Here is a 57111-nt window from a genome sequence, read left to right on the forward strand (position 1 = left end):
ACCGCCGTTTTTGCCGCCAGCAAGCCCGCCGCGGCTACAGCCGTGCGCCGCATGAAGGGCCGCACAGTTATGCTATGCGCTTGGCTGGCGCACCGGATACCTCAGGCACGCCGCAACAGCGGCAAGCTGCGGCCGATTTCCTGGCGCTGTACGGCCAGCTCCGATATGGCCCGGCCAGTGCCGAGTCCACCTTGGCCACGATAGCGCGCCTGCGCCGCCTTTTATCCAGTTGTTAACCCTACCCCGATGAGAGCTGATTTGCCTACCTTGCCCGCCATTTCACGTCCCGCACTGTCCTCTCTTGCTTCCATCGCGCTGGCCGCCACGCTGGCCGTGAGCGCCACGGCGCCGGTCGATGCCGCCGAGGGGCAGCGCAAAAAAGCCAAGGCCGTCAAGGCCAACAAGGCGCCGGCCAAGGCCGTGCCGAAAAAAGCGGCTTTCGATTACGAAGGCGAATTCGTCAATTTCGGCGACTGGACAGAGGTTAACCAATTCCTCGACGACATGGTGGCCAAGCACGGTTTCCAGCGCACCGAACTCGATGCGCTGATGGCCAAGGTGCGTTATGTCGACAGCACCATCGAGCTGATGAAACCGGCGCCGCCCGGCAAGCCGAAGAATTGGCAAGCGTATAGCCAGCGTTTTATCGAACCGGTGCGCATCAATGCGGGCGTGCAATTCTGGAACGATAACGCCGCCACGCTGGCCCGCGCCGAACAAGAGTTTGGCGTACCGGCGGAAATTATCGTCGGCATCATCGGCGTCGAAACCGTGTATGGCCGCAATACCGGGCGCTTCCGCGTGCTCGACGCGCTGACCACGCTGGCGTTTGCCTATCCGGAAAGCCCGAACCGTTCGGCGCGCATGGATTTTTTCCGTGGCGAACTGGAAAACGCGCTGGTATTCGCCCGCAAGAACGAGATCGATCCGCTGTCGCTGCTGGGTTCCTACGCCGGCGCGATCGGCTTGCCGCAGTTCATGCCGAGCAGCATCATCAACTATGCCGTCGATTATGACGGCGACGGCCATATCGACTTGCGCAATTCCACCGCCGACGCGATCGGCAGCGTGGCCAGTTTCCTGGTGCAGCATGGCTGGCAGCGCAACGATCCGGCGCCTGGCGTGTATCCGGTGACGGTATCGCCGAACAGGGTTTGGGAAAAATTGCTCGGCCAGGGCTTGCAAGCCAGGTTCACCCCGCAGCAAATCGAGGCGGCGGGCGTCAGCAGTGGTGCGCCGTTGCCGCAAGGTCTGTTGTATGGTTTAGTCGATTTGCAGAATGGTTCGGAGGCGACTGAGTATTGGTTAGCAACCAACAACTTCTACGCGATTACCCAATACAACAGGAGCTATTTCTATGCGATGTCGGTCCTGGATTTAGGGCGTGCGGTACGTCAGGCGCGGGGAATGTAAAAGCAACTATACTTACTTGTAAGAAAGCGTAAGCATGATTGAATACGCCGTCGATCCCGGCTATCGTGAAGAAGATAAAATCGCTTTGCGATATCAGCTCGCCCTACCCTGCGGCAGGTCGCCGGGAAAGAAAATACTCGGTTTTTGACAACACATTGTCAAATAATAATTTTCAATCTATTATGCAAATGTAAAAGATGAAATAAGTGTTGCAGTTGGACAACAATATCTAACTGATACTAGTTCTTTTGAATAGTGTTTTTGTGTGAGAATGCATCATGTTGTACAATTGTGTATATATTACGAAAAACCAGTTATCCCGGATCCGACCGTGTGTGAATTCGTTCCTTGAGTAAAGAATGAACATGAACGCAGCAAGAGCGAGCTCCGAGTGTTTTTACTTTGCAGTGCAACTACAGAAGGAACTTTATACATCATGACAAACCAAGTCGGCATTGATATGAACAGCGATTCGGAATCCGACGATCTGCTGCAATATAACCCAAACAGATTGTTGGACACCCTGATCGAAAACCTGCGTCTGAAAAACGATGCAGCCCTGTCGCGCGCACTGGAAGTGGCGCCACCGGTCATCAGCAAGATTCGCCACCACCGCTTGCCGGTCGGCGCATCGCTGTTGATCCGCATGCACGAAGTCAGCGACCTCAGCATCCGTGACCTGCGTTACTTGATGGGCGACCGCCGCAACAAGTTCCGCATCAGCGACAAGCAATTCAAGCCGAAAGAAGGCGAAAGCACCCAAGGCTGATCCTTGCATTGTTGTTGCAGGAATTCCCTCCCCGTCGACATGGGGAGGGGATAAAGCGGTCTTGGTGCCCGGTCCTGGCCCAGCCGATTACGCAGCAAAACTGTCAGCGTCGCGACTTACGCCGGAAATACGCCGGTCGATAAATAACGGTCGCCACGGTCACAGACAATGAATACGATAGTCGCATTCTCTACCGTTTGCGATATCCGCAGAGCAATTTCACAAGCACCCGCCGCCGAAATCCCGCAAAAAATCCCCTCTTCCGCCGCCAGCCGCCGCGCCATGCGTTCCGCCGCGCCCTGGCTGACCGATTCGATCTGGTCGACCCGCGCCTTGTCGAAGATTTTCGGTAAATATGCTTCCGGCCATTTGCGGATGCCGGGGATTTGCGATCCCTCTTCCGGCTGCGCGCCGATGATCTGGATCGCCGCGTTTTGCTCCTTTAAATATTGCGACACGCCCATGATGGTACCGGTGGTGCCCATCGCGCTGACAAAGTGGGTCACGCGGCCGTCGGTGTCGCGCCAGATTTCCGGTCCGGTGCTTTCATAGTGGGCCCGCGAATTGTCCAGGTTGCCGAACTGGTCCAGGATGATGCCCTTGCCGTCTTTTTGCATTTGCTCGGCCAGGTCGCGCGCGTATTCCATGCCGCCGGTCTTGGGCGTCAGCAAGATCTCGGCACCATAGGCGGCCATGCTCTGGCGCCGCTCGACGCTCAGGTTGTCTGGCATCAGCAACAACATCTTGTAGCCCCGCAAGGCCGCCGCCATCGCCAGCGCGATACCGGTATTGCCGCTGGTCGCCTCGATCAGCGTGTCGCCCGGCTTGATGACACCGCGTTCCTCGGCCCGCTTGAGCATCGACATCGCGGCGCGGTCCTTGACCGATCCGGCTGGATTATTGCCTTCCAGCTTGCCCAGGATAATATTGTTGCGCGCAACCGCGTCGGCGCCCGGCACCCGCGTCAATTGCACCAGCGGGGTATTGCCGATCGTATCTTCCAGTGTCTTGTAGGCCATCGTGTCTGCTTCAGTTCAACAAAACACCCATTCTAATATGAGAAGGCGCCCCCTGTATCCGATGGCGCCGGGCCGCCAGCGCCGGACTTGCGCCGCAAAACCGCCTCAAACCAGGCATCGAAGCCATTTTTTGTGGCGTTTACATCGATTTCAGGCCACTCCCACGCACATAATGGCGGCATGCGCTAGACTTCCACTACTTAGTTATTTTAGCTATTTGCTTATTTATTTATCGCTTTTACTTCTTGCGGACTCATCATGGCCAGCAGCGCACCGGAATTCATCCCCGAAACCGATCACGACGAAACCGTCCCCGCCCCGATGCTCGACGTCGAGGGCCGCCGTCACCAAATCTGGCCGGTCTTCAGCGCCGCCGAACTGCGCCGCCTGCACCGCTTCGGCAGCACCCGCCGCTATCCCGACGGCGCCGCGATGATCAAGGCCGGCAGCAGCGATTACGGCATGCTGGTGATTTTGTCGGGCGACATCGCGATCAGCCGCCACGAAGGCTTGGGGAAATCTTCGCGCATGAGCCAGCTCGGACCGGGCCAGTTCGTCTCCGAAGTGGCGCAACTGTCGGGCCGGCCGGCGCTGGTCAACGGCCATGCGGTGGGCGACGTCGAAGTGCTGGTGATCAGTTCCGAATCGCTGCGCGCGCTGGTGGTGGCCGAGGCTGAAATCGGCGAACGCATCGTGCGCGCGATGATCTTGCGGCGGGTCGGCCTGATCGAGAATAACTCGGGCGGACCGGTGCTGGTCGGCCCGCGCGGCAATGGCAATATGTTTCATCTACAAAGTTTCCTGTCGAGTAATGGCCATCCGCACACCGTGCTCGATCCGGCCACCGATGAAGCGGCGGCCGCGCTGGTGGCGACTTACCAGCCGGCGCCGGGAGAATGGCCGCTGGTGGTGTGCCCGGATGGCGTGATCATGAAAAACCCCAGCAACGCCGATATCGGCCGTTGCCTGGGGATGTTGCCGGACTTGAGCGGCGACAAGATTTTCGACGTGCTGGTGGTCGGCGCCGGCCCCGCCGGCCTGGCCACCGCCGTGTATGCTGCGTCGGAGGGCTTGTCGGTATTGGCGCTGGAACAACGCGCCTACGGCGGCCAGGCCGGCGCCAGCGCGCGCATCGAAAACTACCTGGGGTTTCCGACCGGCGTGTCGGGCCGCGCGCTGGCTGGCCGCGCCTTTGTCCAGGCGCAAAAATTCGGCGTCGAAATCGCCACCCCGGCCAGCGCCGCGAACTTGCTGTGCGATAGCTATCCGCTGCGCCTGACCTTGACCGACGGCAGCGAAGTACGGGCCCGCACCGTGGTCTTGTCGTGCGGCGCGCGCTACCGCCGCCCGTCGCTGGCCAATTTGAAGACCTATGAAGGACGTGGCGTATATTACTGGGCGTCGCCGATCGAGGCCAAGCTGTGCAAGAACGAGGAAATCATCCTGGTTGGCGGCGGCAACTCGGCCGGCCAGGCGGCGGTGTTCCTGTCGCGCCACGCCGCCAAGGTGCACATGGTGATCCGCGGCGCCGGCCTGGCGGCCAGCATGTCGGCCTATCTGATCGACCGGATCGCCGCCACGGCGAATATCGAGTTGCACACGCATACGGAAATCGTCGGCCTGGAAGGCGACGAGGATGGCTTGACCGGCGCGCGCTGGCGCAACAAGCAGACCGGCGACGAGTGCGATTGCGACGTGCGCCGGGTGTTCCTGTTCGTCGGCGCCGATCCGAATACCGACTGGCTGCATGATTGCGCGGTGGCGGTCGACGAACAAGGCTTTATCCGCACCGGTTTCGACGTCACCCGCGCCGAATGCCGGGCCATGCGACAAGCCGGCGCATCGCCCGGCAAGTCGTCCGGCTTTCCGGACGACTTGCCGGAACGCGCCGCGCTGGAAACCAGCGTGCCGGGCGTGTTCGCGATCGGCGACGTGCGCGCCGGCTCGACCAAGCGGGTCGCGGCGGCGGTCGGCGAAGGCGCGGCGGTGGTATCGCAAATCCACGCCTTCCTGGCCCGCTTGCCGGCCGAGGTCGCGGCGTAAAAGGCGCCGCGGCATCCGGCCCCGATGCGGTATCGGGGCCGGATGCGGTATTTGAGGCCCTCAGTTTTAGCCTCCGAGAAACAATACAAAATAAACAATATCAGTTAACATTATCAACAATGTATTGAAAAAATTTGTGTTGCAAATGAGCCATTTTGATTTGTTTTATGCCAAGCTCTGTTATACTTGCGCCACTGAGCACTTAAGTGACTCCGAGAAATACCAAATGACCCTCTGTTCGACACCGGATTGACTTGTCGAACTGCCCGTCGGCCCAAAAGCTCGCTGACAATTTCAACACTCAAACTTTGTCACACAGGAGCTTCTATGCGTATCAAATCCATCTTGTTCGTACTGGCCGCTGTTGCCGCGCTGAATAGCTCGCTGGCACAGGCCGCCGGCACCAACCTGATCAAAAACGGCGATTTCGAACAAACCACCAATGGCAGCGCGAAACAACTGGGCGCCGACGGCGATACCCGCAGCGACCGCACGCAACTGGTCGACTGGTCGACTTCGGGCTACAACTTCGTGTTCGCGCCGAATACCGCCGATACCACCGGCTCGAATGGCCTGACCTTGTGGGGTCCGAATTCCTACGATGGCCGCGGCCCGCAAAACGGCCTGGGCAACAGCCCGACCGGCGGTAACTTCGTCGCTGCCGACTGGGATTATTTCGCGGCGCCGATCAGCCAATCGGTCAGCGGCCTGGTTTCCGGTCAACAATACACCTTGAGTTTTTCGTATGCAGCAGCCCAGCAATCGGGTTTCAGCGGCGACAATGCGATCAACTATTGGGAAGTCGTGCTGGGTCAATCGGCGGCACAACAAACCGTTTCACTGAGCAATACCAGCCAGGGTTTCACCGGCTGGAAACAAGCCAGCATGACCTTCACCGCCACCGACAGCACCGAATTGCTGTCCTTCATGGCCAAGGGCGGCCCGAACGGCGCGCCGCCATTCATGCTGCTCGACAGTGTGTCGCTGGTCAGCGCCGTGCCGGAACCATCGACCTGGGGCATGATGCTGGTCGGCGTCGGCATGCTGGGTTTCATGGTGCGTCGCCGCCGCGCCGCCGCCCTGTAACATCGCCGGCCAGATCGGCACATCAAGAATTCCGGACAGGTCCGCCTGATCCGGATTTTTTTTTGCTGGAGCTCCATGATGAACCTGCTATTCTTTTACCATGCCTGACTTTATCCGCGACGTCATCCGACTCTGCCTCTGGCTGGTCTTGCTGACCATGCTGTTCGTGCCGCTGGAACGCCTGTTTGGCCAGCCGCGCGTACAACGTCCGCGCGCCGCGCTGTGGACCGACCTCGGCTATTATTTTCTCAGCAGCTTGCTGCCGGCCGTGCTGCTGGCAATTCCACTATCGCTGCTGGCCTTGCTGAGCCAGCACCTGATTCCCGCCTCCGTGCCGGCCGTCATGGCCAGCTTGCCGCTGGCCGCCAAGTTACTGCTGACCTTGCTGGTCGGGGAAATCGGATTTTATTGGGGCCACCGGCTGAGCCATGAAATTCCGTGGCTGTGGCGTTTTCACGCGGTCCATCACTCAACGGAGCAATTGTATTTCCTGGCCAATACGCGGGCCCATCCGGTCGATTTGATCGTCACGCGCTTGTTCGGCATCGTTCCCTTGTATCTGCTGGGCCTGGCCGTCCCCAGCGCGGCCGGCAGCGCCACGCCGGTGTTGCTGATACTGGTCGGCACCGCCTGGAGTTTCTTTATCCATGCCAATTTGCGCTGGCGCTTCGGGCCGCTGGAATGGCTGATTTCGACGCCGGCCTTCCACCACTGGCACCACAGCCGCAACGACCACATCAACCGCAACTATGCATCGATGCTGCCGATGCTCGATAAAGTATTCGGCACGCTGTACCTGCCGGCCACCTGGCCGGCCGAATGCGGCACCGATACGCCGCTGCCGGCCACGCTGGGCGGCCAGTTGCTGGAACCGCTGCGCCCGCGCGCGCGCAGCCGGGACAAGACCAACACTTAAAAGGTCGAGTTCAGCGTCAGGCGCAGCGAGCGCGATTCGATCGGGTGGAAATGCACGTCGGCCACGCCGTCGGCCGCCTCGCCCGGCAAGCGCGACACATAATAATAGTCGATCGCCGAATCGCGCCGGTTGGTCAGATTAAAACCTTCCAGTTCGATCTTCATGCGTGGATTGATCTTGTAGCCGATGCGCCCATTCAAGGTCGCGGTCGATTGCGAACGCACCGAGTTATCTTCGATCAACGGTCGCGGGCCGAAATAACGCAATTGCAGCGCGCCGAAATACTTGCCGATATGGTCAACCGCCAGCGCCAGCGACGCCACGCCCTCGACCGCGCCGGGAATGCGCGAACCGACCGGATCGACATCGCGGAAACGGGCTCGCGCAAACGCCAGGTCGGCGTCGATGGTCAGCCATGATACCGGCTTGTAATAATTGGACAATTCCACGCCGGTACGGCGGCTCGGCCGGCCCGCTTCGGTGGTGCCGGCATCGCCGGCAAATACCAGTTCCGAATCGAAATCGAGCCGGTACAGCGACAAGGAACTTTGCAAACCCGGCAGCCATTCGCTGCGCACGCCCACTTCCATGCCCCGGGAACGCACCAGCGGCGTGACCCGGTCGACCGCATCGCCGCTTTTCGGATCGACTGAAATGGTCGTGCCGCGCGCGTCGTTGCTGTGGAACCCTTGCCCCACGTTCACATAATATTCGGTGCGGAGCCACGGTCCGAAGATCAGGCTCAGCTTGGGACTGTAGCGCTGGTCGCTGGTGCGCCCGGAATTGGCGGCCAGGTCGCTGTCGACATCGAAGCGGTAATGGTCGGCACGCAGCCCGGCCACCGAGCGGAACTTGTGGTTCCATCGGATCACGTTTTCCAGGTACAGGCCGAGACTGGTTTCAACGATATGGTCCTGGCGCGTGGTCGACAAGCGTTGCCGGGCGGCGGTGCTATACAAGCCGTTGAAGATATTGTCGTTTTGCAATTGCAGCCCGACCTTGTTTTCCATCGCGTAATCGAACCAGCGCCCCGTCCACACGTGCGATGCGTCGATGCCGCTGGTGACGCGCCGGTCCGGCTGGTTGAACTGGTCGCCATGCACCGGATCGTCGAGCAAATAGGTGAAATTGGAATACAGGTCGAGCTGGTTGCGGATCAGGTAGGCGTGCACTTTGCTGCTCGACGTCTCGTTGCCGCTGCGCCATTCGCCGGACAGGCTGTAGCGCCGCGCATTGCCGCCATCGCTAGGGTCGACGGCGCCGAAACGGTCCAGCGTGCCGTCGTCGACCGCGCGGCGCGGCAACTGGTCGCTGGAATTCCAGCTGGCGTGATAAGCCATCGCCGTCACATTAAAACCGTTGGCCGTATCGCCCTGGCTGTAGCGCAGCACGCCATTGACCTTGCTGAAATCGTCGCCCTGGATGAACGGGCCATCGTTATGGAACAATTCCAGCGCATACAATAGATTGCCCTGGCCGACTTGCGGCGAATCGGCCAGCAAGGCGCGCCGGTAGCCGTTCTGGCCGACACCGACGCTGGCTATCCCGTCCGGCAACTTGTCGGCATATTGGATGCTGACCGCGCCGGCCGAGGCGAAGTCGCCGTCTTCCGCCGCGTACGGTCCCTTGCGGTATTCGAGGCGGGTGGCCAGTTCCGGTATCAGGAAGTTCAGGTCGCTCCAGCCCTGTCCATGCGCGTGGCTGCGCTGGTTGACCGGCATACCGTCGATGGTCGTACTCAAGTCGGTGCCGTGATCCAGGTTAAAGCCGCGTAAATAAAACTGGTTGGCCTTGCCCTCGCCGCTGTGCTGGCTGACGATCAGCCCCGGCGTGGCTTCCAGCAATTCGCCGGGCCGGTACACGGTGCGCGCTTCCAGTTGCTGCTGGGTCACCACGCCGGCATTGGCCGAATCGGCGATGCCCAGCTGGCTGGTGCGCGAACCGCTGATCAGCACCGAGGCGGGCGGGCTGCCGCCGTCATCCGCGCTGGCAAGGCCGGGATGGGCTGCGCCCAGCATGGCCAGCATGGCGGCCAACAAGGTACGGCGGGGGCGAGTGGCGTGAAAAATGTGTTGCATGGCGATCCGGTCAGGTAAGGGGAAGTTAGGGAACCCAACAATCTATCCTGATATTCACCCGCGATACAAATCCGGATTCAAAAAACGTTCTCAAATACAACAGCCCCGCGCGGCGCTGGCCGGCGGGGCTGCCTGGCGTCAAACGTGCAGCGGATTATTTTGCCTTGGCGGCATCGGCGGCAGGAGTAGCGGCGGCCGCGGCGGCGGCTTTGGCGTCTTTCTTGGCGGCGGCCGCGGCGGCCTTGGCTTCTTTCTTGGCGGCTTTCGCGTCTTTTTTGGTATCGGCAGCCGATTTGGGGTCCGGTGCGGCAGCGGCTTCGGCGGCTGGTGCTGCGGCTGGGGCGTCCTTGGCGGCGGCTTTGGTGGCAGGAGCGGCTTTAGGCTTGACGGCGTCGGCGCCCGGCTTGGCCTGGCCATTCACTTGCAAGCCGGCTTCCGACAGCTTGACCGAATTCTTGGCGCCTATGCCTTTGACGCGGCTTTCAAAATCGGCCCAGTCCTTGAAGTTGCCGCCCTTGGTGCGCTCATCGATGATCTGTTTCGACTTGACGGGGCCGATGCCCTTGACACTGTCGAGTGCGGCCGCATCGGCCTTGTTGACGTCCACCTGCGCGAATGCAAAACCCATGGTGGCGACCAGGGTCGCCACTGCCAGCATTAGTTTCTTAAACATATAGTTCTCTCCGAAGTGTGGTTGCAAGTTGACTCGAACGCAAAGAGCTCAGATGCCAGCGCCTTGGCGCCTTAACGGCTGCAAACCGATCCGGTTGACGCCATACCATCCCGGCCAGCCAGCGACTGCGCCACATCAAACTTAACGCATTTCGGCAGGGGACGCCAGTTCGGGATATTCCTTGAGCAACCTTGCCCGTTCGGCGGCAATGCGGCGCAGTTTTTCTTCGACCTTGGCGATCTGTTCCGGTGCGATGCCGGCCTGGCGGCCGCGTTCTATATCGTCGCGCAATCTCGGCATGCCGGCATCGGCTGCCTGCACGAAGCCGGCGTACAGTTTCATGTTCTGGCGCGCCTCATAAGCGCCGTACGCCTTGGGATCGGCCAGTTCCGCGGCACCGGCAGCGCGGTCCGGCCGCTCTGCCTGGCGCTGCAGCGGCGGCGCGCGCGGATCGCCATACTGCAGGCGGCCGGCGTCTGCGGTTCCAGCGGTGTCAAGGCTACCCGCTGCGCTTGCGGTTCGGCATATTCCGGCGGCAGCGGCGGCCAATTCAGCGGCCGCGCGGCTTGCGACTTGCCAGCCGCAAGTACGGCAGTGTCCGCTTCTTGCAGTGCCGGCGCGCGCCACAGGACCACGCCCGCCGCGATACACAACAACAAGCCGCCGGTGGTGCTTTTCTACGCATCCTGCCAGACAGATCAGACGAACGGCTCCGCGCTTACCAAGATTCCATGTAGGGACGCAAATCGAGTTCGTGGGTCCAGGCATCGCGAGGTTGGCAATGCAGGTGCCAATAATTGTCGGCGATGTGTTTGGGATTGAGGATACCATCTTGATCCTTCAGGGCATAACGCTCGGGGAAAGTGCTTTCGATAAACTCGGTATCAATCGCGCCATCAACCACGACGTGAGACACGTGAATGTTCTGCGGCCCTAGTTCCCTGGCCATACTTTGCGCCAAAGCACGCAGAGCATGCTTGGCTCCAGCAAAGGCAGCGAAGTTCGCAGACCCACGCAGACCTGCCGTCGCTCCAGTGAAAATAATGGTGCCGCGTCCACGCTGAACCATGCGCTTGGCGACTTCGCGGGCATTAAGGAAGGCACTGAAGCAAGCCATCTCCCAAATCTTGAAGTATTTACGTGCCGTTTCTTCCAAGATACTGCAAGCGACATTGGCGCCGATGTTGAAGATCAGTACCTCGATCGGACCATGCTCTATCTCGATTTTTTCGATCAAGGCGATGACATCGTCCTCTTTTCGAGCGTCACTACCGTAGCCAAAGGCTACACCGCCCTCTGCCCGAATGGCATCAATGGTGGCTTGCAATTTTTCGGCCGAGCGGCGTGTCAGACAAGCGGTGTAGCCCTCGCTGGCGAATCGCGCCGCAATCGCGCTACCGGTTGATTCACCTGCCCCCACAACAAGGGCAACCCCCTTGGATAATTTTAATTTAGACATATATGCTTCAATCATTAAATGATTCTATTTTTAATTAATAGATGCTATATAAAAGAGCAAGCTTTGTTAATCGTGGGCATACAAGTTCCATCTGCCAATGCGCTCGCCTTCTCACTGCAATACAACGCTAAGTAAGTCGTGGAAAATGATTGTGAAGTGATGACGAACAGAACCGGATGCGCTGCAAGGCGCCTGTTGCGACGCAGTGCGAGCACTGCCAGCAGCAGGCAAGTCTCGCCGACCGTCTTGCAGCGCGCCGGTTAGGGCAGTCAGAAATCACCATAATTTATTACGACCTGCTTAGATATGGGATCTGATGGCGTGATCACGTCATCGGCAAAACTGGCCTGCTTTCTCAAAATCGAGGCTTGGCGTTTCCTTGGTGAGGTCAGAATGCGGCTCTCTGTAGTCACTGCAAGAGTTCATTGAACACGGTGGGGAGTTTGCACAGACGGAGCAGTACGCGTTCATTCGCCCTCCTTCGTCAACTCGGACCGCAGCTTGCGTCGCAAAACTTTTCCGATTGCCGATTTAGGCAGCGAGTCGAGCAATGTGATGTGTCGAGGCACCTTATAGGCAGCGAGATTGGCGCGGCAGTACGCCTCGATGCTCTGTGTCGTCACCCCTGGATTGCGGGGGATAACGAAGAGATGAGGAACTTCCCCACTACGCGCGTCCGGTGTGCCGATGCAGCAGCATTCAAGCACCTCCTCCATCATCGAAACCACGCCCTCGATCTCTGTGGGATATACGTTGAATCCCGAGACCAGGATCATGTCTTTCTTGCGATCGACCATCGTCATGGAGCCCTGCTTGTCCATAACAACGATATCGCCCGTTCTGAACCAGCCATCCGCAGTGAAGGCGCGCACCGTCTCCTCAACGCAGTTCCAGTACCCCTCGAACAACTGCGGCCCTTTTAGAATAAGCTCCCCAGGCTGACCGATTGGCACGTCTTGCTCTTCGGCATCGACGATGCGCACGTCGGTCGATGGAACCGGCATACCGATGGTGCCATTACACCCCCACGGATTGAAAGTCGTACTGGGCGCCGTCTCCGACAGACCGTAGACCTCTGTAATAGGTATACCGCCCGCCGCCGTCCAACGTTGAGCAACGGCCGCTTGCACGGAGGCACCTGCCGCGGTCACCAATTGGGTTTTCGAGAAGTCGACTTCGGCCAGACCGGGCATATTCAACAGTCCGCTGAAAAGCGTGTTGACGCCGATCATCATTTCAAAAGGCTGCCGCCCCATCTCTGCGATCACTGTGCCGGGTTCACGGGGATTAGGCACGAGCCGGCTGCATGCTCCCATTGTAAGGGCAAACACGGTGGTGGCCAGCGGATAGATATGGTACAGCGGCAAAGGCGTGATGATCGAGGCACCATACGCCTCCAGTGCAGCCCCCGCCCAAGATCGCATCTGAGCCAGACTCGCGGCAAAGCAACGATGCGTTAACACAGCTCCTTTGGACACGCCCGTGGTGCCACCCGTGTATTGCAGGAATGCGTGGCTGGCCGGTGAGATCGCGACAGAGGCCGGGGCACGCGAACCGACTTGAAAGATGGCGGATGCCAGCGGCACGATCGCGTCGCCGGACGGCATGAGTGATTCTGATGCCTTTGCTATCCCCACAAGCGGTGCGCTCAATACAACCTTGAGGGGCGTACGCGGGACAATGCCGCGCAGAGGTTCCACGAGCATATCGGCGACAATGGCGCAAGTGGCGCCGGAATCCTGCAACTGGTGTTGCAGCTCGCGTGGCGTGTAGAGCGGATTAATTGCCACCACGACTAAGCCAGAACGAAGCGCGGCGCACAAGCCGACCAGGAACGCATTGCAGGTAGGAAGAATCAGAGCGATGCGATCTCCTTGAGAAATACCCTGCTGCTGAAGATAAGCCGCTAATTGCTGCGATAGCTTGTCAAGCTGGCCGTAGGTCACCGTCTCACCTAGGCAACTTGCTGCGGGTCTTTCCGTAAACAGCCGGAATGAACGTTCAATCTGTCGATCCAGAGTGGCCAGGGCTGCGATGTCGATATGGTGTGGAATACCGGTTGGATATGCCTCGAGCCAGCGCTTGCTTTCCATAAATTTTTCTCTTTATTTGTGACTTATATTTAAGCAGGACTTCTGAGAATCCCAGGGGGGACTGCTTAGAACCTATCTCAGTAGGGAGCATCGTCGAATGGCTGTTCATCAGGAGCGTGGGCAAGGCGCGAGAGGGACACATGGCGGACCATGCTACAACGCCCCCCCTCAGATCCATGCTTCAGAGGGGCTGTCAGCAGGCGATGTATTCTCTACCGGGATAGCTTGCTAGGCCAATGCGTCGCGTACGAAGTCGAGCCGGTCTTGACCGAAATACATCTCCCCGGCAACGAACATGGTGGGAGCGCCAAACACTCCCCGGGCAACGGCTTCATCAGTGTTGGCACGCAATGCAGCCTTGACCTCCACATCGTTCGTCAGCATAACAATCTGCTCGGCATCGTATCCAGCATCGACCAGCATCTTGACCGCAATCAAGGGATCATTCAGATTCAGACCATCTCCCCATAAAGCGGAGAAAACGGCTTTCAAGAAGTCTCGCAGCCGTTCGGGCTGACGTATCTGGATTCCTGCGACGGCGCGCATAAGGAACAGCGTGTTCACCGGGAAATGCGGGTTGCTAGCGAATGGAGCACCATAGCGGCTGGCAAACCGCTGATAGTCGCGGTGCGTGTACTGGCCTTTCGCGGGAATCGTTGCTGGAGATGTGTTGCCAGTCGCTTGGAAGACACCGCCCAACAACATCGGCTTGTAGATCAACTCAGCTCCGGCGTGCCGGCAAATCCCAGGCAACTGGGTCCAGGCCAAATAGGCTGCGGGGCTTCCCACATCGAAATAAAACTCAACAGATTTTGGCATGAAAACTCCAATAGAAAAACGATCATTTAGTAAACGAACGTTATATAATGAAGTTGCAGATGTCAATCAAAATTTACCATCTGACTCAGACTGGAAGCTGGCAAAGCTTAGAACCTATCCCGATAGGGAGCGTCGCCGGATGGCTGCTCATCAGCAGCGTGGTCAAGGCGCGAGGAGGACGCATGGCGTGCCATGCGACGACGAGCAATGCCGATCCACGCGGGTGAGGGGCGGTCAGCAGGCGATGTATTCTCTACTGGGATAGGTTCTTGGTGGTGTTCAGAGAGAGAGCATGCTAAGCAGGTAAGCGCATCCTTACAGGAAGCGGTGGAGGGTTGCCATGCCATCGTTGAGACTTTGCTGTCGACCGATGAGCCCGCCTTGATTACTATACAATAGTATATTTGTAGCGCGTTTCCAACAATATGGCTTTCCCGTTTTCAGACACCTGATCAAACATGCGATATTCAAAAACTCATAAACAGGAAACCCGAGAGAAACTACTGCAGAGTAGCCGCGTCGTCGCCAAACGCAACGGTTTCGGCACGACCGGCGTAGATGCCTTGATGGCTGCGGTCGGATTGACGGGTGGGGCCTTCTACAGCCATTTTGATTCGAAGGAGGACTTATTTGCATCCATCATCGAATTGGAAATGGAGCAAAGCGCCCGGATGCTGGCCGGCGATGAGGGTTCACAGCCCGACCATATCGCGCAACTTCTCAAGATCTATCTAAGCACTTACCACGCAACACATCCGGGAGAGGGCTGTGCGTTGCCAGCACTCGGACCTGAGATTGCGCGCAGCTCTCCTGAGATTCGAACTCGCGTGGAGCGAGCCGTCAAACACGTCCACAGCCGCTGGACAGACCGACTGGGTGGCGACAAAGATGCTGCCTGGGCATTCGTGGCACAGTGCGTTGGTTCGATTTTGATTGCGCGAGTGGTCGAAAGCGAGCAGACACAGCAGGAAATTTTGTCCTCCAGCCGAAGATTTATGCTGCAGAGCAGCCCACATCTGAAAGACGCCAAGTAGTTGACACACGATTTAGAACCTATGCCAGTAGAGAATACATCGCCTGCTGGGATAATGCGCGGACGTGCAAGAAATTCTGTTTGCATGGAGCCGGCTGGCTTTTAATGCATCTCGTTCATGAAGCGTGCGCCGAACAGGCTGGCGACCAGCTTCTACCTGTGCTGTGGCAGCGTCCAGTCTTTTCAATATTGGGTCAAGTTACAAACAAGGATTTGGTAGCGACTTTATCGCTGCGGAAGTGGCCATGCAATTCTTAACGATCTTTCACAAGCGCATAGCAGGCTATCTGTAGCGCTGCCAATACTTATTGAACTCGTCCAGATTATTGATAAAACTGCTTTATCGGGTTTAGGCTTAGAGCCTATCCCAGTAGTGAGCGTCTTCTGCTGGCCGCGCATCAGCAGCGCGGACCAGGCGTGAGGAGCAAGCGTGGCGAGCCACGCGACGACGAGCAACGCAGTCCCCGCTACTGAGGGGCGCCAGAAGAGGGCGTATTCATCTACTGGGATAGGCTCTTAGCCCGGCGAAAGTGGGTACTGAAATCAGGGTGGAATGAACAAAGCCCCGCGCGGCGCTACACCGGCGAGGCTTAGCTGCAAATCATGTGAAAAACCTCAGGCGAACAATTCCTCGCGCGTGACGGTGGCGGTGCCCAGCTTGCCGACCACGATGCCGCCGGCCCGGTTGGCGGTGCGCACCGCGTCGCCCATGTCCAGGCCCGCGCCCAGCATCGCCGCCATCGTCGCGATCACCGTGTCGCCGGCGCCCGACACATCGAACACTTCGCGCGCATCGGCCGGCGTGTGCACCACCTCGTGCGCGGTGTACAAGGTCATGCCCTCTTCCGAGCGGGTCAGCAGCAACGCATCCAGTTTCAATGCGGTGCGCAATTGCTGGGCCTTGGCCGTCAATTGCTCTTCGCTGTTCCAGCTGCCGACGATGCGGCGGAATTCCGATTTGTTCGGCGTCAGCAGCGACGCGCCGGCGTAGCGCGAAAAATCGTCGCCCTTCGGATCGACCAGCACGATCTTGCCGGCCGCCCGCGCCGCCTTGATCATCTCGGCCACGTTGACCAGGCTGCCCTTGGCGTAGTCCGACATGATGATCACATCATAGTCCGGCAGCAAGGCGTTGAACTGGGCCAGCTTGTCGCGCAAGATGGTGTCCGAAGGCGCTTCCTCGAAATCGATGCGCAGCATTTGCTGCTGGCGGCCGATGACGCGCAATTTGATGATGGTGGAGATCGCCGGGTCGCGCTTCAGATAACTCTGGATGCCGCCATCGGCCAGCAATTGGCCCACTTGCGTGCCGGCCTCGTCGGCGCCGACCACGCCCAGCAAGCCGGTGCGCGCGCCCAGCGCGGCCGCGTTGCGCGCCACGTTGGCGGCGCCGCCGAGCCGCTCTTCGCGTTTTTCGATACGCACGATCGGCACCGGCGCTTCCGGCGAAATGCGGCTGACGTCGCCGAACCAGTAACGGTCCAGCATGATGTCGCCGACCACCAGCAAGCGCACCGCGCTCAAGACCGGCGCGGCGCCGGCGCGGGGAGCGGCGGCGCTCATGCGCGGGTCAGGATCGAACGGCCGATCCCGTGGTATTCAATGCCCGCTTCGGCCATGATGGCCGGCTCGAACAGGTTGCGGCCGTCGAAGATCACGGCGTCTTTCAGGCGCGTCTTGATTTGTTCGAAGTCCGGACTGCGGAACGCTTTCCATTCGGTGACGATGGCCAGCGCGTCGGCGCCGCTCAAGGCGTCCATCGGGCTGTCGGCGAAACGCACCTTGGCGAAATCGACAGCCGGCAAATCGAGCGCCAGCACCCGTTTCGCTTCGGCCATCGCGACCGGATCGTAGACCGCCACCGTGGCGCCGCGCCGCAGCAGTTGCGCCAGCAGCACGCGCGCCGACGCTTCGCGCATATCGTCGGTATTCGGCTTGAACGCCAGGCCCCACACGGCAAAGTGGCGGCCCGCCAGATCGTCGCCGTAACGCTTGGCGATCTTGCCGCCCAGGACCATTTTTTGCTGGTCGTTGACCGCCTCGACGGCGCGCAGGATCAGCAATTCCTGGCCATAGCCGCGCGCGGTGCGTTCCAGCGCCTGCACGTCTTTCGGGAAGCAGGAACCGCCGTAGCCGCAGCCGGCGTACAGGAAGCTGTGGCCGATGCGCGGGTCGGAACCGATGCCGTGGCGTACCGCCTCGATATCGACGCCGACCTTGTCGGCCAGGTTGGCCAGTTCGTTCATGAACGAGATGCGGGTGGCCAGCATCGCGTTGGCGGCATATTTGGTGAATTCGGCCGAGCGCACATCCATCCAGTAGGTGCGTTCGTGGTTGCGGTTGAATGGCGCGTACAAGGTCTTCAGCAATTCGCGCGCGCGTTCGCCTTCGGCATTCGCGTCGCAGCCGATGACGATGCGGTCCGGCCGCATGAAGTCTTCGACCGCCGCGCCTTCCTTCAGGAATTCCGGGTTCGAGGCGACCGAGAAGGTCGCATACACGCTGCGCGCGTCGAGTTCGGCCTGCACCGCCGCCTGCACTTTTTCCGCCGTGCCGACCGGCACCGTCGACTTGTCGACGATGACCTTGAATTCGCTCATGTACTTGCCGATGTTGCGGGCCGCGGCGACCACGTATTGCAAGTCGGCCGAACCGTCTTCATCGGGCGGCGTGCCGACCGCGATGAATTGCAGCTTGCCGTGCGCCACCGACGCTTCGATATCGGTCGAAAACTGCAAGCGCCCGGCGGCGCGGTTGCGCGCGACGATTTCTTCCAGGCCCGGCTCGTGGATCGGAATGCCGCCGCTGTTGAGCAGGGCGACTTTCTTTTCATCGAGGTCGAGACAAAACACGTCGTTGCCCAGCTCCGCCAGGCATGCGCCGGTCACCAGGCCGACATAGCCGGTACCAATAATTGTGATTTTCATTCTATCTGCCGCTAAAAATTAATTTAATTCAATTCAATTCATTACGTTGAGTTCTTCTGTGCGTCGCGGCGGGTAGGTTTCCCAGCGGTTGCATCCCGGGCATTGCCAATAGAATTGGCGCGCCTTGAAGCCGCAATGGCTGCACTGGTAGCGCGCCAGCTTCTGGGTATAGCCGTGCACCAGGTTTTTCACCATCGACAGTTCCGACCAGATCGCGGCCGGCGCATCCATCAAGCGCGCCTCCAGCAATTTATCCAGGCCCAGCAAGGTCGGCGTGCGGCGCAATTCGGCGCTGACCAATTGCTTGGCCGCTTCCACGCCATCGAGTTCGATGACGGCCTTGAACACCACTTCGATCAAGTCGATCGACGACGCTTCTTCCAGGTAGGAACGGAGCAGGTTGACGCCTTCCTGCGGACGGCCGACCTTGGTGTAGCCATCCATCAGGCGCTGCGCCACCAGCGCCACGTGCGGCACGCTTTGCTGCTCGACCCGGCGCCATGCCATCAGCGCCGCTTCGACGTCGCCCTTGGCCAGTAGCGCATCGCCGGTCAGCATGATGGCGCGGACATTCTTGCGGTCGGTTTGCAGCGCTTTTTCCAGCAGCGTCAACGCGTCGTCCGGATGCATGTGCACCAGCGAGTCATGCGCCAGTTCGCAATAGAACTGGGCGATTTCCTTTTGGCGCGCGCCGGCGCCGGATTCCTGCAAGCCGATCGCCGCTTCGATGGCGCGCGGCCATTCTTTTTCGCGCTGGAAGATTTCCAGCAGCGCGCGCCGCGCCTGCACCGCGTATTGGGTGCCGACCAGGTGATTGAAAGTTTCTTCGGCGCGGTCCAGCAAGCCGGCTTTCAGATAATCCATGCCCAGCTCGTATTCGGCGTGGGCTTGCTGCTCTTGCGGCAAGTCCGGACGCGCCAGCAAGTTCTGGTGCACCCGGATCGCCCGCTCCGTCTCGCCGCGGCGGCGGAACAGGTTGCCGAGCGCGAAATGCATGTCGGCCGTTTCCGGATCGAGCTTGACGATTTCAATGAAGGCGTCGATGGCCTTGTCGTGCTGCTCGTTGAGGAGGAAATTCAGTCCCTTGAAATAGCCGCGCGGCAAGCTGCGCGACTCGGAAACCAATTGATGGATGTCGACCCGCGCGGCAATCCAGCCGAGCGCGAAAAACATCGGGATACCCAAGAGCCACCAGAGTTCAAATTCCATGCGATTTTTGTATGAAGTGTGTTGGAAAAGCGGAAGCCCGCATTATCGCCGAATGCCGATCGCCGTGCTGATCGCCGAGCTGATTCCGGTGCTGATTATTGTGTGCTGATTATTGTCTACTTATTACTGGGTATTCACGCCATCCGGCTGCGGCTGTCCGGCCGGCTGGCCGGTGGCGGTTTGCAGCGCCTGGATCGTGGTCTTTTGCTTGTTCGCTTCGCGCCGGTGGCGGAACACGGTCGGCGTCAACGCCAATACGCCCAGGCTGGCGCCGGCGACAAAAAAGCCGAGCAGCATCAAGACCAGCGGGCCGCGCAATTCATAGTTGAGGAAAAAGTGCAGGTCGACTTCCTGCGCATTCTTCAGCGCGAAACCAAAGAACAGCACAAACAGGACAAATCCAACAATGGTGGAGACTATTTTCATCGGTCAGATCCGGTGTTAGTAACGAACGTGCCAGTGTGGCACAAGAATGCGATTACATCAAAAAAATGCTATCGGGAACAGGCCAGGTTTTTCTTGCAATCTTGCAAAAGAACCTGGCCTGTTCCCCGATACTGACTGAGTGACAACATGAGTCACAATAAAAAAAAGCGGCATCCAACAAGGACGCCGCTTTGTGCACCGGATACCGGCGTGTCGCTTCCAGCAGACCGGATTAATCCTCGATGATCGGTTGCCCGACCATCGCGTCCACCCGTTCGCGCAATTGTTTACCCGGCTTGAAGTGCGGCACCCGTTTTTCAGGCACCATCACTTTATCGCCGGACTTCGGATTGCGTCCGATGCGCGGTGGCCGGCTATTCAGGGCAAAGCTGCCAAAACCGCGGATCTCGATGCGCTGTCCGGTCGCCAGGGCGCCGGTCATCGCATCGAGTATGGTCTTGACGGCATACTCCGCATCCTTGGCCACCAGCTGAGAATAACGCTCAGCCAGGCGGGTGATCAATTCGGACTTGGTCATCTGCTGATCCGCGAACTGGTCTTAGTTCTTGTTGTCGAACTTGGCTTTCAACAATGCGCCCAGGCTGGTGGTGCCCGAAGCTGCGTTGTTGTCGGTAGCGGCCATCTTTTGCATTGCTTCCTGGGTTTCGACATTGTCTTTCGCTTTGATCGACAATTGGATACCACGGGCTTTGCGGTCGATGTTCAGTACCATCGCTTCAACGGTGTCGCCAACTTTCAAGTGCGTACCGGCATCTTCAACGCGATCGCGCGAGATTTCGGAAGCGCGCAGGTAGCCTTCGACTTCTTCGGACAGTTGGATCACGGCGCCTTTAGGCTCTACCGATTTCACGGTGCCGGTAACCAGCGAGCCTTTGTCGTTCATGGCTGCGAAGTTGTTGAATGGGTCACCTTCCAGTTGCTTGACGCCCAGGGAAACGCGCTCGCGCTCAACGTCGATGGCCAGAACGATGGCTTCCAGCTCGTCACCTTTCTTGAAGCGACGCACGGCTTCTTCGCCGGTTTCGGTCCAGGACAGGTCGGACAGGTGCACCAGGCCGTCGATGTTGCCGGCCAGGCCGATGAACACGCCGAAGTCGGTGATCGATTTGATCGCGCCGCGGACTTTATCGCCCTTCTTGTGGGTAACGCCAAAGTCATCCCATGGGTTGGCTTTGCACTGTTTCATACCCAGCGAGATACGACGACGCTCTTCGTCGATTTCCAGTACCATCACTTCTACTTCGTCGCCCAGTTGGACAACTTTGTTAGGAGCGACGTTTTTGTTGGTCCAGTCCATTTCGGAAACGTGTACCAGGCCTTCGATACCTTGCTCGACTTCAACGAACGCGCCGTAGTCGGTCAGGTTCGTTACTTTACCGAACAGACGGGTGCTTTGCGGGTAACGACGGGACAGACCGGTCCAAGGATCGTCGCCCAGTTGTTTCACGCCCAGCGAAACACGGTTTTTCTCTTGATCGTATTTCAGGACTTTGGCGGTGATCTCTTGACCAACGGTCAGCACTTCCGACGGGTGACGCACACGACGCCATGCCAGGTCGGTGATGTGCAGCAAGCCGTCGATACCGCCCAGATCCACGAACGCGCCGTAGTCGGTGATGTTTTTGACGACGCCGGTCACGACCGTGCCTTCTTTCAGCGTTTCCATCAGTTTCTGACGCTCTTCGCCCATCGACGCTTCGATGACGGCGCGGCGGGACAGAACCACGTTGTTACGCTTGCGATCCAGTTTGATCACTTTGAATTCGAGGGTTTTGCCTTCGAATGGGGTGGTGTCTTTTACCGGACGGGTGTCGACCAGCGAACCCGGCAGGAATGCGCGGATGCCGTTGGTCAGCACGGTCAGGCCGCCCTTGACTTTGCCATTGACGGTACCGACGACGATTTCGCCCGATTCCATCGCTTTTTCCAGCGCCAGCCACGAAGCCAGACGCTTGGCTTTGTCGCGCGACAGGATGGTGTCGCCGAAACCGTTTTCCAACGATTCGATCGCCACGGAAACGAAGTCGCCTACTTTGACTTCCAGTTCGCCGTGGTCGTTCTTGAATTCTTCAATAGGAATGAATGCTTCGGATTTGAGGCCGGCGTTAACGATCACGAAATTGTGGTCGAGGCGCACGACTTCAGCGGAAATAACTTCGCCGGAGCGCATATCTTGACGCGACAACGATTCTTCGAAGAGCGCGGCAAAACTTTCCATACCGGTAGATTCGGTAGATGTAACTGTAGACATAGGGTTCACACAAGTTGACCAGCAGAGATCGCACGATGCGACTTAAACTGGGTTAGGTTTTTGACACACCCGGGCAGGCCAGGGCCGCCACGGGCACCACATAGTATTTAATAAAGCAATACTATTTCACGACTTACTTTTACGGCTTACTTGACGACAGCGGCATACCATTTCAACACCTGATCGACGGCCTGATCGGCTGTCATTCCGGACGTATCGAGGACAAACGCCCCTTCCGCCGGCACCAGCGGCGCGATCGCACGGTGAGTATCACGTTCGTCTCGCGCCTGCAAATCCATCAGAAGGTCTTCCATAGTAGCAGAAAATCCCTTGTCTATCAATTGCTTATATCGGCGTTGCGCACGCGCCTCGACACTTGCAGTCAGGAAAACTTTCAACGGGGCATGCGGAAAAATCACCGTGCCCATGTCGCGCCCGTCCGCCACCAGTCCCGGCGTCTTGCGAAAACCCAGTTGCAAGGCGAACAAGGCTTGCCTTACGGCAGGGAGGGCGGCGATCTTCGATGCGGTATTGCCGACCGCTTCGGCGCGGATCGCATCGCTGACATTTTCATGCGCCAGCAGGATTTCGCCGCCGGCGAAGCTGCACTGCAAATGCTCGGCCAGCTTGGCCAGCGCATGCTCGTCGTGCAAGTCGGTACCGCGGCGTAGCGCACTGAGCGCCGTCAGCCGGTACAGCGCGCCGGAGTCGAGGTAATGGAAACCGAGCTTGTCGGCCACCCGGTGCGCCACCGTGCCCTTGCCGGAAGCGGTCGGGCCGTCGATGGCGATGACTGGGATGTGGGATGTCGGCATATATATTAGTGCTGCAGTAGTGTTGCGTTGATTACATTAACTATTAAATCAGGTTTTCGTGCGCGATGCTGGCAAAGGCCGCGAAATACTCGGGGAAAGTCTTGGCCACGCATTTCGGATCGTTGATGCGCACTTCCGTGCCACGGCGCGCCGCGCCATCCAGCGAGGCCAGCGAAAAGCACATCGCCATGCGGTGGTCGTCGTAAGTGTCGATGGTGGCCGGCCGGATCGCCGCCGGCGGCGTCACGCGCAGGTAATCGGCGCCCTCTTCCACCTCGGCGCCCAGCTTGCGCAATTCGGTCGCCATGGCCGCGATGCGGTCGGTTTCCTTGACGCGCCAGCTGGCGATATTGCGCAAGGTGCTGGTGCCGTCGGCATACAGCGCGGCGATGGCGATCGTCATCGCCGCGTCGGGGATGTGATTGAAATCGGCGTCGATGGCTTTCAATACGCCGCTGGAACGGGCTTCGATCCAGTTTTCGCCCATCGTGATGGCCACGCCCATCTGCTGCAGCGCTTCGACGAAGCGCACGTCGCCCTGGATGCTGTCGCGGCCCACGCCCTCGACCCGCACCGGTCCGCCGGCAATCGCGCCGGCCGCCAGGAAATACGACGCCGACGACGCATCGCCCTCGACGTGGATCAGACCCGGGCTTTGGTATTTCTGGCCCGGCCCGATGGTGAACGACGACCAGCCGTCCTGCTCGACGGTGACGCCGAAGCGCTTCATCAGGTTCAGCGTGATCTGGATGTACGGCTTCGAAATCAGTTCGCCGGCCACCTCGATGGTCACGCTGTGCTGTTGCGCCATCAGCGGCGCCACCATCAGCAGCGCGGTCAGGAACTGGCTCGACACATTGCCGGCCACTTTCATGCGCTGCGCGTGGATGTGGCCGCGGCGGATGCGCAGCGGCGGGAAGCCCTGCTCGCCGGTATACTCGATTTGCGCGCCGACTGCGTTCAACGCATCGACCAGGTCGCCGATCGGCCGCTCATGCATGCGCGCCACGCCGTGCAGCGTGTAGTCGCCGCCAATCACGGCCAGCGCCGCCGTCAGCGGACGGATCGCGGTGCCGGCGTTCCCCATGAACAGGTCGGCCGCGTGATTCGGGAAGATGCCGCCGGCGCCTTGCACATGGTGCACCTGGTGCAGCGTATGCGGATCGGTTTGCTCTTCCTGGGTCCAGTGCACGCCCAGCGCGGTCAGCGAGGTGAGCATCACCAGCGTGTCGTCCGATGCCAGCAAGTCGACGATCCTGGTGGTGCCTTCGGCCAGCGCGGCCAGCAGCAGCACGCGGTTGGAAATGCTTTTCGAGCCCGGCAGGCGCACGGCGCCCTCGACGTGCATCACCGGCTTTAAATCGAGATGGTGCGGGTAGTGTGTTTTATTCTGACTCATGCGAATTGGTCCTTGAAGATTCTAGGGGTGTGAGCGGGCCGCGGCCGGGGCTTCGGCGGACTCGATCGTCGCGATCCACTGTTCGCGGGCGCGCTGGGCGTTGCCGTACACAGCCTCGATGGCGGCGCCGTCGCCGGCGGCCAGCATGCCGCGCAGCTGTGTCAATTGTGACAGGTAGGCATCGAGTTCGTTCAGCAGCGCGGCTTGATTGGCCAGGCTGATGTCGCGCCACATTTCGGGCGACGATCCGGCGATGCGGGTAAAGTCGCGGAAACCGCTGGCGGCATACTGGAACAGCAGATCGGCGTGCGGCTTGTGGGCGATATCGTCGACCAGCGCAAAGGCCAGCAAATGCGGCAAATGGCTGACCGAGGCGAACACCTTATCGTGCTCTTGCGGCGTCAAGGCATGGATCAGCGCGCCGCAGGCACGCCACGCTTGCGCGACCCGCTCGACATCGGCCGCGGCATTTTCCGCCAGCGGCGTCAGCACGACTTTCTTGCCCCGGTACAGATCGATGATGGCGGCGTCCGGCCCGTTGGTTTCGCGTCCGGCGATCGGATGGCCCGGCACGAACTGATGAACCTTGGCGCCCAGCGCGCGGCGCGCCGCGGCCACCACATCGGTCTTGGTGCTGCCGGCGTCGCTGAGCACCGTGCCGGCCTGCAGATGCGGCAGCAGCGCCGCCAGGATCGCTTCGGTTTGCGCCACCGGCGCGGCGAGCAGCACCAGGTCGGCGCCATCGAGCGCCTGCGCCAGGTCATCCGTCGCGACATCGATGATGCCCAGTTCCAGCGCGCGGGCCAGCGACGCGGCCGAACGCTCGACGCCAACCACGGTGCCGACCGCGCCGGCGTGCTTCAAGGCCCGCGCAAACGAGCCGCCGATCAAGCCGACGCCGACAATAACAACTTTATTTAACATAGCGCCTCAACCTTCCGCCAGCACCTTGGTCAGCGTCGCGATCAAGACCGCGTTCTCTTGCGGCAAACCGATCGAGATGCGCAGCCACTGCGGCAAGCCGTAACTGCCGACCGGGCGCACGATCACGCCCTGCTTCAGCAAGGCCAGGTTGATGCGCGCGCCGGCGCCGTCGTCGTCACCGACGCGGACCAGCACGAAGTTGCCGTGGGACGGCACATATTCCAGGCCCAGCGCGTCGAACGCCTCGGTGAACTGGCGGTAGCCGGCGGCGTTGTTGCGCGCGCCCTGCTCCAGGAATGCGCTGTCGCCGAGCGCGGCGACGGCGGCCGCCTGCGCCATCGAATTGACGTTGAACGGCTGGCGGATGCGGTTCATCAAATCGGTCAATACCGGCTGGGCAATCGCAAAACCGACCCGCAAGCCGGCCAGGCCGTACGCTTTCGAGAACGTGCGCGACACCACCAGGTTCGGATACTGTTTCACCCAGGCCGCCGATTCGTATTGCTGTTCCGGCTGCAGGTATTCGTTGTACGCTTCGTCGAGCACCACCACCACGTGGGCCGGCACCTGCTTCAGGAATGCCTCCAGTTCGGCCGCCGGCAGGAAGGTGCCGGTCGGATTGTTCGGATTGGCGATGAAGACCAGTCTGGTATCGCTGTCGATCGCGGCAAGCATCGCGGCCAGGTCATGGCCGTAATCGCGCGCCGGCACCACGATGTGGCGCGCGCCCAGGCCCTGGGTGGCCAGCGCATATACGGCAAACGAATACTGCGAATACACCACCGCCTGGCCCTGCTGCACAAACGCGTGCGCGGCGATTTCAAGGATATCGTTGCTGCCGTTGCCGAGCGTGATCCAGTCGGCCGGCACATCGTAGCGCGCCGACAGCGCGGCTTTCAAATCGAAGCCGTTGGCGTCCGGATAGCGGCCCAGTTCGGCGGCCGCGGCGAACATCGCCTGCTTCGCCGATTCCGGCAAGCCGTATGGATTTTCATTCGACGCCAGCTTCACGATGGACGCCTCGTCGAGACCGAATTCACGCGCGACTTCGGCGATCGGCTTGCCGTTCTGGTAAGGCGCGATGGCGCGGACGTGTTGCGGACCAAAATTATGGGACATGGTATTTTTAATTAAATAAAGTGAACGTAAGTGAACGTTAGAGGCTCAGCGGATACGAGCCGAGCACCTTGAAGAAGGCGGCGTTATCCTTCAACTCCAGCAGCGCCTGCGCCACCGCCGGGTTGTGCACATGGCCTTCGATATCGACGTAGAAATAATACTCCCAGGTGCCGATGCGCGCGGGGCGCGATTCGAAGCGCGTCATCGACACGCCATGCCGGGCCAGCGGCGCCAGCAGCTGGTACACGGCGCCGGCCTTGTTCGGCACCGCCAATACCAGCGAGGTCTGGTCCTGGCCGGACGGCGCGGTCGCCAACGTGCCGACCACCGCAAAACGGGTGCGGTTGTGCGGATCGTCCTGGATATGGCCCTTGATCACGCCCAGCTTGTACTGTTCGCCCGCCATTTCGCTGGCGATCGCCGCCGTGGTCGGGTCGTCGCTGGCGATGCGCGCGCCTTCGGCGTTGGACGCCACGGCGCGCCGCTCGATCTGCGGGTAATGCTGGTTCAGCCACGCCTGGCATTGCGCCAGCGCCTGCGAATGGGCGCAGATGACCGTGATGCCGTCCATATTGCCGCTCTTGCTCATCAGGCTGTGATAGATCGGGATCGATATCTCGCCGCTGATGATCAAACTGGTTTGCAGCATCAGGTCGAGCGTGCGGTTGACCGCGCCTTCCGACGAATTCTCGACCGGCACCACGCCGAAATCGGCGGTGCCAGCTTCGGTGGCGCGGAACACTTCATCGATCGACACGCACGGCAAGCCGTCGACGGCGCTGCCGAATTGCTGGTACACGGCTTGTTCGCTGAAGGTGCCGACCGGCCCCAGGTAAGCGACCGTGACGCGCTTTTCCAGCGCGCGGCAGGACGACATGATTTCGCGGAAGATGGTTTGCACTTCGCGGTTGCCCATCGGCCCGGGATTGCGCTCGGCCACGCCGCGCAGCACCTGCGCCTCGCGCTCGGGACGGAATACCGGCGCGCGGGTTTCGGCCTTGACGTGGCCGACTTGCTGGGCCACCAGCGCGCGGCGGTTGAGTAGGTCAAGAATTTGCGCGTCGATCGCATCGATCTCTTCGCGCAATGGTTTTAATTTGTCTGTCATGGTGGATGGACTTCGTCTGCTGTATTTCGATCTTTGCCGCCGCTGGCAAAATTCAGGCTCGTTCAAGCCAGTTCAAGCCTTGCCGCGGCCGGCGAACTCATTCAAATAATCGACCAGCGCCTGCACGCCCTCGATCGGCATCGCATTGTAAATCGATGCTCGCATACCGCCGACGGACTTGTGGCCCTTCAGTTGCAGCAGGCCGCGCTGCTTGGCGCCGGCCAGGAATGCTTCATTCAATGATGCGTCGCGCAGGAAAAACGGGATATTCATGCGCGAACGGCATTCGGGATCAATCGGGTTGCTATAAAAATCATCGGCGTCGAGCGCCGCGTACAACAGCGCCGCTTTCTCGATATTACGCTGTTCCATGGCCGCCACGCCACCCTGGCGCTTGAGCCACTGGAATACCAGGCCGGCGATATAGATCGCATACGTCGGCGGCGTGTTGAACATCGACGCATTGTCGGCCACCACTTTCCAGTCGAAGGTCGACGGGCAGCATGGCAGCGCATGGCCCAGCAAGTCTTCGCGCACGATCACCAGCGTCAGACCGGCCGGGCCGATATTCTTTTGCGCGCCGCCGAAGATGACGCCGTATTTCGACACGTCGATCACGCGCGACAGGATGTGCGACGACATGTCGGCCACGATCGGCGTATCGGCCGACAGGCCGCCCAGCTCGGGCGTGAAATTGTATTCGGCGCCGTCGATGGTTTCATTGGTGCACAGGTGCAGATAGGCCGCGCCGGGCGTCAGATTCCATTGCGCTTGCGGCGGCACGGTCGAAAAGCCCTGCGCCCGGGACGACGCGGCGATGTTCACGCTGGCGTAGCGCGCCGCTTCCTGGTGCGACTTGGCGGACCAGGAACCGGTGACGACAAAATCGACCGTGGCCGGCTTGTCAACGGTCGCGGTGCGGCCCACCAGGTTCATCGGAATCACCGCGTTCTGGGTCAGCCCGCCGCCCTGCATGAACAGGATCCTGTAATTGTCCGGCACCGCCAGCAAGTCGCGCAGGTCGCGCTCGGCCGCTTGATAGATGGCGCTGAATTCGGGACCGCGGTGACTCATCTCCATCACCGACATGCCGCTGCCATGCCAGTCGAGCATGTCGGCGGCGGCCTGTTGCAACACTTCCTTCGGCAAGACGGCGGGGCCGGCGGAGAAATTATAAATGTGGGTCACGTTGACGGTCCTGGATAGTTGTTAAGTGGATCGCTGGCGCACTTGCCGTATTGGCAAACAGCGGCCATAGATAGCAATTGGGGCCCGGATAAGGGGCCCCAATCATTTTACTCTGCCGTTTCGTCCGGCGCCTGGTCAGGCGCTGCCGCCGGATTGTCGCGCGGTGCCACCGGGGCGGCCGAAGCGGCCTCGGTGCTCAACTCGACTTCATCGATATCGGTCTCGACCACCCGCTGCAAGCCGGACAGCTTGGTGCCGTCTTCGACCGCGATCAGCGTCACGCCCTGGGTGGCGCGGCCCATCTCGCGGATCTCCGACACCCGGGTGCGAATCAGCACGCCGCCGGTGGTGATCAGCATGATTTCATCGCTGGTGTCGACCAGCGTCGCGGCCACCACCTTGCCGTTGCGCTCGCTGGTCTGGATCGCGATCATGCCCTTGGTGCCGCGGCCGTGACGGGTGTATTCGGTGATCGGGGTACGCTTGCCGTAACCGTTCTCGGTCGCCGTCAATACCGATTGCTGCTCGTTCTCGGCCACCAGCAGCGCGATCACGTGCTGGCCTTCTTCCAGGTTCATGCCGCGCACGCCGCGCGCCGTGCGGCCCATCGGACGCACGTCGTTTTCGTCGAAGCGCACCGCCTTGCCGGAATCGGAGAACAGCATCACGTCGTGCTTGCCGTCGGTCAGCGCGGCGCCGATCAGGAAGTCGCCCTCGTCCAGGTCGACCGCGATGATGCCCTTTGCGCGCGGATTGCTGAAGTCTCTCAAAGGCGTCTTCTTGACGGTGCCCAGGCTGGTCGACATGAACACATAATGGTCTTCCGGGAAGACCCGGTTGTCGCCCGACAGCGGCAGGATCACGGTGATCTTTTCATTGTCCTGCAACGGGAACATATTGACGATCGGCTTGCCGCGCGAATTGCGCGAACCTTGCGGCACTTCCCACACCTTCAGCCAGTACATGCGGCCGCGGTCCGAGAAGCACAGGATGTAATCGTGGGTATTGGCGATGAACAGCTGGTCGATCCAGTCCTCTTCCTTGGTCGCCATCGCCTGCTTGCCGCGGCCGCCGCGTTTTTGCGCGCGGTATTCGGTGATCGGCTGGGCCTTCATGTAACCGGTGTGCGACAAGGTCACCACCATGTCTTGCGGCGTAATTAAATCTTCGGTTTCCAGGTCGGTCGCGTTCAGCTCGATCTGCGAACGGCGCACGTCCTTGTTGCCGGCGCCGTATTCGTTTTTGGCCAGCGTCATTTCATCGGTGATGATGACGGTGACGCGTTCCGGCTTGGCCAGGATGTCCAGCAAGTCGGCGATGTGGGCCATCACTTCCTTGTATTCGTTGACGATCTTGTCCTGTTCCAGGCCGGTCAAACGTTGCAAGCGCATTTGCAAAATTTCTTGCGCCTGGTCGTCGGACAGCTTGTACAAGCCATCGGCCTGCATGCCATAGTGCTTCGGCAGGTGTTCCGGACGGAAGGCGTCGATGCCGCCGACGGTGGTGCCGTCGCCGGTACGGGCCAGCATTTCGCGCACCACCGACGAATCCCAGGGACGCGACATCAGCTCGACCTTGGCGATCGGCGGCGTCGGCGCGGCCTTGATGATGGCGATGAAATCGTCGATATTGGCCAGCGCGACCGCCAGGCCTTCCAGCACGTGGCCGCGTTCGCGCGCCTTGCGCAATTCGAACACGGTGCGCCGCGTGACCACTTCGCGGCGGTGCGCCAGGAAGCATTGCAGCATCTGCTTCAAGTTCAGCAAACGCGGCTGGCCATCGACCAGCGCCACCATGTTCATGCCGAAGGTGTCTTGCAACTGGGTCTGCTTGTACAGGTTGTTGAGCACCACTTCCGGCACTTCATTGCGTTTCAACTCGATCACCACGCGCATGCCCGATTTGTCGGACTCGTCGCGGATGTCGGAAATGCCGTCCAGCTTCTTGTCGCGGACGTTTTCGGCGATGCGCTCCAGCAGCGACTTTTTATTGACCTGGTATGGCAGCTCGTCGACGATGATCGCGATGCGGCCGCCTTCCTTGCCGAATTCCTCGAAGTGGGTCTTGGCGCGCATCACCACCCGGCCGCGGCCGGTGCGGTAGCCGTCGCGCACGCCGGACACGCCATAGATGATGCCGGCGGTCGGGAAGTCCGGCGCCGGGATGATGTCGATCAGCTCGTCGATGCTGCAATCCGGATTGCGCAGCACATGCAGCGCGCCGTCGATCACTTCGGTGATATTGTGCGGCGGGATGTTGGTGGCCATGCCGACCGCGATGCCGGAGGCGCCGTTGATCAGCAAGTTCGGAATCCTGGTCGGCAGCACCGACGGTTCCTTTTCCTTGCCGTCATAGTTCGGCACGAAATCGACGGTATCCTTGTCGATGTCGGCCAGGATTTCACTGGCGATCTTGTCCAGGCGGCACTCGGTGTAACGCATCGCGGCGGCGGCGTCGCCGTCGACCGAACCGAAGTTGCCCTGGCCATCGACCAGCGTGTAGCGCAAAGAGAAATCCTGCGCCATGCGCACCAGCGTGTCGTAAATCGACGCGTCGCCGTGCGGATGGTATTTACCCATGGTTTCGCCGACCACGCGGGCGCACTTGACGTAAGGACGATTCCACACGTTATTCATTTCATGCATCGCGAACAAGACCCGGCGGTGCACCGGCTTCAAGCCGTCGCGCACGTCCGGCAAGGCGCGGCCGACGATCACGCTCATCGCGTAATCGAGGTAGCTCTTGCGCATCTCTTCTTCGAGGGAAATAGGAATTGTTTCTTTTGCGAATTGATCCATTGGCGGTTCGACTGATCTCAGGCTGTGGTTAACTTATCTGTTACGCAATGTGTGACGCAAACTGCATATCCTTGGCGGCTGTTGCTCTGGTGGCGGGCGCGGTGACCGGCACACCATGTTGTTAACAGTCAAGCGTACGATTTTAGCATGCGCGCCCGGCGTGCTGCGCAAATCTGCGGCAAGCCGCATGGATGGCCGGTTTGCACCGCTTTTGTGCAGTCATGCCTGCGAATAGTGCATAAAAGTAATGTAATTTTCAGTCACTGCCCGTTAATGTGGCAAAAAGCCCGCGCAAATGTAAGTGCCTTGTAACAAACCGGTGTTTGCGTTGCAGGAAAACAACGACAAGTCTAAAATCGGGGAAACTTTGATTTAACCACGTTCGTGTGCCGGGAACGCGTGTGGCAAAATGGTTGTGAAGTTAATTGCAAGTTTCGCAATAGGAAACGAGCGTTTCTAACCTGCATGTTAAAATCTCGGCACGCAAGTCAAGTAGCGCAGTGTTGTTCTGCGGATATCATCCCCGAAAGGAAAAAAGAATGAATAAATTTGTAACGTTGTTTTTCGCTGCATCCGCAGTGATTGCTGGCTCGGCTTCGGCCCAGACCCCAACCTCGCCACCGTTCGCGCCAGTGACCACCGATCTGAAAGCACCTAGCCCAAAAAGCGCCTATGTGCAAGATGCACGTGGCGTTATCGTCCGTGATCCATTCGGCCTGTGCTGGCGCACCGGCTACTGGACACCAGCTGACGCGGTGCCAGGTTGCGACGTACCGCTGTGCGTAGCGCCAGAAACCCTGCAAGACGGCAAGTGCGTCGCACCTCCGCCGCCACCTGTAGCGCCTGCACCGGCTCCAGCCCCTGCACCAGCTCCAGTACCAGTCGTGGTTGCGCCAACCTCGGAAAAAGTCAGCTTCGCCGCTGATGCATTCTTCGATTTCGACAAAGCCACCCTGAAACCGGAAGGCAAAGCGAAACTGGACGACCTGCAATCGAAACTGGGCGGCATCAACCTGGAAGTCATCATCGCTGTCGGCCACACCGACTCGGTAGGTACCGAAGCTTACAACCAAAAACTGTCGATCCGTCGCGCAGAAGCTGTGAAAGCTTACCTGGTTTCGAAAGGTATCGAAACCAACCGCGTGTACACCGAAGGCAAAGGTAAAGCACAACCAGTCGCAGACAACAAAACTGCAGCTGGCCGCGCACAAAACCGTCGCGTGGAAATCGAAGTTGTCGGTACCCGCAAGTAATTAGTTACTGGCAAACACGGCGCGCAGCAATGTGCGCCGGCTGAAAAAACCTCGCCACGGCGGGGTTTTTTTACGTCCATGGCTGCCGTTTCCGCAAATAGCCGTTATTATTCGACCTATGAACGCCGATCCCTTAGAACTGCAAAAATTTAGTGAGCTGGCCCATCGCTGGTGGGACCCCACATCCGAGTTTCGTCCCTTGCACGAAATCAACCCCCTGCGCCTGGAATGGATCAATGCGCGCGTGCCGCTGGCCGGCAAGCGCGTGATCGACATCGGCTGCGGCGGCGGCATCCTGGCCGAATCGATGGCGAAAAAAGGCGCCAGCGTGACCGGCATCGACCTGTCCGAAAAAGCGTTGAAAGTGGCCGACCTGCACAGCCTCGAATCGGGCGCGCAGGTGCGCTACCAGTTGATCGCCGCCGAAGACATGGCCGAGCAGGAAGCCGGCCAGTACGACGTGGTGACCTGCATGGAAATGCTGGAACACGTGCCGGATCCATCGTCCGTGGTGCGCGCCTGCGCCAAGCTGGTCAAGCCGGGCGGCCAGGTATTCTTTTCTACGCTGAACCGCAACCTGAAAGCGTACCTGTTCGCCATCATCGGCGCCGAATACATCTTGCGCCTGCTGGCCAAGGGCACGCACGACTACGACAAGTTCATCACCCCGGCCGAACTGTCGCAATTCGCGCGCAGCGCCGGCTTGAGCGTCGATGGCTTGAAAGGCATGAGCTACAACCCGCTGACCAAGATCTACTCGCTGAACCAGGATACCAGCGTCAACTACCTGGTGGCTTGCAGCCGGCCGCTTTAACCATCCTGACCGGCGGCCGTGGCCGCCGTTTTCCTTCATTTATCCGATACCAGCCATGACCACACCTACTGCGCCGCGCGCCATCCTGTTCGACCTGGACGGCACCCTGGCCGACACCGCGCCAGACCTGGCGGCGGCGCTCAACCTGCTGCGCAGCAAGCGCGGCCTGGAAGCGACGCCCTACGAACTGCTGCGCCCGACCGCCTCGGCCGGCGCGCGCGGCATGATAGGCGCGTCATTCGGCATCAAACCGGAAGACGAAGGCTACGAAGAGCTGCGCGTCAGCTTCCTCGACAACTACGCGGCGGCGCTGGCGGTGCACAGCACCCTGTTCGGCGGCGTACCGGAAATGCTGGACGGCTTGAGCGGACTGGGCCTGGCCTGGGGCGTGGTGACCAACAAGGCGGCGCGCTTCACCGACCCGCTGATCGGCCAGATCGGCTTGCACAAGGCGGGCTGCGTGATTTCCGGCGACACCATGGCGCATCCGAAACCGCACCCGGCCCCGCTGCTGGAAGCGGCGCGCCGGCTGGAACTCGCCCCTGAGCAATGCTGGTATGTCGGCGACGACTTGCGCGACATCCAGGCCGGCCAAGCCGCGGGCATGCGGACCATCGCCTGCGCCTGGGGCTATTGCGGTGCGGTCGAACCGCAGCACTGGGGCGCCGATTACCTGCTGGAATCGCCGCTGGCCTTGCTGGAAGTGGTGCGCGGGGTGGTACAGCGCGGGCAACTGGCGGCTTGATTATCTGGCATGCGTTTGATGTCGCAGGGGCTTGACGCGGAAGCAGACGAGCCCCGGCCAAGCAGGTAGATGACGACCTGGAATGGGCAGAGTTTGACATCATCGCAGCTTGATAGGGAAACAAGCCTGCAAGCTTGGGCGAATTGGGTTAAAATCAAAGTTCTGTGGGGACGACCTGGTTTCGACGTGGGTTGCAAAGCAGCGCAGGGCATACCGAGGGCTGGTTACCTCGTAAATACACCCAGAAAAAACTTAACTGCAAACGATAAATCGTACGCACTGGCAGCTTAATCGCTGCTAGCTCTAGAACACCTCGTCCCTGGGGTGGGCCGTCAAAAGCTCTGGAGTCATTTACAGGGACTCGTCTGATGCTGGGTTACTTAGCATTCGACTAAATAATAGGTAACTCGCTTGTACACAGCGTGCACGTCCGCGTTGTACCGGTTAAATTAAATGGCAGTGCTAAGTATGTAGAACTGTCTGTAGAGTGCTTGCGGACGCGGGTTCGATTCCCGCCGTCTCCACCACTGGATAAAAACAAAGGCCCCCGAGCGCAAGCTCGGGGGCCTTTGTTTTTATCCTTTCGCTGCCGCCAGCCGGGAACCGCATCCGCGGACGGTACGGACGCGGGGGTTTTGCGGGAATTCGGCGAGCGCAGCTCGGCGCCGCAAAACCGGGTTGCGCTTGCAAGCGCAACCCTCTCCGATTCGTCTGGCTAGGTTTTGGGGCGCAGGCTGTTTTTCCTAAGCACATCATTGGCGGCCCGATGTACATCGCGCGGCTGAGGTCGAGTCTGAATGGAAAACCTGACTCCAACTCGTGATGCACAGACATAGGGGCGTTTCTGAACAAGTGGCTGGAGAGGCAGAAAAAACACCTCACCGTCAGCACATACAACGGCTATCGCAAAATCGTCGTTGCTCAGCTGATCCCTTGGCTCGGCACCATCATGCTGTCGGCGCTGCGCAAGGCGCTGAATGACGCGATAAAGAACGAGCTGATCGAGGTCAATCCTCTGGCGCGCTGGTGCTATTCCAAGGTCGAGGCGCCGCAGTCGAAAGACGATATCGACCCGTTTACGAAGGAGGAACAAGCGGCGATTTTGGCGCAGGCAACCGGCCAGGGGCGCAACCTGCTGCAGTTTGCCTTCTGGACCGGCTTGCGCACGTCAGAACTGGTGGCCCTGGACTGGGCCGACGTGGACTTCGTTCGTGGGGTCGTGATGGTGACACGAGCCCTCATCCAGCATTCCAAGGCGGCGGAGAGCACCAAGACCAACGCCGGCCGCCGCGAGGATAAGCTGCTGGAGCGCGCCATGCATGCGCTACAGGAACAAAAGGCATTCACATGGGTGAAGGGCGAGGAAGTTTTTCAAAATCCTCGCCTGGAGCGGCGCTGGGAGGGCGACCAGCCTATCCGCAAAACGCTGTGGACGGGGATATTGCAAAATGCTGGCGTACGGTATCGCAATCCTTACCAGACACGGCACACGTACGCCAGCATGATGCTATCGGCCGGAGAGCACCCAATGTGGGTGGCAAAACAGATGGGACATGCGGACTAGACCATGATTGCTCGAGTATACGGGCGGTGGATGCCGGATGCAGATACATTAGCAGGGAGCCGTGTTGAAATACTATTTGAAAATATTGCCAAGATTTAACTTCCCTTATTTTGATCAGATCGCATGCGGAAAGTTGACGTAATGCAATATTGCAATATAGGCTCAGGGCATGCGATTTTCTTTCTTTTTCACAATGCGCAAATACTATGATTTAGGTTGACAAATCATGAATAAGTCCGTATTTTGTCAACCATGGAAAAGTCAAAAATCAATGAGAGAATTCGACGGGCACGCGTTTCGCGAGGCATGTCGTTAGATGAAGTCGCCCAAAAAATGGGCGATATCACCAAGCAAGCACTGAGCAAATTTGAGAGCGGGAAGATGGCTCCAAACTCCGCAAGAATCCTTAAGCTGGCAAGAGCTTTAGAGGTAAAGCCGGAGTATTTTTTCCGAAAAGAAACCGTATCACTTGCGCCGCTTGAGTTTAGAAAGCTTGCCAAAATGCCACTCTATCGGCAGGCGCAAGTTAGCGAACTCATGCATGACCACTTGGACCGATACCTTTCGCTGGAAATGTGTTTTGACGAATCAGTACGAGCAACTGTACTTCCTCCAAGGTCATTAAAAGTTAGCTCGGTTGAGGAAGCCGAAGAAGCCGCGAACACTTTACGTGCCCGGTGGGCAATCGGCGGAGACGCAATTGCCAACCTTACTGATCTCTTGGAGTTCCACGGCATCAAAATAATCTTATTGAATGTATCTGAGGACTTTGATGGCGCGTGCGCCGCGTCCCATGACGAAACCAATGTTCTCATTTCACTCAACAAAGATCGTCCAGGTGAGCGAATGCGCTTCACTGCAGCACATGAACTAGGTCACTGGGTCATGGAACTTCCAGAGTCAATGGATGATAAGACCAAAGAAATATGCTGTCATCGTTTTGCCGGCGCATTTCTGTTCCCCGCTGCACAGGTGAAGGTCGAGTTCGGTGGGCATACTCGTTCAAGAGTTCACCCCCAAGAGTTGCTAAATGCAAAAGAGCTCTACGGTATTTCAATGCAAGCGATTGTTCGACGCCTCAAGGATCTTGGTCTACTAAGTCCAGCCGGATACCAAGCGATAACCATTACTATGTCTGGGAACGGGTGGAGAAGGATGGAACCGGGGGCTTTGCCTAGCGAACGCCCTCGTCGATTTGAGTCCTTAGTATTTCGGGCGCTGGCCGAAGGGATGATTACGGTTTCACGAGCAGCTGAATTCCTTCAAATTCCGATCAGTCAACTTGATGCTGGGGTATGTGGCGCACTGGTGCATGAATGAACTTAGTTTACATTAGTGACACAAACATACTAATTGACTTCAGACACGCGGGAATGTTGGAAGTGCTGTTTCAACTTCCATTCACGCTTTGCTGTACTGACTTTGTTCTGTTCGAGCTCAATGATTTTGACCATGATGAGTTAACTGAAATGGGTTTGTCCGTTGTGGAACTGGATGAAGATTCAGTCAAGAGCCTATCTGAACTTACCGACGCGCATAACAATAGTTCACTCGCTGATGTCTCATGTTACTTTTTAGCTAAGTCTACTGGGCGTCCTCTTTTGACGGGTGATGGACAGCTCAGAAAACAAGCGGCAAAAGATGGTTTACAAGTCCACGGAGCACTATGGCTGCTCGACAGACTGGTGGAAGTAAATATTGTAACAAAAATACAAGCTGCCATGGGTTTGCAAGCCATGCTCGCTGCCGGCGCAAGACTGCCACGACAAGAGTGCGCATTACGCATTGCTAACTGGCAAATTTGACGTGCTGCATTAATGGAAGCAATGCTTAGACCGACATCTACTTCGTGACGATTTTTTTAATATCTGCAAAATGCCAGCTAATCAAGCGTAACGCTATAGAACACTGCATTTTCGGTAGGTTCGATTCCCGCCATCTCAACCACCGGACAAAAAAATAAGGCTCCAAAAGTGCAAGCTCGGAAGTCTTTTTTTTCCAGACGAAATATTGAGATCCAGGGAAATGGCAAATGCAAAAATAAGTATCGACAAATCGAATAACCCATAAAAAATTCACCTCATCAATTTCGCCGTCAGCATCACCTGCAACAGCACCGCGCTACAATATCCACCCCGCGCACGCTTGAATCCCCAACTCCTCCCTCCTCGTCTATACTCAACATACCAGTCAGCCCCAAACGTCGGCAAGCACTGTTAACCACCACAGTATTGCGCTTGTTTCTTGAAGCCGCCAGACTCATCCATGGCCCTCCATTTAAACTATGCCTACTATAAAATCGCCAAGAAACCTCTTTCTTTCGCTATTCACAGTCGTGCTGCTGATGATGACAATAAGCGACGCAAAAGCCGATATATGTTCCGCCTCGATGACGGACATCTCCTTTGGCAATGTCAGCCCCGTTTCCGGACAGGATTATTTCGCCAACGGCACACTCAGCATTACCTGCACTTTTATCATCCTGGACGGTAATATCATCATCCTTCCGAATATCAACGTCTGCGCCAACCTGGATCCCGGCCCGGGCGCGATTGATATCAACTCCCGGGTTCTGACCAACGGCACCAAGAAAATACCGTTCAATTTATATCGGACCGCCACTTACACACCCGCCAATGTATGGGGTGGTTATGCGACCACCAGCTCCATCAATACCTTATTCAGTGGATTGCTTGCGATTGGCACCAACACCTTAACCTTCCCGGTATATGCCAGAATCTCCGCCAGCGACCTGGCCCTGGCCGCGACCGAGTCCAACGCCACCACCACCTACGCGACGAATTTCACCGGCGCCGGGACGATTAACTATACGTCGGGCTCCATTATTGTTCGTCCTTGCCAGACTTCCGGCACCACGGCCTCGTTTGGATTCAATGTCCGGGCCAACATCATTAATGACTGCCTGATCAATACCACGCCGGTGGCGTTCGGTTCGCGGGGCGTATTGTCCGGAGGTATACGGGCCACCGGTAATGTCACGGTGAAGTGCACGGTGGCGAACAGTTACAGAATCGTATTGAGCGGCGGCAACGTGACGAATGCACAAAATGACCGCAGGATGAAGAATGCGCTAAGCAACGAAACTGTTTCTTATCGATTGTCATCCAGCCTGGATGGCCCGATCTGGGGCGATGGCACAGCTGGTACGACGACTTACGATAATGTGGGTACCGGCGCTAGCCAGCAAGTGACGATCTATGGGCTGATTCCCAGCCAAACCACGCCGTCGCCGGGGGATTATAGCGACAAGGTGACTGCAACCGTCTATTTTTAACCATATTTATCAGTGCCGGGACGCGGCAGAGGCGACCGTCAAGCGCCGTGCCTCCGCGTCCGGCCTGCACGCCGTCCGTTGTACTGGCCGCCGTTCTAGTGGATAATCTGGCCCATGAACGATACCACTACCCTCCCGCCCCTGCCCGACCGCCTGTCCATCGACCCAAGCAGCCCTTATCATATCGCTGCCGTGTTCGAACACGACATCGGCATTAAAATCAACGACAAGGAACGCTCGGATGTCGAAGAGTACTGCATCAGCGAAGGCTGGATTAAAGTACCTGCCGGCAAAACCCTGGACCGCCGCGGCCGCGCGATGCTGATCAAATTAAAAGGCAAAGTCGAAGCGTTTTACCGTTAATCTGGATGGTCCGGCGTCGGATGGACGCGGATTCCAGCCTTATCTTCCTTAAAAGTAACAGCCCGCCTCGGATTCACGGCGGGCAATCACTGTCTCCCCTGCCAGCCACTTTACGGCATCGTGCGCTAACCCACTCCCCATCCAATTGCCCCGGAATTAACAGATCCTGTTCCCCATTCATGGTATAAAGCGGGCCAGACTTGTTTTGTGACCTATCCAATGACCCGTGGCTTTTACATCATCATGGCAGCGCAGTTCTTTTCTTCGCTGGCAGACAACGCACTTTTGTTCGTCGCAATTGATCTGCTGACCAGGATGAACAGCCCGGCTTACCTGTCGCCGATGCTCAAGCTGTCGTTCGTGTTGTTCTATATCTTGCTGGCCGCTTTTGTCGGCGCATTCGCCGATTCGATGCAAAAAGGCCGCGTGATGTTCATCGCCAACCTGATCAAGATTTCCGGCTGCGTGCTGCTGTTTTGCGGCGTCTATCCATTGCTGGCCTATGCGGTGGTCGGTTTCGGCGCGGCGGTGTATTCGCCCGCCAAGTACGGCATCCTGACGGAATTGCTACCGCCTGAAAAACTGGTGCCGGCCAATGGCTGGATCGAAGGCTTGACCGTCATGTCGATCATCCTCGGCACGGTGATGGGCGGCGCGCTGGTCAGCGAACACGTGTCGGCGCTGCTGCTCGGTTTCGACCTGCCGCTGATGAATACCGGCGTCAACAGCACCACCGAGGCGGCGATCTGCGTCACCGGCGGCCTGTATCTGCTGGCGTCGCTGTTTAATCTGTTTATCCCCGACACCGGCGCCCGCTACGCGCGCCAGGAGCATAGCCCGTTCAAGCTGCTGGCCGACTTCGCCGGCTGCGTCAAGATTCTGTGGACCGACAAGCTGGGCCAGATTTCACTGGGGGTAACCACGCTGTTCTGGGGCGCCGGCGCCACCTTGCAATTCATCGTACTCAAGTGGGCTGAAAAGACCTTGCACATGCGCTTCGAAAACGCCACCAGCCTGGTCGGCGTGGTCGCGATCGGCATGGCGCTCGGCGCGGTACTGTCGGCGCGCCTGGTGACCTTGAAGAAATCGCTGTCGGTGCTGCCGTTCGGCATCGCGATGGGCTTGATCGTCACCTGCATGCCATGGGTGCATTCGGTGCCGCTGGCATATGTGCTGCTGGTCTTGATCGGTGCGCTGTCCGGCTTTTTTGTGGTGCCGATGAATGCGCTATTGCAACATCGCGGCCACGTGCTGATGAGCGCCGGCCATTCGATCGCGGTGCAGAATTTCAATGAAAACCTGTCCATCCTGGCCATGCTGGCGATTTATGCGCTGTTGCTGAAATTCCATGTCAACCTGGACGTGATCATCGTGCTGTTCGGCCTGTCGGTGGCCGGCATCATGTACTGGATCATCCGGCAGCACGCGGCCAACCAGCGCCACTTCGATTCGGTGGCGCTGATCGGAGAAGCCAAACACTGACATCCGCTGGATTAAGAGCATCCAAGCTGACCATGGCGCCAGCCGTGGCCTGCGCTACAGACCATGCATGCAACGGTGAAGATTGATAGAATGCTTGCCGTGGCCGATACGATACTTTCATCGGCAACGGGCATTGCATCGTTGCCGATCTATTATCCAAGCATGAATATTTTATAAAATAGACATAAATATGCTCTCAAAAAGAGCCTATTCAAGAATTCACACGATCCAAGAGACGAGCAGATGCCGGCGCCACACACCGCACCGGCGCCGTTCTCACCCTGTATCCCTCAAGGGAAAATTTTCACTGGAGTTGCCATGAAGTGGGCTGTTGTAGGTATTTATCTATTGGCAATGTGCCATATTCATTTCCGCGGCAAGGTGCGCCTGCCCATCTTGCGCCAATTGTTCGACCATTCGTCGTTCATGGCGCCGATCAATATGTTCATGCACTTTTTCTCGAAAGTGCCGTCGACGCCCTATCTGTCGATCGATAACTTCAAGGAACTGGCGCCGCTGGAACAACACTGGGAAGTGATACGCGCCGAAGCCGAACACTTGATCACGCTGCAAAAGATCAAGGCGTCGGAACAAAATAACGACGCCGGCTTCAATTCCTTCTTCAAGACCGGCTGGAAACGTTTTTACCTGAAGTGGTATGACGCCAGCCATCCATCGGCTGAACGTTTCTGCCCGCAAACGGTAGCCTTGTTGCGCGGCATTCCGAGCGTCAAGGCGGCGATGTTCGCCGAATTGCCGGTCGGCGCCAAGCTGAACCCGCACCGCGACCCGTTCGCCGGTTCGCTGCGCTACCACCTGGGCCTGGCCACGCCGAACGACGACCGCTGCTTCATCGACGTCGATGGCGAACGCTACAGTTGGCGCGACGGCCGCGCCGTGATGTTCGATGAAAGTTATATCCACTGGGCCGTCAACGGCAGCGACGGCAACCGCATCATCCTGTTTTGCGATATCGAACGGCCGATGCGTTTCCGCTGGGCGCAGGCGATCAACCGCTGGCTGGGCCGCACCATCATGACGGCCGCCAGTTCGCCGAATGAAACCGGCGACCAGACCGGCGGCGTCAGCAAGCTGTTCTATGTTTCGTGGATCATGGGCCAGTATCGCCGCCGCCTGAAGGCGTGGAACAAGACTGTGTATAAACTGGTCAAGTTCGGCCTGATCATCGGTATTGCCGCGCTGATTATCTTTATCTGAGGATCATGCATGTCTTGATCCTTGGCGCACGCGCCGGTTTGCCTCGAATGGGCGCGCGCGTTTCAAGCTTGCTGCCCTACGCAAACATGGCGCCATTCCTGACGCCAAAAGGCAAGGCTGCGTTGCGCGACCAGTTGCCGCGCCAAACTGACTTAGAGCCTATCCCAGTAGATGAATACGTCCCCTGCTGGCGCTCCTCAGCAGACGACGCTCACGACTGGCATAGGCTCTTAAGCGTAATAGCTATCGTCCAGCAACATATCTTCAAAGAAAGCGCCGAATTGCTTTTCCGGATGGCGGATATGGATTTCCAGTATCCAGCGCATCGCCGATGGCGCGAACTCGGCGTCGGCCAGCGCGCCGGTATAAATCGTGGCGTGCGGGAAGTCCGACACGCGGTGGCCGCCCAGGTCGAAATTCAATTCCCAGCCCATTTGCCGGGCCTGGTTGTCGGCATAGGCGTACAGCGCCTGGCCGGTCAGTTTTTGCGTGTGCCACACATGGCGCACATCGTGGAACAACGCTTCGGCGTCGCGTGCGCATTGGGCGTGTTCGGCATTGTTGCCGACTGTGAAGCTGGCGCCGCCGTCGCCTTCCCAGCTGTCGACGCGCGGCGCGATATCGAGAAAGTAAATATCGTTTTCCTGCAAGATCACGCCCGGTTCGGACGCCTGTTTCATCGGCTTCATGGTGTTCTTGCCGAAGCGCACCCGGGTCGGGTGCCAGCTCAATGCCAGGCCGGCCTCGGTCAACACTTTCTTGGCCATCTCCACCGCGTCTTCTTCCAGCATGCCGGGACGGATGTTGGCGGAAATGGCGCGGATGGCCTGGCGGGTTTTGTTACGCGCCAACAGCATGCCGTCGTCGGAATAAGCGGGACCGACACGTTCGGCTTCGGCTGCAATCGTGGTACTTTTCATCATTTATTTCCTCAAGATGCGGTGCGTATCGAATGCCGCTCCGGTAAGGAAATTATCGATGGCGCCGCTATGTGGCGCTGGGCTAAGTACCGCGTTATTCGGACAGCATCGTCGGCTTTCCTGCCACGCAGGTTCCAGCGACGGTCAGGCGTCGCCGTGATGCGAAAAGTTGATGCGATATTGCTTGGCAGATACCCCCAGCCGCTTCAGGAACACTAGCCGCATCTGGTCGGCATTGCCGAAACCGCAGCGGTAGGCCACGGTTTTCAGCGGTTCGGCATCGCGTTCCAGCATCACGCGGGCGGCGTCGACCCGCACGCTTTCTATGAATTCGGCCGGCGTCACCTTGGCGACACGCGCAAACACGCGCGCGAAGTTGCGCGGACTCATAGCGACGATACGGGCCAGGTCCTCGACCTTCAATTCCTCGTTCAAATGGTCGAGCACGTATTGCTGCACTTGCGCCACCGGCGACGACGCTTCCACCAGCGGCGTCAGGTAGGGACTGAATTGCGACTGGCCGCCACGCCGCTGGGTGAACACCACCAGCCGCTTGGCGACGCTGAGCGAGACGTCCGGGCCATGATCCTGCGCCAGCAAATACAGCGACAAGTCGATGCCGGCGGTGACGCCGGCCGAGGTGTACAGATTACCGTCACGCACATAAATGCTGTCGGCATCGACCCTGGTCTTGATGAACGCCTCGGCCAGCGCCGGCGCATCGTTCCAGTGGGTAGTCACGGTTTTACCGTCGAGCAAACCGGCGTGCGCCAGCAAGAACGCGCCATTGCAAATCGAGCCATAGCGCCGCGCCCGGGCCGATGCGGCCACCAGCCAGGCGGAAAACTCGGCATCCCTGGCCTGCTCCGGCAAGTCCGGCCCGCCGGCCATCAGCAGCAAGTCGAAGCTTGCATCGGATTCAGAATAATGCTGATGGGCGGCAATCGGCAAACCATTCGAACAGGCGATCGTGCCGCGCCGGGTGCCCAGCACGGTGATCCGGTATTGCTGGTCTGACGGCAAGAAACGGTTCGCTTCGGCAAACACATCCATCGGCCCGGCCACATCCAGCGCCTGTACGCCGGGAAAGATCAAGATTGCGACTGTGCGCATGGATGCCCTTATGTATTGAAAGAATCAGGCGCCGCGCGCCTGCGCCACGACCTCTGCGATCATGTCGGCCGTCACCGCCGACAAGGTCCAGCCCAGATGCCCATGGCCGGTATTGTAGAACACGCACGGCGCGCGGCCGCGCCCCACTCTCGGCAACATGGCCGGCAACATCGGCCGCAAGCCGGCCCAGGGAATCACGCTGCGCGTGCTGACGCCCGGAAAACACTGTTCGACCCAGTCGATCAGTGGACGGATGCGGTCGGCGCGGATATCGCGGTTATCGCCATGAAACTCGGCGCTGCCGGCGACCCGCAAGCGGTCGTCGCCGAGCCGGCTGCTGACCAGCTTGACGGCGTCGTCGCACAAGCTCACTTGCGGCGCGCCGGTCCGGCTTGGTGCATCGGGCAAATTGACGGTGATCGAATATCCTTTCACAGGATAAATATTGAGCCGGTCGCCCAGCCCGGCCGCAAACGCCCGGCTGGCCACCCCGGCGCACACCACCACGCCATCGAACTGCCAGGTTTCATCCCGCGTCGCCACGCGGACACGGCGGCCGTCGGTCGTCAACGCGGTGATCTGTTGCCCGTAACGGCAATCGACGCCGAGCCGGACAATGGCGGCGGCCAGGCCGCTGCTAAATTTGTGGATGTCGCCGCTGGCGTCGCTGTCGGTGTAGTGGCCGCCATAATAATGACCGGCCAGCGCCGGTTCGATGGCCCGCATTTCCGCCGGCGTCACGGCGCGGCGCTGCAGTCCGCCCCGCGCCAGCAATCTGGACACGCCCAGCGCATGCTCGAAACCGGCCTTGTCGCGGCAGAGATGCAAGATGCCCTGGCGCCGCAAGTCGAAAGCAATACCTTCCGCCTCGGCCGATGCATACAGATGCTGCCGCGCGGCGATGGCCATCCGCGCCGCCTGCACGGTATTGCGTTCATAGCCGGGAATCGCGGCGATGAATTCGGCAAACCACGACAACTTGTGCCAGCCCGGTAGCGGATGCACCAGCAGCGGCGCATCCTTCTTCAACATCCATTTCAATCCCTTCAGCACATTCGCGCCATGGTTCCACGCTTCCGCGTTCGAGGCGGACAATTGGCCGCCATTCGCGAACGAGGTTTCCATCGCGGCGTAGCGCTGCCGTTCGATCAGCGTCACGGCAAAGCCGCGCCTGGCCAAGGCATACGCCGTCGTCACGCCGGTGATGCCGGCGCCGATCACGGCCACGGTTTTCATGGCGCCGTCACCTTGCGCACCAGCGTATCGGCCACCGTCAATGGCCGGCCGGCGCCATCGGAGACATACATCGGCAATACCGGCCGGCCGCTGGCCCGTTCCAGCAACAGCGAATGCGCTTCGTTCTTCTTGAATAAATGGCCTTCGGCCCATTGCCGCAATGCCACCACCACCGGGAATAATTTCAAGCCCTTGTCGGTCAGCACGTATTCCTGGTAGGCGCTGCCATCGGATGCGGGCGCGGCTGCGAAGATGCCCTCTTCGACCAGCGTATGCAAGCGGTCGGTCAGGATATTGCGCGCCACCCCCAGGCTTTTATGGAATTCGCCGAAGCGGCGCATGCCGTCGAACGCGTCGCGTATCAGCAGCAGACACCAGCGGTCGCCGATCACATCGAGCGCACGCGCCACCGGACAATGGTCGCCCTTCAAACTCTTTCGTTTCGCCATGATTTACCTGCCTGAATGGGGATAGTAGTTGCATTTTAAAACTGAAACCATCACACCTCAAGAAGTTTCAATTTGCTACTACATTCAGGAATTCATCATGTCCGAGGCGCACATCAGCCAGTCTCTGCCCTTGATCAGGCCCGGCTCGCTCAATCGCCGCGGCACGCGCCAAAGGTGGCGCGTGCCATGAAACCAGGAGTTACAGCTTGATCTCGGTGCCCAGCAAGGCCAGGAATTGCGACAGCCACTGCGGGTGCGCGGGCCAGGCCGGCGCGGTGACGAAATTGTCGTCGGTCACCGCGTGCGTCACGTCGATATCGGCATACTCGCCGCCGGCCAGCCGCACTTCCGGCGCGCACGCCGGGTAGGCGGAAATCAGCTTGCCGCGGATCACGTCGGCGGCGGCCAGCAATTGCGCGCCATGGCACACCGCCGCGATCGGTTTTCTGGCCGATGCGAACAGGCGTACGATGTCGATCACGCGCGGGTTCAGGCGCAGGTATTCCGGCGCGCGGCCGCCGGCGATCATCAGCGCGTCGTAACTGGCGGCGTCGATGTCGTCGAAACTGGCGTTGAGGGCAAACAGATGGCCCGGCTTTTCAGTATACGTTTGGTCGCCTTCGAAATCGTGGATCGCGGTCTTGATCTTGTCGCCGCTTTTCTTGCCGGGACACACAGCATGCACCGTATGGCCCACCATGATCAGGGCCTGGAACGGCACCATCGTTTCATAATCTTCCGCAAAATCGCCCGTCAAAAACAGAATTTTCTTCGCCGCCATTTGATTCTCCTATGAAAGATCGTTTCGATAAATTGGCTTACCAACTTTATAACTATCCTTATCTTAGCCTGTTCGTACCTGTTTTACCGGTTTTCCTGATAATTTCGATGGACTTTTACCGCATCCGGAGAGTCCAACATGCACACCAACGATAACAGCAGCCGCGATTTCCCCTTGTCAGCCGGCATCTTGCTGGGCCTCGGCCTGGGCGGCTTTTTCGATGGCATCGTATTGCATCAGCTATTGCAATGGCACCATATGCTATCGAGCACAGGGTATCCCGCCACCACGCTGGGCAACCTGAAATTCGAGGTGGTCTGGGATGGCATCTTTCATGCATCGACTTATATCTTCGTGCTGGCCGGCCTGCTGATTTTATGGCGCGCGGCACGCCGCCATCACGCCATCTGGTCGGGAAAATTATTGGGCGGCAGCATACTGGCCGGCTTTGGCCTGTTCAACCTGCTGGAGGGCAGCATCGACCATCATCTGCTGAAAATTCACCACGTGAATGAAACCGTACCGCTGCAGCAATGGCTGTATTGGGACCTGGCTTTCCTGGCATGGGGCGCGCTGATGCTGCTGGCCGGCTGGCGGCTGTGGCGGGCCGGTAAAAGGCAAAGCGGACGTGGACGCATGGTTTGAGGCAAAATGTCCACTCTTCATCCAAGGACACCGCCATGATTTTTGAAATCGCCCACATCCAGGTTACACCCGATTCCCACGCCGCGTTCGAAGCGGCCGTCACCAAGGCCATTCCCTTGTTTCAACGCGCCCGGGGCTGCAATTCGATGAAGCTGGAACGCTCGATCGAGCATCCCGACGCTTACCGGCTGGTCGTTAGCTGGAGCACGCTGGAAAACCATACCGTGGATTTCCGCAACAGCGAGGATTTCCTGGAATGGCGCCGCCTGGTCAGCGGCTTTTTTGCCGTTGCGCCGCAAGTCGAGCACATGAATACCGTGCTGACCGGCTTTTAAATTGACGCTGCCGGAAGGTGAAACACTTGGCGTAAATACGCGAGGAAAGTTTCATCCTTGCATAGAGTCTTGCCGGGCGAATCGGATAATTTCGCCACCGACTGGCCATTGCAGCGCACCAGTTTCATCACGACATTCAGCGGCGTCAAGCCGACGTCGTTGGTCAAATTGGTGCCGATGCCAAAACCGGTCATGATGCGGCCGGCGAAATGGCGGTACAGTTCAAATGCTTTCGGCAAGTCCAGGCCATCGGAAAACACCAGCCGCTTGGTATTGGCGTCGATGCGCAAGCCCGCATAATGCGCCAGCGCCTTTTCGCCCCAGATCACCGGATCGCCGGAATCGTGGCGCAAGCCGTCGAACAGCTTGGCGAAATACAAGTCGAAATCGGCCAGGAAGGCGTCCATGCCGACCACGTCGGTCAGCGCCACGCCCAGGTCGCCACGATATTCCTGGACCCAGTCTTCCAGCGCCGCCTTCTGGAAATCGCGCAGCCGCACGCCAAACGCCTGGAACGACTGCATGTATTCATGCGCCATGGTGCCGATCGGTACCATGCCGAGGCGTTTTGCCAGGTACACATTCGAGGTGCCCTTGAAATATTGCGGCACTTCGCGCGCCAGCGTCAGCACGACTTCATCTTGCCAGGCGGCGGAAAAACGGCGCCGCGTGCCGAAATCGGAAAATTCAAACGGATGGCGCTCGCGCGGCTGCTGGCCGAAAGCCTTGATCGCGTCCAGCTTCGCGGCCAGCCGGCGGCGTCCCTCCTGCAGCGCGGCTTGCTGGTCGAAGCGGCGGAAATACAATTCATTGACGATGTACAGCACGAAAATCTCGAAACCCATCACGTGCACTTGCGGACCGGCCGCATGCACCTGCAAGGTGTGGCCATCGCTGCTGACCTCGATGAATTTGCGCTGGAAGCGGAATACCGTCAGGAAATCGACGAAATCGCTTTTCATGAAGCGCAAGGAGCGCAAATACGCCAGTTCATCTTCGGCGAACGACATCGAGCACAGATGGTCGAGCTGCTCTTCCAGTGCGTGTTTCAGCTCGGCCAGCGGATACTCCGGGGTATTGCGGCAAACGAATTCATATTCGGTATGGGTATTCGGATGCCAATGCAGCAACGCCTGCCACATCGTGAATTTGTATAAATCGGTTTCCAGCAGACTACGTACTATCGGGATCATCATTTACTTTCAAGACTGCTCTCAAGCCAGAATAGTACGCCAGCCAAACGGTTTTAGCTGAAAACACCAAGACTTATCCCAGGAGAGAATACATCGGCTGCTGGAATAGATCCCAAACCAATGACGATCAGCGGCCGGCATTGTTCAATAATTCCGGCAAGATATCCTCGGCGTGGGCCAGGCGCAGCCCGCGTGCCGCCATGTCGCGCAAGAACGCGTGATGCTGGTCTTCAAAACCGCTGACCGGACTCATGCAATCGGTCAGCAACACCAGTTTCGACAAGGCCGCCCGGCCGCCTTGCTGTTCCACATAATCGGCGATATGTTCGGTGGTCGCCTTGACGCAATGGCTGCTCGCTTCGCCGCAAATATAGAGGATGGCCGACCGGTTCAGGTTTTCCACCAGGCCAACGTTAAACTGGGTGGCGGGATCGTCGGCATCCGGCACTTCCGCCATCACCGCCGAATAATGCTCGGTCCACGGATTCGATCCCTTGCTGACTTTGGCCGCGATGCCCAACGCGGCTTCTTCCCACGCATCGCAGGCGCTGCGCACGTCGTCATGCACATTGTGGCCCCAGGATCCGATTTCGCAATGCACCGGCCACACCATCAGCGTGTAGCGGCCGGCCGCTTCCAGCGCATCCAGGTAAGCCAGCACGCGCGGCAAGGCGCCATCCTTGCGCGGCAAAAATTTCTGCTGGCGCACATCCTCGGCGCGGATTGGCGTGAACGGCAGCACCGGCCGGCCATCGCCGTGGCGCCAGAAAACCGGATGGGCGATATCGTAGCGATGGTGCGAATCGAGCGTCACGGTGATGGCCGTCAAGCCGGCAGCGCCGCGCCGTATCAGGCTGGCCACGCGCCGCATGTCCTGATGCGCGCCCGGCACCGGCAGCGACGGCGCGCGCGGCTGGCCGTTCAAAGGATCGAGCGGCAGGTAAGCGGCGGGCAAGTCGCAAAAATCGTTTTGCGGATCGATGACGAGCAAGTGCAAGGGGCGTTTCATGGGATTCCTCGGTGGCGCTGCAAGGCTGCGGAAGGTGGATCATAATGGCGTTTGGATAAAATATAAACCATGCCATGCACCCGCCATCACGCTCGCCGCTCCGTCCCGACAAACTGCTGCTGAGCAAATGGAGCGCCGTTGTGCCCGGCAATAAGGAAAAACACTTTCTGGTGATCAAGGTTATCGAAGCGCCGGAGCCGGGCCAGCCGGTCACGCACGTGGAACTGGAAGCGATCTATACCAGACGGGTAACGATACTCGCGTGGCGCGAGCTGGAGGATGCCAGCGTGTGGCGGCGCGGCTGGCAATGATAGCCGCGCACCGGCGCCGATTGATGTGAAGGTGCCATGGCAGCACTTCCTGATAACGCAGGGAGGCGGCACATCGCATTTGCAATCATGTTGCTACTGCATTACCATCGATGAAATTCATGGAATTTACATCATTAGCATCGATATTTTAGATATGCGTGAACCCGGCCTCCCCTCCCTCGACCAATTGCGTGTGTTTGTCGCCGTCATCGACAGCGGCGGTTTTGCCCATGCGGCACGACAATTGCACCGTACCCAGTCGGTCATCAGCTACACCATCGCCAACCTGGAAGACCAGCTCAATGTGGTGTTGCTGGACCGCGGCAAGCGCAAGCCGACGCTGACCGAGGCCGGCAAGGCGCTGCTGGCCGACGCGCGCGCGATTTCGCTGAAAGTCGATGGCATGCGGGCCCGCTCCAAGGCGCTGGCCGGCGGCCTGGAAGCGGAAGTGTCGCTGGTGGTCGACGTCATGTTCCCGACGTGCGTGCTGGTGCAATTGCTCGAAGAATTCCAGCGCGAATTCCCGACCGTGACACTGCGCCTGCGCGTCGAAGCGATGGGCGCGGTCATGCAACTGGTGCTGGACCGGGTCTGCCATATCGGCATCGGCGGCTGGAAACCGGTGATCAGCGATGCGATCGAGCGGGTCGCGTGCGGCCACGTGCGGATGATGCCGGTGGCGGCGCCGGCCCATGCGCTGGCGCAGATCGACGGCATCGTGCCGACCGCGCTGGCGCGCGAACATATCCAGCTGGTGTTGACCGACCGTAGCAAATTGACGGAAGGCCAGGATTTCGGCGTGCTGGGATTGCGCAACTGGCGGCTCGGCGACCTCAGTTCCAAGCACGCGCTGCTGCGCGCCGGCCTGGGCTGGGGCAGCATGCCGGAAGCGATGATACGCGAGGATCTGGCCAGCGGACGGCTGGTGCAGCTCAAGCTCAGCGTCGACAATGTGATGCAGTATCCGGTCTACCTGTTCCACCGCGGCGACACGCACCCGGGCCAGGCGGGGCAATGGCTGATGGAGCGCTTTTCGGAACAGTTGCCGCTGCTGCTGGAACGCGGTTTCTGATTTCCGTTATGATGGCCGCCACTTTTTTATTCAACGGGGAAACAGCATGGCCGGCATGGACGATTTCGTCAACAAGCAAAAGGAAGGTGCGCGCTTCGTCATCACCGCGCACATGCTGCGCCTGCCGGTGCAGCAATTCGACAGCCTGGCCCGGGAATGGATGGCCGATGGCGGCCCCGGCTTTACCGTCAGCGGCGTGCCGCACCGGGTGGTCGTCGACGGCAGTTTTTTCATCAGCCGCATCACCGTGACGCGTACGGTGTAGGGCGCCAGACAAAACGCTCAGGGCAAGGCGATGCAACGCCGCCATGGGCGTTTTGTCAGGCGCTCTCGATTCCGGCGGCGCGCAGGCGGTTCTTCAAGCGCCGGACCTCCTCCGATAAATCGACCACCAGCGCCGCCAATTCCTCATTGGCGTCGAACACGTTTTCGATGTCGCGCAGGCGGCGCGCGCGGCTCAGGTCGAGGCTGGAAAAACGCCATGCCGTCACTTGCGGCGGCACGTCCTGCAACAGCAGGCCGGTGCGCACCCGGCGCACCACCCAGTCCGGCTCGACCGCGCAGGCGCGCGCCAGCTCTTCCAGGTTCAGTGCCGTCTCTTCCAGCAATACCCCGTTCACGATCGGTGTCTGCGCCATCATCAAGTCCCCCTCTGTTGACGCGGATTGAAGGCCAGCTCGCGCGCCATGGTTTCATACAATTCGCGCGCCCGCGCGGTATCGGCCGGCGGCAAGGCCACTTCCAGCAGCAGGTACAAATCGCCGGGCTGCTTGCCGGGAATGCCGCGTCCCTTCAGGCGCAGCTTGCGGCCGTTTTGCGAACCTTGCGGCACCGTCACGCTGACCGTGCCGGATGGCGTGGCCACATCGATCTGTCCGCCCAGCGCCGCTTCCCACGGCGTCAGCGGCACCGTTTCAAACACGTCGCGTCCTTCGACGCGGTAGCGGCTGTCGGGCCTGAAGCGGATTTCCAGGTACAGGTCGCCGGCCGGCGCGCCGCCGCTGCCCGGCTGGCCCTGGCCGGACAGGCGCAATTGCTGGCCTTCCGTCACACCGGCCGGAATGTTGATATCGAGCGTGCGTTCGCGCGTCGTCAGCCGCCCCTGCGCGTCGGCTTGCGGCATGCGCAGGCTGATGCCGCGGGTGGCGCCGCGGTAGGCATCGGCCAGCTCGATGTCGATGCTGGCGTGGCTGTCGTCGCCGCGCATCTGGAAGCCGCCGCCGCGCCGCCGCGCGCCGCCGACATGGGCGAACAGGTCGGCAAAAAAATCGCTGTCGTTGATGTCGCCGCCGCCGCCGAAGGACGCGCCCCAGTCGGGCGGCGGCTGGAATGGCTGGCCGGCCGGCTGCTTGCCGAGCTGGTCGTAGGCGGCGCGCTTTTCCGGATCGCCCAGCACGCCGTAGGCTTCATTCAATTCCTTGGTGCGCTGGTCGGCGTCGGCTTCCTTGCTGACATCGGGATGGTATTTGCGTATCAGCTTGCGATAAGCTTTCTTGATCCCGGCCTCGTCGGCCGATGGCTCGATACCCAGCGCCTGGTAATAATCCTTGTAGTCCACCGCGCATGCTCCTCAAGGTTTATTGTCCGCCAGCGTAGCCGGGCGGTAACGCAAGAGTACACGAATTGCCCAAAACGGCGCGCCAGTGCGGCCGGCATTATGATATTTGTATTCATGATGCCGAGTTCTTGTACGATTGTCAGTATAAAATCACTGTCTTGCCCCATTCTTAACTCGACCCGCCATCACGCCGCCCCATGCCCCATGCCACCCTGACCCTGCCCGCCGTCCGCAATGAAGTATCCGCGCTGTGGAAGCTGGCGTGGCCGATGCTGATCGGCCAGCTCGCCACCGTCGGCATGGGGGTGGCCGACGTCGCCATGACCGGCCATGCCAGCGCCGAGGAACTGGCGGCGGTGTCGCTCGGTACCGCGATCTGGACCATCGTACTGGTCACCGTCAGCGGCATCATGATCGCCATCAATACGCTGGTGGCGCACGAGGTCGGCGCGGCACGGCTCGACCGCATCCCGCACATCGTGCGCCAGTCGATGTGGAAAGCGGCCGGCATCGGCCTGCTGGCCTGCCTGCTGACCAACCTGGCCGCGCTGGTGTTCGACCATTTGTACCTGGCGCCGCAAGTGAGCCGCAAGGCCGCGCTGTTCGTGCACATCATCAGCACCGCGCTGCCGGCCTTCGCCGCCTACCGCGCGCTGTACGGCTACAGCGCCAGCATCAACCAGACCAAGCCGGTGATGGTCATCGCGCTCGGCGCGCTGCTGCTCAATATCCTGATCAACTGGCTGCTGATCTATGGCCACTGGGGCTTGCCGGTGTTGGGCGGACTCGGCTGCGCGGTCGCCACCAGCGCCTGCACCTGGCTGATGCTGGCCGCGATGCTGGTCTATATCCGCGCGGCGCCGGCCTACCGCGCCACTTATCCATGGGGCCGCTGGGAGTGGCCGCACTGGCCGCAATTGCGCGCCATGCTGCAGCTCGGCCTGCCGATCGGCGTCACTTATTTCGCCGAGGTCAGCGCGTTCGCCATCATCAGCCTGCTGGTGGCGCGATACGGCGTGGTGCAAGTGTCGGCGCACCAGATCGCGCTCAATTTCTCCTCGCTGGTGTTCATGGCCCCGCTGTCGTTCGGCATCGCGCTGGTGACGCGGGTCGGCCAGTCGGTCGGCGAAAATAATCCGCGCAAGGCGCGCTTCGTGTCGTGGGTAGGGGTGGCCATGTCGCTGTCGGCGGCGCTGGTGTCGGCGGCAGGCATCACGCTGTTTCGCCATGAAATCGCGCGCGGCTACACGTCCGACCCGGCGGTGCGGGAACTGTGCGCGCAATTGCTGCTGTTCGCCGCACTGTTCCAGTTATCGGACGCGACCCAGGTCGCCACCGCGTGCGCGATCCGCGGCTACAAGGTGACGCGCCCGCCGATGCTGATCCAGTTGCTGGCGTTCTGGGGCTTTTCGCTGCCGCTCGGTTATGTGCTGGGACTGGCGCCGGGCTGGTTTCCATGGTCGCCGGCGGCGCCGATGCAAGCCGCCGGTTTCTGGATCGGCCTGGTGCTCGGCCTGACGGTGGCGGCGGTGCTGCTGACCTGGTATTTGAACCGCTTGTCGCTGGACCGGATACGCGAGGCGCAATTTTAAAAAGCTACAAGTCAAACAATAAGCGCGCCAAAGACCGCCGACTTGCCGTTTTCACCAAAGGAAAATCGGCGATCGGCCCGCTATTGCGTGGCACGCCGTATCGCTTAAACAGCACCGCTGTGGTATCTTCTTACGGTTGAGCAATACGATGACACCGGATTGCCCTGCATGCGCCCTCTTTTCTTCACCGAAACATTCAGCGAGACCTCCATGCGTTTTATTCTTTGTTTCCTGGCCGCTCTGGCCAGCGTGCCGGCAACGGCCGAGCGCCTGACCCTGGACCGCATCCAGGCCGATCCGGCCCTGGCCGGCCCCGACGTGCGCTCCCTGAAAGTGTCGCCGGACGGCGCCCGCGTGACTTTTTTACGCGGCCGTCCCGACAACCAGTTCCAGTTCGACCTGTGGGAATTCAACCTGAAGGACAAGGCCGCGCACCGGCTGGTCGACTCCAAGGCACTGGCGCCGAAAGAAGAGCTGTCGGACGCCGAAAAAGCGCGCCGCGAACGCGAACGCACCGCCAGCCTGAACGGCATCCTGAGCTATAGCTGGTCGCCCGACGGCAAGCAATTGCTGGTGCCGCTGGCCGGCAAGCTTTACCTGGTCGATGTGGCCCAACCCGACGCCGCGCGGCTGGTCGCCAGCGGCGACGTGCTGGACCCGAAAATCTCGCCGAAGGGCCGTTACCTGTCTTTCGTGCGCCAGCAAAACCTGTTCGTGATCGACTTGAAGACCGGCCAGGAACGCCAGTTGACCAGCGATGGCGCGGGCACGGTGCATAACGGCGAGGCCGAATTCGTGGCGCAGGAAGAAATGCACCAGCTCACCGGTTATTACTGGGCGCCGGACGATTCCGCGATCGCCTACAAACGCTACGACGAAGCGCCGGTGCCGGTGGTGCGCCGCTTTGAAATCTTCGCCGACCGCACCGACGTCGTCGAGCAGCGCTACCCGGCCGCCGGCGATCCCAACGTGCTGGTGCAATTGCGCATCGTGTCGCCGCAAACCGGCGCGCAACGCCAGGTCGACCTGGGCCCGGACAGCGACATCTACCTGGTGCGCGCCGACTGGAGCGCGGACAGCAAGGACCTGGTCTACCAGCGCCAGTCGCGCGACCAGAAGCGCCTGGACCTGGTCGCCGTCGATGCGGCCACGCTGGCCCAGCGCACCTTGCTGACCGAAACCTCGAAAACCTGGGTCAGCATCAACGACGACCTGTACTTCCTGAAAAACCGCAAGGGCTTCATCTGGTCGTCCGAGCGCAGCGGCCGCAACCACCTGTACCTGTACGATATGAACGGCGCCTTGCTGCATCCGATTTCGAGCGGCGCATGGGGCATCGACAATGTGCTGGCGGTGAATGAAAAAGCCGGCCGCGTGTTCGTCTCATCGAACCGCGACGCGGTGATCGACAAGCAAACCTACGCGCTGGCGATCGATGGCAGCACGGCCGACCAGCCGAAGCGCATCACCCAGGCCGACGGCTGGCATGAATCGTCGTTTGCCCGCAATGGCGAAGTGTTCGTCGATACTTTCTCCGATCCGGCCACCCCGCCGCAAGTGAGCATCCGCCGTCCGGACGGTGCGATGGTCGGCTGGCTGGAACACAATGAGCTGAAGACCGGCCATCCGTACGCGCCCTACCTGGCCGACCATTTGCCGACCGAGTACGGCAGCATGCAGTCGAAGGATGGCCAGACTTTGTATTATTCGCTGATCAAGCCATCGAACTTCAATCCGGCCAAACGCTATCCGGTATTCCTGTCGACCTACGGCGGCCCGCATTCGCAGCACGTGACGCGCCGTTGGGACAGCAAGGGCTTCGACCAGTACATGGCGCAACAGGGTTATGTGGTGTTCCGGCTGGATAACCGCGGCTCGTCGCGCCGCGAACGCGCTTTCACCGATGCGATCTATCACAACCTCGGCAAGGCCGAAGTCGAAGACCAGCTGACCGGCATAGACTGGCTGGGCAAGCAGAGTTTTGTCGATGCCAGACGCATCGGCGTGTTCGGCTGGAGCTACGGCGGTTTCATGACCTTGCGCCTGCTGTCGGCCGCATCCGACAAGATCGCGATGGGCGTGTCGGTGGCGCCGGTGACCGACTGGTCGCTGTACGACACCCACTATACCGAGCACTTCCTCGGCATGCCGAAGGAAAATGCCGCCGGCTACCAGGACAGCACGGTGTTCGCGCACCTGGACGGCTTGAAATCGCCGCTGCTGCTAATCCACGGCATGGCCGACGATAACGTACTATTTACCAATACCACGCGCATGATCGATGCGCTGGTCAACCGTGGCGTGCAATTCGACCTGATGACGTATCCGGGCGCGAAACACGGCATCTCGTCGCGCGCCGGCCAGCGCCATGTGTACGCCAGGATCGCCGCGTTCTTCAACCAGCACCTGGGCGGCGGCAGCGCGCCCTGAGCCGCCCACCCACCGTCCGTTGATGCATGACGGGCAAAAAAACAGCCGCTTGAAGCGGCTGTTTTCTTATTCCTGGACGCAAGCTTAACGCTTGGTCGCGTCCTTGACGGCTTCCTTCAGATTGCCCACTTGCTGCTGGGCCTTGCC

Annotated in this window: 54 protein-coding genes and 1 other RNA gene (2 of these 55 cut by a window edge); 25 read left to right on the plus strand and 30 right to left on the minus strand. The window is 59.6% G+C overall.

Features of this window, described 5'->3' with window-relative positions; genetic code table 11:
• The 3 genes from GJA_RS18875 to GJA_RS18885 form a co-directional block, all read left to right on the plus strand.
• A protein-coding gene (locus tag GJA_RS18875) for a transglutaminase TgpA family protein (protein WP_038495263.1) crosses the window boundary here: on the plus strand, positions 1-236 show its 3' portion. It extends 1798 nt beyond the left edge of the window; 236 of the gene's 2034 nt are visible here — the last part of the coding sequence; the start codon falls outside the window, past its left edge; the stop codon is at positions 234-236.
• Positions 237-246: 10 nt separating this feature from the next.
• A complete protein-coding gene (gene mltB, locus GJA_RS18880) occupies positions 247-1413 on the plus strand; it encodes a lytic murein transglycosylase B (protein ID WP_081905490.1) in 1167 nt (388 codons plus the stop codon).
• Between the two features lie 436 nt (positions 1414-1849).
• Positions 1850-2182, plus strand: coding sequence for a hypothetical protein (locus GJA_RS18885; protein ID WP_061301555.1), 333 nt, complete (start codon positions 1850-1852; stop codon positions 2180-2182).
• A 116-nt stretch (positions 2183-2298) separates the two neighbouring features.
• On the opposite strand, the gene cysM is transcribed toward GJA_RS18885, so the two are convergent.
• Positions 2299-3201: a cysteine synthase CysM gene (gene cysM / locus GJA_RS18890; RefSeq protein WP_038495266.1), complete on the minus strand. Its 903-nt coding sequence runs from the start codon at positions 3199-3201 to the stop codon at positions 2299-2301.
• Positions 3202-3459: 258 nt separating this feature from the next.
• Here cysM and GJA_RS18895 point away from each other — a divergent pair, with 258 nt between their 5' ends.
• The 3 genes from GJA_RS18895 to GJA_RS18905 all read left to right on the plus strand — a co-directional run bounded on the left by GJA_RS18895 (position 3460) and on the right by GJA_RS18905 (position 7246).
• The gene (locus GJA_RS18895) at positions 3460-5244 is read left to right on the plus strand and encodes an FAD-dependent oxidoreductase (RefSeq protein ID WP_038495269.1); all 1785 of its coding nucleotides are present in this window, start codon (positions 3460-3462) and stop codon (positions 5242-5244) included.
• A 327-nt stretch (positions 5245-5571) separates the two neighbouring features.
• A complete protein-coding gene (locus GJA_RS18900) occupies positions 5572-6330 on the plus strand; it encodes a PEPxxWA-CTERM sorting domain-containing protein (RefSeq protein WP_038495272.1) in 759 nt (252 codons plus the stop codon).
• A gap of 100 nt (positions 6331-6430) precedes the next feature.
• On the plus strand, positions 6431-7246 hold the full coding sequence (locus GJA_RS18905; RefSeq protein WP_038495275.1) for a sterol desaturase family protein: 816 nt from the start codon (positions 6431-6433) through the stop codon (positions 7244-7246).
• Here GJA_RS18905 and GJA_RS18910 read toward each other — a convergent pair.
• The 6 genes from GJA_RS18910 to GJA_RS18940 all read right to left on the minus strand — a co-directional run bounded on the left by GJA_RS18910 (position 7243) and on the right by GJA_RS18940 (position 14368).
• Positions 7243-9324 carry a TonB-dependent receptor gene (locus GJA_RS18910; RefSeq protein WP_081905491.1) on the minus strand — a complete coding sequence of 694 codons (2082 nt, stop codon included), beginning with the start codon at positions 9322-9324 and terminating at the stop codon, positions 7243-7245. The genes GJA_RS18905 and GJA_RS18910 overlap by 4 nt on opposite strands.
• 154 nt (positions 9325-9478) lie before the next feature.
• The gene (locus tag GJA_RS18915) at positions 9479-9997 is read right to left on the minus strand and encodes a ComEA family DNA-binding protein (RefSeq protein WP_038495278.1); all 519 of its coding nucleotides are present in this window, start codon (positions 9995-9997) and stop codon (positions 9479-9481) included.
• A 141-nt stretch (positions 9998-10138) separates the two neighbouring features.
• Complete coding sequence (locus GJA_RS18920) at positions 10139-10339, minus strand: hypothetical protein (protein ID WP_038495281.1); 201 nt, start codon at positions 10337-10339, stop codon at positions 10139-10141.
• A 376-nt stretch (positions 10340-10715) separates the two neighbouring features.
• Entirely contained in the window at positions 10716-11471 is a 756-nt protein-coding gene (locus tag GJA_RS18930) for an SDR family oxidoreductase (protein WP_242404581.1), read from the minus strand.
• A 452-nt stretch (positions 11472-11923) separates the two neighbouring features.
• Positions 11924-13549, minus strand: a complete 1626-nt coding sequence (locus GJA_RS18935) for an AMP-binding protein (protein ID WP_038495289.1) — start codon at positions 13547-13549, stop codon at positions 11924-11926.
• 228 nt (positions 13550-13777) lie between these two features.
• Positions 13778-14368 (minus strand): 2-hydroxychromene-2-carboxylate isomerase, encoded by a 591-nt coding sequence (locus GJA_RS18940; RefSeq protein WP_038495292.1) that lies wholly within the window; start codon positions 14366-14368, stop codon positions 13778-13780.
• A 458-nt stretch (positions 14369-14826) separates the two neighbouring features.
• Here GJA_RS18940 and GJA_RS18945 point away from each other — a divergent pair, with 458 nt between their 5' ends.
• Positions 14827-15402: a TetR/AcrR family transcriptional regulator gene (locus GJA_RS18945; protein WP_038495295.1), complete on the plus strand. Its 576-nt coding sequence runs from the start codon at positions 14827-14829 to the stop codon at positions 15400-15402.
• Positions 15403-16016: 614 nt separating this feature from the next.
• Here GJA_RS18945 and rfaE1 read toward each other — a convergent pair.
• The 13 genes from rfaE1 to gyrA form a co-directional block, all read right to left on the minus strand.
• The gene (gene rfaE1 / locus GJA_RS18950; RefSeq protein ID WP_051781121.1) at positions 16017-16964 is read right to left on the minus strand and encodes a D-glycero-beta-D-manno-heptose-7-phosphate kinase; all 948 of its coding nucleotides are present in this window, start codon (positions 16962-16964) and stop codon (positions 16017-16019) included.
• The gene (locus GJA_RS18955) at positions 16961-18328 is read right to left on the minus strand and encodes a UDP-glucose dehydrogenase family protein (RefSeq protein ID WP_038495298.1); all 1368 of its coding nucleotides are present in this window, start codon (positions 18326-18328) and stop codon (positions 16961-16963) included. The genes rfaE1 and GJA_RS18955 overlap by 4 nt, the downstream gene beginning before the upstream one ends.
• 33 nt (positions 18329-18361) lie before the next feature.
• Positions 18362-19537, minus strand: a complete 1176-nt coding sequence (lapB, locus tag GJA_RS18960) for a lipopolysaccharide assembly protein LapB (RefSeq protein ID WP_038495301.1) — start codon at positions 19535-19537, stop codon at positions 18362-18364.
• Between the two features lie 123 nt (positions 19538-19660).
• Positions 19661-19963: a LapA family protein gene (locus GJA_RS18965; RefSeq protein WP_038495304.1), complete on the minus strand. Its 303-nt coding sequence runs from the start codon at positions 19961-19963 to the stop codon at positions 19661-19663.
• A 232-nt stretch (positions 19964-20195) separates the two neighbouring features.
• Positions 20196-20501, minus strand: a complete 306-nt coding sequence (locus GJA_RS18970) for an integration host factor subunit beta (RefSeq protein WP_038495307.1) — start codon at positions 20499-20501, stop codon at positions 20196-20198.
• Between the two features lie 21 nt (positions 20502-20522).
• Positions 20523-22235 carry a 30S ribosomal protein S1 gene (rpsA, locus tag GJA_RS18975; protein ID WP_081905492.1) on the minus strand — a complete coding sequence of 571 codons (1713 nt, stop codon included), beginning with the start codon at positions 22233-22235 and terminating at the stop codon, positions 20523-20525.
• Positions 22236-22381: 146 nt separating this feature from the next.
• Positions 22382-23050 (minus strand): (d)CMP kinase, encoded by a 669-nt coding sequence (gene cmk / locus GJA_RS18980; RefSeq protein WP_038495313.1) that lies wholly within the window; start codon positions 23048-23050, stop codon positions 22382-22384.
• 43 nt (positions 23051-23093) lie between these two features.
• Positions 23094-24449, minus strand: a complete 1356-nt coding sequence (aroA, locus tag GJA_RS18985) for a 3-phosphoshikimate 1-carboxyvinyltransferase (protein ID WP_038495317.1) — start codon at positions 24447-24449, stop codon at positions 23094-23096.
• A gap of 21 nt (positions 24450-24470) precedes the next feature.
• Positions 24471-25373 (minus strand): prephenate dehydrogenase, encoded by a 903-nt coding sequence (locus GJA_RS18990; protein WP_038495320.1) that lies wholly within the window; start codon positions 25371-25373, stop codon positions 24471-24473.
• A gap of 6 nt (positions 25374-25379) precedes the next feature.
• On the minus strand, positions 25380-26492 hold the full coding sequence (hisC, locus tag GJA_RS18995; RefSeq protein ID WP_038495323.1) for a histidinol-phosphate transaminase: 1113 nt from the start codon (positions 26490-26492) through the stop codon (positions 25380-25382).
• Positions 26493-26529: 37 nt separating this feature from the next.
• Complete coding sequence (pheA, locus tag GJA_RS19000; RefSeq protein ID WP_038495326.1) at positions 26530-27600, minus strand: prephenate dehydratase; 1071 nt, start codon at positions 27598-27600, stop codon at positions 26530-26532.
• Between the two features lie 72 nt (positions 27601-27672).
• Positions 27673-28788, minus strand: a complete 1116-nt coding sequence (serC, locus tag GJA_RS19005) for a 3-phosphoserine/phosphohydroxythreonine transaminase (protein ID WP_038495329.1) — start codon at positions 28786-28788, stop codon at positions 27673-27675.
• 107 nt (positions 28789-28895) lie between these two features.
• The gene (gyrA, locus tag GJA_RS19010) at positions 28896-31586 is read right to left on the minus strand and encodes a DNA gyrase subunit A (protein WP_038495332.1); all 2691 of its coding nucleotides are present in this window, start codon (positions 31584-31586) and stop codon (positions 28896-28898) included.
• Positions 31587-32125: 539 nt separating this feature from the next.
• Between gyrA and ompA the strand changes: the two genes are divergently transcribed.
• From ompA to lpxO, 11 genes are all read left to right on the plus strand, one after another.
• Positions 32126-32839, plus strand: a complete 714-nt coding sequence (gene ompA / locus GJA_RS19015; RefSeq protein ID WP_038495336.1) for an outer membrane protein OmpA — start codon at positions 32126-32128, stop codon at positions 32837-32839.
• A 118-nt stretch (positions 32840-32957) separates the two neighbouring features.
• The gene (gene ubiG / locus GJA_RS19020; protein WP_038495339.1) at positions 32958-33653 is read left to right on the plus strand and encodes a bifunctional 2-polyprenyl-6-hydroxyphenol methylase/3-demethylubiquinol 3-O-methyltransferase UbiG; all 696 of its coding nucleotides are present in this window, start codon (positions 32958-32960) and stop codon (positions 33651-33653) included.
• A 55-nt stretch (positions 33654-33708) separates the two neighbouring features.
• A complete protein-coding gene (locus GJA_RS19025; protein WP_038495342.1) occupies positions 33709-34398 on the plus strand; it encodes an HAD family hydrolase in 690 nt (229 codons plus the stop codon).
• 166 nt (positions 34399-34564) lie between these two features.
• Positions 34565-34925, plus strand: a transfer-messenger RNA (tmRNA) gene (gene ssrA, locus GJA_RS26865).
• A 317-nt stretch (positions 34926-35242) separates the two neighbouring features.
• Positions 35243-35962 (plus strand): site-specific integrase, encoded by a 720-nt coding sequence (locus GJA_RS19030; protein WP_277914423.1) that lies wholly within the window; start codon positions 35243-35245, stop codon positions 35960-35962.
• A gap of 252 nt (positions 35963-36214) precedes the next feature.
• Positions 36215-37282, plus strand: coding sequence for a helix-turn-helix domain-containing protein (locus GJA_RS19035; RefSeq protein WP_038495346.1), 1068 nt, complete (start codon positions 36215-36217; stop codon positions 37280-37282).
• A complete protein-coding gene (locus GJA_RS19040) occupies positions 37279-37767 on the plus strand; it encodes a PIN domain-containing protein (RefSeq protein ID WP_038495348.1) in 489 nt (162 codons plus the stop codon). The genes GJA_RS19035 and GJA_RS19040 overlap by 4 nt, the downstream gene beginning before the upstream one ends.
• A gap of 539 nt (positions 37768-38306) precedes the next feature.
• The gene (locus GJA_RS19045) at positions 38307-39257 is read left to right on the plus strand and encodes a Csu type fimbrial protein (protein WP_167541134.1); all 951 of its coding nucleotides are present in this window, start codon (positions 38307-38309) and stop codon (positions 39255-39257) included.
• Positions 39258-39371: 114 nt separating this feature from the next.
• The gene (locus tag GJA_RS19050; RefSeq protein ID WP_038495353.1) at positions 39372-39620 is read left to right on the plus strand and encodes a DUF3297 family protein; all 249 of its coding nucleotides are present in this window, start codon (positions 39372-39374) and stop codon (positions 39618-39620) included.
• 219 nt (positions 39621-39839) lie between these two features.
• Positions 39840-41102 (plus strand): lysophospholipid transporter LplT, encoded by a 1263-nt coding sequence (gene lplT, locus GJA_RS19055; RefSeq protein WP_038495355.1) that lies wholly within the window; start codon positions 39840-39842, stop codon positions 41100-41102.
• Between the two features lie 318 nt (positions 41103-41420).
• The gene (gene lpxO / locus GJA_RS19060; RefSeq protein WP_038495359.1) at positions 41421-42320 is read left to right on the plus strand and encodes a lipid A hydroxylase LpxO; all 900 of its coding nucleotides are present in this window, start codon (positions 41421-41423) and stop codon (positions 42318-42320) included.
• Positions 42321-42550: 230 nt separating this feature from the next.
• Here the strand turns inward: lpxO and GJA_RS19065 are convergent, their stop codons facing one another.
• The 5 genes from GJA_RS19065 to GJA_RS19085 form a co-directional block, all read right to left on the minus strand.
• Entirely contained in the window at positions 42551-43240 is a 690-nt protein-coding gene (locus tag GJA_RS19065; protein ID WP_038500467.1) for a M24 family metallopeptidase, read from the minus strand.
• A 144-nt stretch (positions 43241-43384) separates the two neighbouring features.
• Positions 43385-44353 carry a GlxA family transcriptional regulator gene (locus GJA_RS19070; protein WP_038495362.1) on the minus strand — a complete coding sequence of 323 codons (969 nt, stop codon included), beginning with the start codon at positions 44351-44353 and terminating at the stop codon, positions 43385-43387.
• Between the two features lie 24 nt (positions 44354-44377).
• Positions 44378-45589 (minus strand): D-amino acid dehydrogenase, encoded by a 1212-nt coding sequence (locus GJA_RS19075; protein WP_051781125.1) that lies wholly within the window; start codon positions 45587-45589, stop codon positions 44378-44380.
• Positions 45586-46038 (minus strand): winged helix-turn-helix transcriptional regulator, encoded by a 453-nt coding sequence (locus GJA_RS19080; protein WP_038495364.1) that lies wholly within the window; start codon positions 46036-46038, stop codon positions 45586-45588. Before GJA_RS19080 ends, GJA_RS19075 begins: the two co-directional genes overlap by 4 nt.
• 199 nt (positions 46039-46237) lie before the next feature.
• On the minus strand, positions 46238-46819 hold the full coding sequence (locus GJA_RS19085; protein WP_038495367.1) for a DJ-1/PfpI family protein: 582 nt from the start codon (positions 46817-46819) through the stop codon (positions 46238-46240).
• A gap of 138 nt (positions 46820-46957) precedes the next feature.
• Between GJA_RS19085 and GJA_RS19090 the strand changes: the two genes are divergently transcribed.
• Together GJA_RS19090 and GJA_RS19095 are read left to right on the plus strand one after the other, a co-directional pair.
• Complete coding sequence (locus GJA_RS19090) at positions 46958-47464, plus strand: DUF2243 domain-containing protein (protein ID WP_038495370.1); 507 nt, start codon at positions 46958-46960, stop codon at positions 47462-47464.
• 35 nt (positions 47465-47499) lie between these two features.
• Entirely contained in the window at positions 47500-47799 is a 300-nt protein-coding gene (locus tag GJA_RS19095; protein ID WP_038495373.1) for an antibiotic biosynthesis monooxygenase family protein, read from the plus strand.
• On the opposite strand, the gene pncB is transcribed toward GJA_RS19095, so the two are convergent.
• Both pncB and GJA_RS19105 read right to left on the minus strand, forming a co-directional pair.
• Positions 47796-48992, minus strand: a complete 1197-nt coding sequence (pncB, locus tag GJA_RS19100; RefSeq protein WP_174525963.1) for a nicotinate phosphoribosyltransferase — start codon at positions 48990-48992, stop codon at positions 47796-47798. The genes GJA_RS19095 and pncB overlap by 4 nt on opposite strands.
• A 127-nt stretch (positions 48993-49119) precedes the next feature.
• Positions 49120-50001: a cysteine hydrolase family protein gene (locus GJA_RS19105; RefSeq protein WP_038495379.1), complete on the minus strand. Its 882-nt coding sequence runs from the start codon at positions 49999-50001 to the stop codon at positions 49120-49122.
• A gap of 74 nt (positions 50002-50075) precedes the next feature.
• Between GJA_RS19105 and GJA_RS19110 the strand changes: the two genes are divergently transcribed.
• The 3 genes from GJA_RS19110 (at position 50076) to GJA_RS19120 (ending at position 51649) form a co-directional block, all read left to right on the plus strand.
• A complete protein-coding gene (locus tag GJA_RS19110; protein WP_038495381.1) occupies positions 50076-50312 on the plus strand; it encodes a TIGR02450 family Trp-rich protein in 237 nt (78 codons plus the stop codon).
• A gap of 154 nt (positions 50313-50466) precedes the next feature.
• Positions 50467-51384: a LysR family transcriptional regulator gene (locus tag GJA_RS19115; RefSeq protein WP_038495384.1), complete on the plus strand. Its 918-nt coding sequence runs from the start codon at positions 50467-50469 to the stop codon at positions 51382-51384.
• 46 nt (positions 51385-51430) lie between these two features.
• Positions 51431-51649, plus strand: coding sequence for a hypothetical protein (locus tag GJA_RS19120; protein WP_038495387.1), 219 nt, complete (start codon positions 51431-51433; stop codon positions 51647-51649).
• Between the two features lie 55 nt (positions 51650-51704).
• Here GJA_RS19120 and GJA_RS19125 read toward each other — a convergent pair whose 3' ends face one another.
• Positions 51705-52025, minus strand: a complete 321-nt coding sequence (locus tag GJA_RS19125; RefSeq protein ID WP_422567916.1) for a MerR family transcriptional regulator — start codon at positions 52023-52025, stop codon at positions 51705-51707.
• Positions 52025-52942, minus strand: coding sequence for a DnaJ C-terminal domain-containing protein (locus GJA_RS19130; RefSeq protein ID WP_038495390.1), 918 nt, complete (start codon positions 52940-52942; stop codon positions 52025-52027). Before GJA_RS19130 ends, GJA_RS19125 begins: the two co-directional genes overlap by 1 nt.
• Before the next feature lie 197 nt (positions 52943-53139).
• Between GJA_RS19130 and GJA_RS19135 the strand changes: the two genes are divergently transcribed.
• Both GJA_RS19135 and GJA_RS19140 read left to right on the plus strand, forming a co-directional pair.
• Positions 53140-54534, plus strand: a complete 1395-nt coding sequence (locus tag GJA_RS19135) for an MATE family efflux transporter (RefSeq protein WP_038495393.1) — start codon at positions 53140-53142, stop codon at positions 54532-54534.
• Positions 54535-54744: 210 nt separating this feature from the next.
• Positions 54745-56964, plus strand: coding sequence for a S9 family peptidase (locus GJA_RS19140; protein WP_038495395.1), 2220 nt, complete (start codon positions 54745-54747; stop codon positions 56962-56964).
• An 84-nt stretch (positions 56965-57048) separates the two neighbouring features.
• On the opposite strand, the gene GJA_RS19145 is transcribed toward GJA_RS19140, so the two are convergent.
• On the minus strand, positions 57049-57111 hold the 3' end of the coding sequence (locus tag GJA_RS19145; RefSeq protein WP_038495398.1) for a CsbD family protein. Its footprint extends 120 nt past the window's final position; 63 of the gene's 183 nt are visible here — the last part of the coding sequence; its start codon lies beyond the right edge, outside the window; the stop codon is at positions 57049-57051.

The organism is Janthinobacterium agaricidamnosum NBRC 102515 = DSM 9628 (genome assembly GCF_000723165.1).
GTDB lineage: Bacteria > Pseudomonadota > Gammaproteobacteria > Burkholderiales > Burkholderiaceae_D > Janthinobacterium > Janthinobacterium agaricidamnosum.

Excerpts from the sequence above, each read along its gene's own strand:
- mltB (WP_081905490.1), top strand. The coding sequence starts at position 247 with ATGAGAGCTGATTTGCCTACCTTGCCCGCCATTTCACGTCCCGCACTG.
- GJA_RS18885 (WP_061301555.1), top strand. The coding sequence starts at position 1,850 with ATGACAAACCAAGTCGGCATTGATATGAACAGCGATTCGGAATCCGAC.
- cysM (WP_038495266.1), bottom strand. The coding sequence starts at position 3,201 with ATGGCCTACAAGACACTGGAAGATACGATCGGCAATACCCCGCTGGTG.
- GJA_RS18895 (WP_038495269.1), top strand. The coding sequence starts at position 3,460 with ATGGCCAGCAGCGCACCGGAATTCATCCCCGAAACCGATCACGACGAA.
- GJA_RS18900 (WP_038495272.1), top strand. The coding sequence starts at position 5,572 with ATGCGTATCAAATCCATCTTGTTCGTACTGGCCGCTGTTGCCGCGCTG.
- GJA_RS18905 (WP_038495275.1), top strand. The coding sequence starts at position 6,431 with ATGCCTGACTTTATCCGCGACGTCATCCGACTCTGCCTCTGGCTGGTC.
- GJA_RS18910 (WP_081905491.1), bottom strand. The coding sequence starts at position 9,324 with ATGCAACACATTTTTCACGCCACTCGCCCCCGCCGTACCTTGTTGGCC.
- GJA_RS18915 (WP_038495278.1), bottom strand. The coding sequence starts at position 9,997 with ATGTTTAAGAAACTAATGCTGGCAGTGGCGACCCTGGTCGCCACCATG.
- GJA_RS18920 (WP_038495281.1), bottom strand. The coding sequence starts at position 10,339 with ATGAAACTGTACGCCGGCTTCGTGCAGGCAGCCGATGCCGGCATGCCG.
- GJA_RS18930 (WP_242404581.1), bottom strand. The coding sequence starts at position 11,471 with ATGATTGAAGCATATATGTCTAAATTAAAATTATCCAAGGGGGTTGCC.
- GJA_RS18935 (WP_038495289.1), bottom strand. The coding sequence starts at position 13,549 with ATGGAAAGCAAGCGCTGGCTCGAGGCATATCCAACCGGTATTCCACAC.
- GJA_RS18940 (WP_038495292.1), bottom strand. The coding sequence starts at position 14,368 with ATGCCAAAATCTGTTGAGTTTTATTTCGATGTGGGAAGCCCCGCAGCC.
- GJA_RS18945 (WP_038495295.1), top strand. The coding sequence starts at position 14,827 with ATGCGATATTCAAAAACTCATAAACAGGAAACCCGAGAGAAACTACTG.
- rfaE1 (WP_051781121.1), bottom strand. The coding sequence starts at position 16,964 with ATGAGCGCCGCCGCTCCCCGCGCCGGCGCCGCGCCGGTCTTGAGCGCG.
- GJA_RS18955 (WP_038495298.1), bottom strand. The coding sequence starts at position 18,328 with ATGAAAATCACAATTATTGGTACCGGCTATGTCGGCCTGGTGACCGGC.
- lapB (WP_038495301.1), bottom strand. The coding sequence starts at position 19,537 with ATGGAATTTGAACTCTGGTGGCTCTTGGGTATCCCGATGTTTTTCGCG.
- GJA_RS18965 (WP_038495304.1), bottom strand. The coding sequence starts at position 19,963 with ATGAAAATAGTCTCCACCATTGTTGGATTTGTCCTGTTTGTGCTGTTC.
- GJA_RS18970 (WP_038495307.1), bottom strand. The coding sequence starts at position 20,501 with ATGACCAAGTCCGAATTGATCACCCGCCTGGCTGAGCGTTATTCTCAG.
- rpsA (WP_081905492.1), bottom strand. The coding sequence starts at position 22,235 with ATGTCTACAGTTACATCTACCGAATCTACCGGTATGGAAAGTTTTGCC.
- cmk (WP_038495313.1), bottom strand. The coding sequence starts at position 23,050 with ATGCCGACATCCCACATCCCAGTCATCGCCATCGACGGCCCGACCGCT.
- aroA (WP_038495317.1), bottom strand. The coding sequence starts at position 24,449 with ATGAGTCAGAATAAAACACACTACCCGCACCATCTCGATTTAAAGCCG.
- GJA_RS18990 (WP_038495320.1), bottom strand. The coding sequence starts at position 25,373 with ATGTTAAATAAAGTTGTTATTGTCGGCGTCGGCTTGATCGGCGGCTCG.
- hisC (WP_038495323.1), bottom strand. The coding sequence starts at position 26,492 with ATGTCCCATAATTTTGGTCCGCAACACGTCCGCGCCATCGCGCCTTAC.
- pheA (WP_038495326.1), bottom strand. The coding sequence starts at position 27,600 with ATGACAGACAAATTAAAACCATTGCGCGAAGAGATCGATGCGATCGAC.
- gyrA (WP_038495332.1), bottom strand. The coding sequence starts at position 31,586 with ATGGATCAATTCGCAAAAGAAACAATTCCTATTTCCCTCGAAGAAGAG.
- ompA (WP_038495336.1), top strand. The coding sequence starts at position 32,126 with ATGAATAAATTTGTAACGTTGTTTTTCGCTGCATCCGCAGTGATTGCT.
- ubiG (WP_038495339.1), top strand. The coding sequence starts at position 32,958 with ATGAACGCCGATCCCTTAGAACTGCAAAAATTTAGTGAGCTGGCCCAT.
- GJA_RS19025 (WP_038495342.1), top strand. The coding sequence starts at position 33,709 with ATGACCACACCTACTGCGCCGCGCGCCATCCTGTTCGACCTGGACGGC.
- GJA_RS19035 (WP_038495346.1), top strand. The coding sequence starts at position 36,215 with ATGGAAAAGTCAAAAATCAATGAGAGAATTCGACGGGCACGCGTTTCG.
- GJA_RS19040 (WP_038495348.1), top strand. The coding sequence starts at position 37,279 with ATGAACTTAGTTTACATTAGTGACACAAACATACTAATTGACTTCAGA.
- GJA_RS19045 (WP_167541134.1), top strand. The coding sequence starts at position 38,307 with ATGATGACAATAAGCGACGCAAAAGCCGATATATGTTCCGCCTCGATG.
- GJA_RS19050 (WP_038495353.1), top strand. The coding sequence starts at position 39,372 with ATGAACGATACCACTACCCTCCCGCCCCTGCCCGACCGCCTGTCCATC.
- lplT (WP_038495355.1), top strand. The coding sequence starts at position 39,840 with ATGACCCGTGGCTTTTACATCATCATGGCAGCGCAGTTCTTTTCTTCG.
- lpxO (WP_038495359.1), top strand. The coding sequence starts at position 41,421 with ATGAAGTGGGCTGTTGTAGGTATTTATCTATTGGCAATGTGCCATATT.
- GJA_RS19065 (WP_038500467.1), bottom strand. The coding sequence starts at position 43,240 with ATGAAAAGTACCACGATTGCAGCCGAAGCCGAACGTGTCGGTCCCGCT.
- GJA_RS19070 (WP_038495362.1), bottom strand. The coding sequence starts at position 44,353 with ATGCGCACAGTCGCAATCTTGATCTTTCCCGGCGTACAGGCGCTGGAT.
- GJA_RS19075 (WP_051781125.1), bottom strand. The coding sequence starts at position 45,589 with ATGAAAACCGTGGCCGTGATCGGCGCCGGCATCACCGGCGTGACGACG.
- GJA_RS19080 (WP_038495364.1), bottom strand. The coding sequence starts at position 46,038 with ATGGCGAAACGAAAGAGTTTGAAGGGCGACCATTGTCCGGTGGCGCGT.
- GJA_RS19085 (WP_038495367.1), bottom strand. The coding sequence starts at position 46,819 with ATGGCGGCGAAGAAAATTCTGTTTTTGACGGGCGATTTTGCGGAAGAT.
- GJA_RS19090 (WP_038495370.1), top strand. The coding sequence starts at position 46,958 with ATGCACACCAACGATAACAGCAGCCGCGATTTCCCCTTGTCAGCCGGC.
- GJA_RS19095 (WP_038495373.1), top strand. The coding sequence starts at position 47,500 with ATGATTTTTGAAATCGCCCACATCCAGGTTACACCCGATTCCCACGCC.
- pncB (WP_174525963.1), bottom strand. The coding sequence starts at position 48,992 with ATGATCCCGATAGTACGTAGTCTGCTGGAAACCGATTTATACAAATTC.
- GJA_RS19105 (WP_038495379.1), bottom strand. The coding sequence starts at position 50,001 with ATGAAACGCCCCTTGCACTTGCTCGTCATCGATCCGCAAAACGATTTT.
- GJA_RS19110 (WP_038495381.1), top strand. The coding sequence starts at position 50,076 with ATGCACCCGCCATCACGCTCGCCGCTCCGTCCCGACAAACTGCTGCTG.
- GJA_RS19115 (WP_038495384.1), top strand. The coding sequence starts at position 50,467 with ATGCGTGAACCCGGCCTCCCCTCCCTCGACCAATTGCGTGTGTTTGTC.
- GJA_RS19120 (WP_038495387.1), top strand. The coding sequence starts at position 51,431 with ATGGCCGGCATGGACGATTTCGTCAACAAGCAAAAGGAAGGTGCGCGC.
- GJA_RS19125 (WP_422567916.1), bottom strand. The coding sequence starts at position 52,025 with ATGATGGCGCAGACACCGATCGTGAACGGGGTATTGCTGGAAGAGACG.
- GJA_RS19135 (WP_038495393.1), top strand. The coding sequence starts at position 53,140 with ATGCCCCATGCCACCCTGACCCTGCCCGCCGTCCGCAATGAAGTATCC.
- GJA_RS19140 (WP_038495395.1), top strand. The coding sequence starts at position 54,745 with ATGCGTTTTATTCTTTGTTTCCTGGCCGCTCTGGCCAGCGTGCCGGCA.